The sequence below is a fragment of the Paraburkholderia sp. BR10872 genome, assembly GCF_040965835.1.
Lineage (GTDB): Bacteria > Pseudomonadota > Gammaproteobacteria > Burkholderiales > Burkholderiaceae > Paraburkholderia > Paraburkholderia nodosa_A.
Genome location: NZ_JBFRCN010000022.1, coordinates 1 through 57344, shown reverse-complemented (window position 1 = coordinate 57344; position 57344 = coordinate 1). Strand labels below are relative to the sequence as shown.

The 57344-nt window shown below is 65.1% G+C and carries 46 protein-coding genes, 3 tRNA genes and 1 other RNA gene (1 of these 50 running past the window's edge); 23 read left to right on the top strand and 27 right to left on the bottom strand.

Going from position 1 to position 57344, the window contains the following annotated elements:
* The 5 genes from AB4Y43_RS18675 to AB4Y43_RS18655 all read left to right on the top strand — a co-directional run.
* A protein-coding gene (locus tag AB4Y43_RS18675; RefSeq protein ID WP_069262677.1) for a YicC family protein crosses the window boundary here: on the top strand, positions 1-73 show its 3' portion. The gene continues 866 nt to the left of window position 1, outside the view; 73 of the gene's 939 nt are visible here — the last part of the coding sequence; its start codon lies off the left edge, out of view; its stop codon occupies positions 71-73.
* A 14-nt stretch (positions 74-87) separates the two neighbouring features.
* Complete coding sequence (gene gmk / locus AB4Y43_RS18670; RefSeq protein WP_069262947.1) at positions 88-801, top strand: guanylate kinase; 714 nt, start codon at positions 88-90, stop codon at positions 799-801.
* A 40-nt stretch (positions 802-841) separates the two neighbouring features.
* Positions 842-1045 (top strand): DNA-directed RNA polymerase subunit omega, encoded by a 204-nt coding sequence (rpoZ, locus tag AB4Y43_RS18665; protein WP_006400783.1) that lies wholly within the window; start codon positions 842-844, stop codon positions 1043-1045.
* A gap of 90 nt (positions 1046-1135) precedes the next feature.
* Complete coding sequence (locus AB4Y43_RS18660; RefSeq protein WP_342948547.1) at positions 1136-3502, top strand: bifunctional (p)ppGpp synthetase/guanosine-3',5'-bis(diphosphate) 3'-pyrophosphohydrolase; 2367 nt, start codon at positions 1136-1138, stop codon at positions 3500-3502.
* Positions 3503-3550: 48 nt separating this feature from the next.
* On the top strand, positions 3551-4030 hold the full coding sequence (locus AB4Y43_RS18655; protein ID WP_368728487.1) for a phage protein NinX family protein: 480 nt from the start codon (positions 3551-3553) through the stop codon (positions 4028-4030).
* An 87-nt stretch (positions 4031-4117) separates the two neighbouring features.
* Here AB4Y43_RS18655 and AB4Y43_RS18650 read toward each other — a convergent pair.
* A tRNA-Arg gene (locus tag AB4Y43_RS18650) sits at positions 4118-4194 on the bottom strand.
* Positions 4195-4275: 81 nt separating this feature from the next.
* Positions 4276-4352: transfer RNA gene (locus tag AB4Y43_RS18645), tRNA-Arg, on the bottom strand.
* Positions 4353-4479: 127 nt separating this feature from the next.
* Between AB4Y43_RS18645 and greB the strand changes: the two genes are divergently transcribed.
* Entirely contained in the window at positions 4480-5043 is a 564-nt protein-coding gene (greB, locus tag AB4Y43_RS18640) for a transcription elongation factor GreB (protein WP_368728486.1), read from the top strand.
* Between the two features lie 89 nt (positions 5044-5132).
* Here greB and AB4Y43_RS18635 read toward each other — a convergent pair whose 3' ends face one another.
* Both AB4Y43_RS18635 and AB4Y43_RS18630 read right to left on the bottom strand, forming a co-directional pair.
* Complete coding sequence (locus tag AB4Y43_RS18635; protein WP_069262673.1) at positions 5133-6284, bottom strand: porin; 1152 nt, start codon at positions 6282-6284, stop codon at positions 5133-5135.
* A 548-nt stretch (positions 6285-6832) separates the two neighbouring features.
* Positions 6833-7033, bottom strand: a complete 201-nt coding sequence (locus AB4Y43_RS18630; protein WP_083245145.1) for a hypothetical protein — start codon at positions 7031-7033, stop codon at positions 6833-6835.
* Positions 7034-7443: 410 nt separating this feature from the next.
* Here AB4Y43_RS18630 and AB4Y43_RS18625 point away from each other — a divergent pair, with 410 nt between their 5' ends.
* Together AB4Y43_RS18625 and AB4Y43_RS18620 are read left to right on the top strand one after the other, a co-directional pair.
* Entirely contained in the window at positions 7444-7647 is a 204-nt protein-coding gene (locus AB4Y43_RS18625; protein WP_028205165.1) for a cold-shock protein, read from the top strand.
* A gap of 275 nt (positions 7648-7922) precedes the next feature.
* Complete coding sequence (locus tag AB4Y43_RS18620; protein ID WP_368728485.1) at positions 7923-9089, top strand: exonuclease domain-containing protein; 1167 nt, start codon at positions 7923-7925, stop codon at positions 9087-9089.
* Positions 9090-9095: 6 nt separating this feature from the next.
* Here AB4Y43_RS18620 and AB4Y43_RS18615 read toward each other — a convergent pair whose 3' ends face one another.
* The 3 genes from AB4Y43_RS18615 to AB4Y43_RS18605 all read right to left on the bottom strand — a co-directional run bounded on the left by AB4Y43_RS18615 (position 9096) and on the right by AB4Y43_RS18605 (position 11753).
* Positions 9096-9686, bottom strand: a complete 591-nt coding sequence (locus tag AB4Y43_RS18615; protein ID WP_368603985.1) for a chorismate mutase — start codon at positions 9684-9686, stop codon at positions 9096-9098.
* A gap of 251 nt (positions 9687-9937) precedes the next feature.
* Positions 9938-10087, bottom strand: a complete 150-nt coding sequence (locus AB4Y43_RS18610) for a hypothetical protein (protein WP_176732842.1) — start codon at positions 10085-10087, stop codon at positions 9938-9940.
* A 547-nt stretch (positions 10088-10634) separates the two neighbouring features.
* The gene (locus AB4Y43_RS18605) at positions 10635-11753 is read right to left on the bottom strand and encodes an aldo/keto reductase (protein ID WP_368603984.1); all 1119 of its coding nucleotides are present in this window, start codon (positions 11751-11753) and stop codon (positions 10635-10637) included.
* A gap of 117 nt (positions 11754-11870) precedes the next feature.
* Here AB4Y43_RS18605 and AB4Y43_RS18600 point away from each other — a divergent pair, with 117 nt between their 5' ends.
* Positions 11871-12824, top strand: a complete 954-nt coding sequence (locus tag AB4Y43_RS18600) for a LysR family transcriptional regulator (protein ID WP_368603983.1) — start codon at positions 11871-11873, stop codon at positions 12822-12824.
* A 126-nt stretch (positions 12825-12950) separates the two neighbouring features.
* Here AB4Y43_RS18600 and AB4Y43_RS18595 read toward each other — a convergent pair.
* The 3 genes from AB4Y43_RS18595 to pepN form a co-directional block, all read right to left on the bottom strand.
* A tRNA-Thr gene (locus tag AB4Y43_RS18595) sits at positions 12951-13026 on the bottom strand.
* 66 nt (positions 13027-13092) lie between these two features.
* Positions 13093-14109 (bottom strand): class 1 fructose-bisphosphatase, encoded by a 1017-nt coding sequence (locus AB4Y43_RS18590; RefSeq protein WP_368603982.1) that lies wholly within the window; start codon positions 14107-14109, stop codon positions 13093-13095.
* Between the two features lie 265 nt (positions 14110-14374).
* Complete coding sequence (pepN, locus tag AB4Y43_RS18585) at positions 14375-17065, bottom strand: aminopeptidase N (RefSeq protein WP_368728484.1); 2691 nt, start codon at positions 17063-17065, stop codon at positions 14375-14377.
* A 362-nt stretch (positions 17066-17427) separates the two neighbouring features.
* On the opposite strand from pepN, the gene AB4Y43_RS18580 reads away from it, so the two are divergent.
* Entirely contained in the window at positions 17428-18126 is a 699-nt protein-coding gene (locus tag AB4Y43_RS18580) for a DUF4136 domain-containing protein (protein ID WP_321929933.1), read from the top strand.
* A gap of 111 nt (positions 18127-18237) precedes the next feature.
* On the opposite strand, the gene guaD is transcribed toward AB4Y43_RS18580, so the two are convergent.
* The 7 genes from guaD to AB4Y43_RS18545 all read right to left on the bottom strand — a co-directional run bounded on the left by guaD (position 18238) and on the right by AB4Y43_RS18545 (position 28426).
* Positions 18238-19545 (bottom strand): guanine deaminase, encoded by a 1308-nt coding sequence (gene guaD / locus AB4Y43_RS18575; protein WP_368728483.1) that lies wholly within the window; start codon positions 19543-19545, stop codon positions 18238-18240.
* Between the two features lie 242 nt (positions 19546-19787).
* Positions 19788-20849 carry an adenosine deaminase gene (locus tag AB4Y43_RS18570; RefSeq protein ID WP_083245121.1) on the bottom strand — a complete coding sequence of 354 codons (1062 nt, stop codon included), beginning with the start codon at positions 20847-20849 and terminating at the stop codon, positions 19788-19790.
* 40 nt (positions 20850-20889) lie between these two features.
* Positions 20890-21948, bottom strand: a complete 1059-nt coding sequence (gene xdhC / locus AB4Y43_RS18565; protein WP_069262663.1) for a xanthine dehydrogenase accessory protein XdhC — start codon at positions 21946-21948, stop codon at positions 20890-20892.
* A gap of 118 nt (positions 21949-22066) precedes the next feature.
* The gene (gene xdhB / locus AB4Y43_RS18560; protein WP_368728482.1) at positions 22067-24451 is read right to left on the bottom strand and encodes a xanthine dehydrogenase molybdopterin binding subunit; all 2385 of its coding nucleotides are present in this window, start codon (positions 24449-24451) and stop codon (positions 22067-22069) included.
* On the bottom strand, positions 24448-26004 hold the full coding sequence (gene xdhA, locus AB4Y43_RS18555) for a xanthine dehydrogenase small subunit (protein WP_368603979.1): 1557 nt from the start codon (positions 26002-26004) through the stop codon (positions 24448-24450). The genes xdhB and xdhA overlap by 4 nt, the downstream gene beginning before the upstream one ends.
* 373 nt (positions 26005-26377) lie before the next feature.
* Complete coding sequence (locus AB4Y43_RS18550) at positions 26378-26908, bottom strand: disulfide bond formation protein B (RefSeq protein ID WP_069262660.1); 531 nt, start codon at positions 26906-26908, stop codon at positions 26378-26380.
* Between the two features lie 138 nt (positions 26909-27046).
* Positions 27047-28426: an amidase gene (locus AB4Y43_RS18545; RefSeq protein WP_368615998.1), complete on the bottom strand. Its 1380-nt coding sequence runs from the start codon at positions 28424-28426 to the stop codon at positions 27047-27049.
* Between the two features lie 213 nt (positions 28427-28639).
* Here AB4Y43_RS18545 and AB4Y43_RS18540 point away from each other — a divergent pair, with 213 nt between their 5' ends.
* Together AB4Y43_RS18540 and AB4Y43_RS18535 are read left to right on the top strand one after the other, a co-directional pair.
* A complete protein-coding gene (locus AB4Y43_RS18540) occupies positions 28640-30397 on the top strand; it encodes a cation:proton antiporter (protein ID WP_368728481.1) in 1758 nt (585 codons plus the stop codon).
* Positions 30398-30530: 133 nt separating this feature from the next.
* Positions 30531-31901: a gamma-glutamyl-gamma-aminobutyrate hydrolase family protein gene (locus AB4Y43_RS18535; protein WP_069262657.1), complete on the top strand. Its 1371-nt coding sequence runs from the start codon at positions 30531-30533 to the stop codon at positions 31899-31901.
* Positions 31902-31982: 81 nt separating this feature from the next.
* Here the strand turns inward: AB4Y43_RS18535 and AB4Y43_RS18530 are convergent, their stop codons facing one another.
* Entirely contained in the window at positions 31983-32522 is a 540-nt protein-coding gene (locus AB4Y43_RS18530) for a GNAT family N-acetyltransferase (RefSeq protein ID WP_069262656.1), read from the bottom strand.
* Positions 32523-32866: 344 nt separating this feature from the next.
* Here AB4Y43_RS18530 and AB4Y43_RS18525 point away from each other — a divergent pair, with 344 nt between their 5' ends.
* Positions 32867-34162 carry an MFS transporter gene (locus tag AB4Y43_RS18525; RefSeq protein ID WP_368728480.1) on the top strand — a complete coding sequence of 432 codons (1296 nt, stop codon included), beginning with the start codon at positions 32867-32869 and terminating at the stop codon, positions 34160-34162.
* An 83-nt stretch (positions 34163-34245) separates the two neighbouring features.
* On the opposite strand, the gene AB4Y43_RS18520 is transcribed toward AB4Y43_RS18525, so the two are convergent.
* The gene (locus AB4Y43_RS18520) at positions 34246-36183 is read right to left on the bottom strand and encodes a tetratricopeptide repeat protein (RefSeq protein ID WP_368728479.1); all 1938 of its coding nucleotides are present in this window, start codon (positions 36181-36183) and stop codon (positions 34246-34248) included.
* 153 nt (positions 36184-36336) lie between these two features.
* On the opposite strand from AB4Y43_RS18520, the gene AB4Y43_RS18515 reads away from it, so the two are divergent.
* From AB4Y43_RS18515 to AB4Y43_RS18505, 3 genes are all read left to right on the top strand, one after another.
* Positions 36337-36657, top strand: coding sequence for an ArsR/SmtB family transcription factor (locus tag AB4Y43_RS18515; protein ID WP_368728478.1), 321 nt, complete (start codon positions 36337-36339; stop codon positions 36655-36657).
* Positions 36654-37712, top strand: coding sequence for a cation diffusion facilitator family transporter (locus tag AB4Y43_RS18510; RefSeq protein ID WP_368728477.1), 1059 nt, complete (start codon positions 36654-36656; stop codon positions 37710-37712). Before AB4Y43_RS18515 ends, AB4Y43_RS18510 begins: the two co-directional genes overlap by 4 nt.
* 409 nt (positions 37713-38121) lie before the next feature.
* Complete coding sequence (locus tag AB4Y43_RS18505) at positions 38122-39810, top strand: FAD-dependent monooxygenase (protein WP_368728476.1); 1689 nt, start codon at positions 38122-38124, stop codon at positions 39808-39810.
* 46 nt (positions 39811-39856) lie between these two features.
* Here the strand turns inward: AB4Y43_RS18505 and AB4Y43_RS18500 are convergent, their stop codons facing one another.
* The 4 genes from AB4Y43_RS18500 to AB4Y43_RS18485 are packed head-to-tail and all read right to left on the bottom strand — an operon-like array spanning position 39857 to position 45131.
* Positions 39857-40096, bottom strand: a complete 240-nt coding sequence (locus tag AB4Y43_RS18500; RefSeq protein WP_042260984.1) for a formate dehydrogenase subunit delta — start codon at positions 40094-40096, stop codon at positions 39857-39859.
* Positions 40097-40100: 4 nt separating this feature from the next.
* Complete coding sequence (gene fdhF / locus AB4Y43_RS18495) at positions 40101-43037, bottom strand: formate dehydrogenase subunit alpha (protein ID WP_368728475.1); 2937 nt, start codon at positions 43035-43037, stop codon at positions 40101-40103.
* A 13-nt stretch (positions 43038-43050) separates the two neighbouring features.
* Complete coding sequence (locus AB4Y43_RS18490; protein ID WP_368605534.1) at positions 43051-44622, bottom strand: formate dehydrogenase beta subunit; 1572 nt, start codon at positions 44620-44622, stop codon at positions 43051-43053.
* Positions 44619-45131, bottom strand: a complete 513-nt coding sequence (locus AB4Y43_RS18485; protein ID WP_368728519.1) for an NAD(P)H-dependent oxidoreductase subunit E — start codon at positions 45129-45131, stop codon at positions 44619-44621. Before AB4Y43_RS18485 ends, AB4Y43_RS18490 begins: the two co-directional genes overlap by 4 nt.
* Positions 45132-45261: 130 nt before the next feature.
* On the opposite strand from AB4Y43_RS18485, the gene AB4Y43_RS18480 reads away from it, so the two are divergent.
* Both AB4Y43_RS18480 and AB4Y43_RS18475 read left to right on the top strand, forming a co-directional pair.
* Entirely contained in the window at positions 45262-46359 is a 1098-nt protein-coding gene (locus AB4Y43_RS18480; protein ID WP_368728474.1) for a substrate-binding domain-containing protein, read from the top strand.
* Positions 46360-46471: 112 nt separating this feature from the next.
* Entirely contained in the window at positions 46472-46738 is a 267-nt protein-coding gene (locus AB4Y43_RS18475) for a hypothetical protein (protein WP_069262647.1), read from the top strand.
* A 187-nt stretch (positions 46739-46925) separates the two neighbouring features.
* On the opposite strand, the gene ssrA is transcribed toward AB4Y43_RS18475, so the two are convergent.
* From ssrA to ompA, 4 genes are all read right to left on the bottom strand, one after another.
* Positions 46926-47295, bottom strand: a transfer-messenger RNA (tmRNA) gene (ssrA, locus tag AB4Y43_RS18470).
* Positions 47296-47398: 103 nt separating this feature from the next.
* A complete protein-coding gene (locus AB4Y43_RS18465) occupies positions 47399-48121 on the bottom strand; it encodes an HAD-IA family hydrolase (protein ID WP_069262646.1) in 723 nt (240 codons plus the stop codon).
* Positions 48122-48207: 86 nt separating this feature from the next.
* Entirely contained in the window at positions 48208-48906 is a 699-nt protein-coding gene (gene ubiG / locus AB4Y43_RS18460) for a bifunctional 2-polyprenyl-6-hydroxyphenol methylase/3-demethylubiquinol 3-O-methyltransferase UbiG (RefSeq protein ID WP_069262645.1), read from the bottom strand.
* 214 nt (positions 48907-49120) lie between these two features.
* Positions 49121-49765 (bottom strand): outer membrane protein OmpA, encoded by a 645-nt coding sequence (ompA, locus tag AB4Y43_RS18455; RefSeq protein WP_042260999.1) that lies wholly within the window; start codon positions 49763-49765, stop codon positions 49121-49123.
* Between the two features lie 563 nt (positions 49766-50328).
* Between ompA and gyrA the strand changes: the two genes are divergently transcribed.
* From gyrA to hisC, 5 genes are all read left to right on the top strand, one after another.
* Positions 50329-52938 (top strand): DNA gyrase subunit A, encoded by a 2610-nt coding sequence (gyrA, locus tag AB4Y43_RS18450; protein ID WP_083245119.1) that lies wholly within the window; start codon positions 50329-50331, stop codon positions 52936-52938.
* Positions 52939-53134: 196 nt separating this feature from the next.
* Positions 53135-53743, top strand: coding sequence for a DUF2059 domain-containing protein (locus AB4Y43_RS18445; RefSeq protein ID WP_069262944.1), 609 nt, complete (start codon positions 53135-53137; stop codon positions 53741-53743).
* Positions 53744-53978: 235 nt separating this feature from the next.
* Positions 53979-55061 carry a 3-phosphoserine/phosphohydroxythreonine transaminase gene (gene serC, locus AB4Y43_RS18440; protein ID WP_069262943.1) on the top strand — a complete coding sequence of 361 codons (1083 nt, stop codon included), beginning with the start codon at positions 53979-53981 and terminating at the stop codon, positions 55059-55061.
* Positions 55062-55123: 62 nt separating this feature from the next.
* Positions 55124-56209, top strand: coding sequence for a prephenate dehydratase (gene pheA / locus AB4Y43_RS18435; RefSeq protein ID WP_069262643.1), 1086 nt, complete (start codon positions 55124-55126; stop codon positions 56207-56209).
* A 128-nt stretch (positions 56210-56337) separates the two neighbouring features.
* Positions 56338-57344 (top strand): histidinol-phosphate transaminase (gene hisC / locus AB4Y43_RS18430; protein WP_368728473.1); only part of this gene is annotated, 1007 nt, incomplete at its 3' end.

Genomic DNA, 57344 nt, shown 5'->3' with positions numbered 1-57344 from the left:
GCTCGCGGACGCTTCGATGACGCTCAAGCTGCTCATCGAGCAGATGCGCGAGCAGGTCCAGAATCTCGAATGAAGGAAGCAACGAACATGACCGACCAAAGCAGCGCCCCCAAAACGGACGCGAAGCACGACAAGAAGCGCAATCCGTATGCGGGCATGTACCCCGGCAACCTCTTCATGGTGGTGGCGCCGTCGGGTGCGGGCAAGTCGACGCTCGTGAACGCGCTGCTCGCTGAAGACAGCGCGATCCGCCTGTCGGTTTCGTACACGACGCGCGCGCCGCGTTCGAAGGAGCGCGACGGCGAGCACTATCACTTCACGACCGTCGACGACTTCCTCACGCGCCACGCCGCGGGCGAGTTTCTCGAGAGCGCAGAAGTGCATGGCAACTACTACGCCACGTCGCGCGTGTGGATCGAAGACCAGATGAAAATCGGCCATGACGTCCTGCTCGAAATCGACTGGCAAGGCGCGCAGCAAGTGAAGAAGCAGTTCCGCAATGCGGTGGAAATCTTCATCCTGCCGCCCTCGCTCGAAGCGCTCGCCGACCGCCTGAAAAAGCGCGGCGAAGACGAGCCGAACGTCATCACGCGGCGCCTGCTCGCAGCGGGCAGCGAGATCGCGCACGCGAGCGAATCGGAGTATGTCGTGATCAACGAGAACTTCGATCGCGCGTTGCAGGAGCTGCGCAATATCGTGAGTGCTACGCGCCTGCGCTTCGCTTCGCAATACGCGCGGCATACCGAGCTCTTCGTGCAGCTCGGTATCCACCACCCGCAGCCCGGCGCGTCGGGCACATAAGGTAGAATAAGAACCTGCTGAGAATGAGAAGGAACCCGACATGGCCCGCATCACCGTCGAAGATTGTCTGAAACAGATTCCGAACCGCTTCGAACTGGCGCTCGCCGCGACGTATCGCGCCCGCCAGCTCGCACAAGGTCACACGCCCAAGATCGAAAGCCGCGACAAGCCAACCGTTGTCGCGCTGCGCGAGATCGCGGCTGGCCAGGTCGGCCTCGAAATGCTGAAGAAGGTGCCCGTCTAAGGGCGCGTTCCGAGGCATTGTCGATCGCCATGTAGTTCGTACCGCCGCAGCCGCTTAACCGTCAACGCCAAACCTGATACGGAGGGGAACATGAGCATCACGCCCTCGCCGGCCACCGACGTGGACCAGGAAGCCGAGACTGCGAGCCCTGCGCGCAATTACATCGACGCGGTCCTCGAACAGTCGTTTCGACATCTGTTCGGTCCGACCGCGACGCCGGAGCAGCCCCGCAAGCACGGGGTCGTCTCCATCGCCAATCTGACCGCCGCGCTCTCCGGTTACCTCACTCCCGAGGAAATCAAGGAGGTCAAGGCGGCGTTCCACTTCAGCGATGAGGCCCACCTCGGGCAATATCGCCAGAGCGGCGAACCCTATATCACCCATCCCGTCGCCGTCGCGGAAATCTGCGCCGGCTGGAAGCTCGACGCGCAGTCCATCATGGCCGCGCTCCTGCACGACGTGATGGAAGACCAGGGCGTGACCAAGGCGGAACTCGCCGAGCGCTTCGGCGCGAAGGTCGCGGAACTGGTCGATGGCCTGTCGAAACTCGACAAGATGGAGTTTCGCAACCGCGAGGAAGCGCAGGCGGAGAACTTCCGCAAGATGCTCCTCGCGATGGCGCGCGACGTGCGCGTGATTCTGGTGAAGCTCGCCGACCGGCTGCACAACATGCGCACCCTCGGTGCGGTGCCGCCAGAAAAGCGCCGCCGCGTGGCGCGCGAGACCATCGACATCTACGCGCCCATCGCGCACCGTCTCGGTCTGAACAACACCTATCGCGAGCTGCAGGACCTGAGCTTCGCGAACTTCAATCCGAATCGTTACGCCACGCTCGAAAAGGCGGTGAAAGCCGCGCGCGGCAATCGCCGCGAAGTGGTCAGCAAGATTCTGGAAGCGGTGCAGCGCGCAATTGCCGACGCTAAGCTCGACGCCGAAGTCACCGGCCGCGAGAAGACCATCTTCAGCATTTACAAGAAGATGCGCGACAAGCAGTTGTCGTTCTCGCAGGTGCTCGACGTGTACGGTTTTCGCGTCGTGGTCGAATCGGCGCTCGAGTGCTACACCTGCATCGGCGCGCTCCATGCGCTCTACAAACCGGTTCCGGGCAAGTTCAAGGACTACATCGCCATTCCCAAGGTGAACGGCTATCAGTCCCTGCACACCACGCTCGTGGGCCCGTTCGGCGCGCCGATCGAGTTCCAGGTGCGTACGCGCAAGATGCACGAGATCGCCGAAGCCGGCGTGGCGGCGCACTGGCTCTACAAGAACGGCGGCGCCGATCTCAACGACGTGCAAAAGCGCGCGCACCAGTGGCTCAAGTCGCTGCTCGACATCCAGAGCGAGGTGGGCGACTCGAGCGAATTCCTCGAACACGTCAAGATCGACCTGTTCCCGGACGCCGTCTATGTCTTCACGCCGAAGTCCAGGATCATGGCGCTGCCGCGCGGCGCCACAGCGCTCGACTTCGCTTATTCGATCCACAGCGACCTCGGCAACCAGTGCGTGGCCGTGAAGATCAATAACGAGTTGCTGCCGCTGCGTACGGAACTGAAGAGCGGCGACATCGTCGAGGTGATCACGGCGCCGTACTCCAAGCCGAATCCGGCGTGGCTCGGCTTCGTGCGGACCGGCAAGGCGCGTTCGGCGATCCGGCACTACCTGAAGACGATGCGTCTCACGGAGTCGGTGCAGCTGGGCGAGCGGCTCGTCGATCAGGCGCTCAAGGGCTATGGCTACCAGCTTTCGGAGGTCACGCCGGAAGTGTGGGAGAAGCTGGTCCTGTGGACCGGCAACAAGAACCGCCAGGAAATTTTCGCCGACATCGGTCTTGGCCGGCGCGTGGCGGCGGTTATGGCCAAGCGCATCGAAGTGCTGATGAGCGGCCAGGACGCCGACGACGCCGAGCATCACCATCCGCCGCGCGACCCGAATGCGCCGCCGGCGCCGCCTGTCGTCATTACGGGCACCGAGGGCATGTCGGTGCAGCTTTCGGCTTGCTGCCGCCCGATTCCCGGCGACGACATCATGGGCTACATAGGCATCGGCCTCGGCATGGCGATCCATACGACCGACTGCCGCGTGGCACAGCGTATCCACCGGCGCGACCCGGGCCGCTGGATCGACGTGGCGTGGGCGCCGCAGCCGGGGCGTCTGTTCGACGTCGCCGTGAAGGTGCTGGTGAAGAACACCAAGGGCGTGTTCGCGCGCGTGGCGGCCGACATTACGTCGGCAGACGCCAATATCGTGCACATCGCGATGGACGACGATCTGGCACAGGAATCGAACATGTTGCGTTTCGTGATCCAGGTGAGCGATCGCGTGCACCTCGCGAACGTCATGCGCCGCGTGCGCACGAATCCGGACGTGATGCGCATCGCGCGCGAGCGCTCGAGCGACGACGGGCACCATCGCCACGACGGCGGCATGCGCATCGAGCGCGAGCGTGCGGATTATTGATCGGGGCGCGTGCGCCATCTTCCTTCGAACCGAAACGAGGGACTCGCAATGAACGTAGCTAAACTGACCGGCCTCGCACTCGATTACTGGGTGGCACGCAGCCTGCCGGACTTCGTGCGTGAAATCTATTTCACCGACAGCGGCGAGACCGTCGCCGTGCGCGGCAACGACCGCGGGCGCCCGTGGGATGGCCGCTTCATGCCCACCGATTCGTGGGAGGCGGCCGGCGTGGTGCTCGACCGCGCGAGGCGCGTGGAACTGCGCGAAGGCGAGCCGGCTTCTTGTGTGGCCGAGTTCGAGGGTGACTCGCGTGCAGTGCAAGCCTACGGAGAAACCACGCGCGAGGCGCTGCTGCGGGCGTTTGTCGCGAGCCGCTTCGGTGAGACGGTAGGGGAGATGCTGCGTCAGCCCCAGGCATTGCTAGGGATGGGCATGGAGCCGGTGGCGGAGCCCAGTGCGATTGGCGACGTGGAGGACCTGCCGCGTCCCGACGCCCAGATCGGCGATATCGGCGCGCCACCGCGTTAGGCTCCGCTTCTCGCGCGAACCCTGCGCAGCCAATTCAGCAGCTGAAAAGACAAAGGGCCTTTCCATTCGGAAAGGCCCTTTATTTGGTGGCGCGGCTGGCAGGATTCGAACCCACGACCCCTTGGTTCGTAGCCAAGTACTCTATCCAACTGAGCTACAGCCGCACGCTAAAACGATACTACTTACTACAGTATACTGCTTGAAACCCTTCCCGGATCGAACAGACGAGAAACGTTTCGAATAAGTGGCGCGGCTGGCAGGATTCGAACCCACGACCCCTTGGTTCGTAGCCAAGTACTCTATCCAACTGAGCTACAGCCGCACGCAGAAAAGAGATTATAGCAGGGCTTTAAAAAAAGGGAAGGCCCTGTCGTGATTTGTGTTGCGGCGAGGTTCGTGTACGCTGGTAGTCATGACTGAATCAGTACACGTACCGCAGTGATCCCATCATGAACAAGGCATTTGTCAAAGAATCGACCGACAACGACGACGACGATCTCGAAGCCGGTCTCCCGGAAGTTCCCACCGGCACGAAGAACTACATCACGCCCGCCGGCTATGAGCGCATGCGCAGCGAACTGCTGCACCTGATCGACGAGGAGCGGCCCGAAGTGGTCAAGCTCGTCTCATGGGCGGCCTCGAACGGCGACCGTTCCGAAAACGGCGACTACATCTACGGCAAGCGCCGGCTGCGCGAAATCGACCGCCGCATCCGCTTCCTCACGAAGCGACTGGATCTGGCCGAAGTCGTGGACAGCAGCCGGCAGGAGAGTGTGGACCAGGTATTCTTCGGCGCGACCGTCGAGTACGGCACCGGGGACGGCGAGGCGCATTCGATCACGATTGTCGGCATCGACGAGGTCGATCTCGACCTCGGCCACGTGAGCTGGGTTTCACCCATCGCGCGGGCGCTTCTGAAGGCGAAGATCGGCGATCAGGTCACGCTGCACACGCCGGCGGGGCCGGAGCCGATCGACGTCCTGGACGTGCGCTATCCGCCGCCGCGAGGCTGAGCGTATCGGTTGCCGCAGAAATAAAAAAAGGCACCCGAGAGTGCCTTTTTCAGCTGCAGTGCTGGCCGAGACGGCCAGCAGCGTGCTGCTTAGAAGCGGTGACGCATACCGACCGTCACAGCAACCTGGTCCTGACGGGTCGAAGCCGAACCCAGACCGTTCAGGTACGCGCCGATACCGTCCTGGTTCGACGACACGTGCTGCCAGTCGCCTTGCAGGTAGACGTCGGTGCGCTTCGACAGTGCGTAGTCCGACTGCAGTGCGACCGTGTTGTAGTTCGGGTTCACGCCGCCGCCGAAGTTCGCACGGGTGTACGTGTACGCGCCAGCCAGGCTCAGGGCCGGGGTCAGAGCGTAACGGATGTTGCCTTCAAAGTTCTGGAAGCGTGCGCTGTTACCGCCCAGCGAGATGCCCTTGCTCGTACCCGACTGCGCCGGCGAAATGTTGATCGCGTTGCCCAGTTGGGTTTGCGTGTAGACGAAGCCAGCCGTTGCCGGGCCGAACGTGTAGTTCACGCCGCCGCCGAACGTGCTTTGGCGGCCTGCGCCGAACGTGTAGTCGCCCGCTTGCGCGCCCGAGAACGAAGACGAGTTGAACTGCTGGTTGTTGATGTTGTTGTTTGCGTGCAGGTAAGCAGCTGCAACGTTCAGGCCGGCGTAGTTATACGTCGCGCCGAAGCTGTACGCACGGTTGTTCGCGAATTCGGTGCTGTTCGAGAACGAGTACGTGCCGCCGAACTTGAAGCCAGCGTAGTTGACGCTCGAGTACTTGATCGTGTTGTTGAAACGGACCGAGTTGTTCAGATTGTCGTTGTCATACGGGTGGGCAGCGATCGTGCCACCGTATTGCGTGCCGGTGTTCGACAGCGGTGCAAGGTAGTCGACCACGGAGTCGTACTGGCGACCGAGGGTGACCGCGCCGAACTGGTCGCTTGCCAGACCGACGAACGCCTGGCGGCCGAACATGCGGCTCGACTGGCCAAGCGTACCGTTCTGGATGTTGAAGCCGTTTTCCAACGTGAAGATGGCCTTCAGACCGCCACCGAGGTCTTCAGCGCCACGCAGGCCCCAACGGCTGCCGTTGACGGTGCCGCTCGATGCCTTCCAGAGGCTGTGGCCGCCGGAGTTGTTTGCGTAGGTGATGCCTGCGTCGATCAGGCCGTACAGCGTAACGCTGCTTTGCGCGTGTGCAGCCGTTGCAAAAACGCCCGTCAGGGCGGCGACCATGAGAGTCTTTTTCATCTTTGTAACTCCGAGAACAGAGGTGGGTTTCGTTGAACCCTGTTTGGGAAACCGACCATGCGAAGCGCAGCGAGAGGCAAAGTTCGCGTGGTACGAATTAATCAGTCCGAGACAATCAGTCCGAGACGGTTTCCAGACAGGCAGAGTGTAGAGAGGGTGCTCGAAGAGGGGGTATTCCGAATTCCGCAATAAAGTATTGCGATATCTGAAATGATTATCTCGCTCGTCTTAAGCCCTGCTGGTAAAGGCTTTGAGCGGATTTCTCGGGAGAGGGATGAAACTGTCAACCGATCGAGCGTTGTGCGATCGCTACAACAATCGGTTGCGGAAAACGGCCTAAAACGATTTCAACTGATTATTGCGCGCAGCGTAACAGATGATTGCGCGCCGTATACTTAATCGTGAGACCTGGCTCCGGCTATACTGCAATCGCTGCTTTCCGAAGCAGACTTTTTCGTTGACGAAAAAGATCTCCAAACCTTTGTCGGCGCGGCCTTTTCAGCCGCGCTTTTTTTTGCCTGTCTTCAGCCACGCGCGCTACGCGTACCTTATCGGGTGCCCGCATGCGGCGGTTCCGGCTGCAGGCTCCAGTCTTCCATTACGTAGTGCCTGGCGTCCATAGGGGAACACAGCAGGTTGTGCCAGTGGTCCCCGTGCCATGCGCCGTAGGTTTCGGCTTCTTCAGCCGTTGGCGCAATCCCGTCCGTTTGTACGAGCCAGTGAATCCATCGCTGCAGAGCTGTCAGCATGATGACCTCCGATGCCGCTAACAATATGAATCATGAATTGAATGTATTACTCGAACAACCGGGAGAAACACTTACGTTTGACACGAATTGTTACACTTCGGGAAAACTTCCCGGTAGAAATGACGTGAGCGAGATAATCGGGTAAAAACGACGTACTTTTATATATTCATTCGGATGGCATACGGTTTTCTTGCCGCTTTTTGATGCGTACCGCTTTTATCGCTGAATCGGGAATGCTGTTATAAAAAATTCGCTTGACTGGCGATTGTCGTTCCCCGTATAACGGCAAGGCTGATTTTCGTTCTGCTGCATTTCAAACCTGGAATTCGCGAAGCGGGACGGCGGGAATTGGCTGGATACGGCGTGAGGGTTATTACCCGCGTCATTAAAATCTCGAGGGAAACTGAAACATGGAAACCGGTATCGTCAAATGGTTCAATGATGCGAAGGGCTTTGGCTTCATCACGTCTGACGCGGGCGGCGACGATCTGTTCGCGCACTTCTCGGAAATCCGCGCCGACGGCTTCAAGTCGTTGAAGGAGAACCAGCGTGTGTCGTTCGACGTCAAGGTCGGTCCGAAGGGCAAGCAGGCCGCGAACATTCAGCCGCTGTAAGTACAGCGTGCGAGCGCTCGCTACGCGTACGCTCATGCGACACCAGGCCCCGGGCAAACCCCGGGGTTTTTTATTTTGACATATTGATATTTAGTCAAATTGACTTGTCATGCTTTTAGTCGCGGAATTAATCGGGAAAACCCTGGAATCCGGGATTCTTCTGATTCGGGTTTTCACTAAAAGGCACAAGTCGTAGTTGCACTGCCGGAACCGTCGGCGCGTGGCGTCCAAACGGTGCATACTTGGGCCGTTTTCCATTTCCCCTGTCGTTTTCCATGTTTGAATCCTCCTCGAGCGCCGCACAGCCCGCCGGCGATCTTCCCATCGTCTTCGTGGACCTCGAGACGACCGGCGGTTCGCCAGGCGAGCACCGCATCACCGAAGTTGGCGTTGTGGAGGTGGCCCAAGGACAGGTGACACGATGGAGCACCCTCGTCGATCCCGGCCAGCCTATCCCGCCCTTTATCCAGCAACTCACCGGTATTACGGACCAGATGGTGCGCGGCGCGCCGCGCTTCGACGAGATTGCGGCGGAACTCCACGAGCGACTCGCCGGCAAGCTCTTTGTGGCGCACAACGCGGCCTTCGATCGCGGCTTTCTGCGCGCAGAGTTCGAGCGTGCCGGTTATTCCTTCAACCCCGATGTGCTGTGCACCGTGCGCCTGTCGCGGGCGCTTTTTCCGGGTGAGAAGCGCCACGGGCTCGACGCGCTGGTCGGACGCCACGCGCTCGTGCCGTCCGATCGACATCGCGCGCTCGCCGACGCCGATCTCCTCTGGCAATTCTGGCAGCGGCTACCCGCGCTAGTGCCCGGGGAAGCGCTGGCGTCGCAGATCGAGCGTACGACGCGCCGCCACGTACTCGCCGGCGACATTACCGACGAACTCATCGACACGGCGCCGGCAGGCCACGGCGTGTATGCGTTCTATGGCGAGAACGACGTCCCGCTCTATGTGGGGCGCAGCGTGCGGGTGCGCCAGCGTGTGCGTGCGCATCTTTCGGGTGAGCGGCGCTCGTCGCGCGAACAACGGATGGCGCAGCAGGTCCGTCGCGTGGAGTGGCGAGCGACAGGCGGCGAGCTTGGCGCGCTCCTTGTCGAGGCGCAATGGATCGCCACGCTCAAGCCCTCGTTCAATCGCATGCCGCGTGTGTCGAAGCGCGACCCTGCCGACCTTGGGGCGGCGCCCTGGCCATTCGGCGGCGCAGTGGTCGTGCTCGAGCAGGACTCGACGAATGGCGCCGACGTTTATCACCTGATCGATCGCTGGTGCTATATGGGCGCCTTTCCCACCACTACCGAGGCTGAGGCGCTGGTGGACCACAGCGCCGAGCGGGTATTCGAGCTCTCGACCTGGCGCATCCTGCAGACGCACTTCGAACGCGGCCTTCGCGTGCAGGTGCTGCACCCCTCCGAGGCCGACGGCCTCACGAGCGCGGCATAGCAGCGCTTAGGCGGTTCCGCCCACGCCGCCCGCTTCGCACACGTGTTCCAGCGCCTGATTCATCGCATTCGTGCGCGCGGAGTCGTATCGTGTGAGCTCCTTCCAGTTCGCCACCGTCCTTGCGACGCGCGCCGGGCAATCCGGTGCGCTGCGCAGCGGCTGCACGCGTGCGAGCGCGCCGATCAATTGTCCGGTGAGTCTGTCGAGTTGCGGCCGTGTCGCCGTAGCGAGATCGGGTGCCGGGTCGCTGGGCGCCTGGGAGGCACGCCACGTGTCGAATAGCGACTTCTGCATTTGCGTGCTGGCATCGATCTGATCGCGGAAGAATGCACGCGCAAACGCGGGATCGACGCCGGCTGCCGTGGCGCGCTTCTGCACGTCGGCGAGCAGGGCGTCTTCGCGGGGCGTATCGGTGATCGGCTTGTGATGCTGCCATTTCCAGTGCGCGACCGGTTCGGCGAGCGCCAGCCGCTGGGAAACGAGCGCGACGAGGTTGGTCAGGGCGGTGTCGTCACCGTCGGCGTGGACGGATGCGATCGGCAGGGCGAAGAGCAGCGCTGCAGCGCAGCGCGCGTTCGCACGGGTCAGCAATGTCATCGAGTGGAAGAGAGACGCCGGCAATAAAAACCGAAGCATAGCCGGTTATGGCGCGCTTGCGTCTAACGGCGCTGAGGTCGAATCTTCGAGATGGTCGCATCGAGGCGCGCCCGCGATCCAGCGCGCCGGGTGCAAGCTGCTATTGCGCAAAACTGCGCGCAGCACGACACGCGCGTCCCCGAGCTACGCGTGTCTTTAGTCACACGAACGTCTACCGCGTGCTCGCGAGCGCGTACGTGTGCATTTCCCCGTCACTTCTGTTCGTGTGCCTTGCGTTGCTCGTCGAGAAATGCGCGCACGTGAGCGGGCAATTCATCGCCGAGAAACTCAACGGCCACCGGTTCCGGATCCGGGCTGAAGACTTGGTCCGGGGTCGGAACCCTTGGCGGTTTGGCGTCCATGATCTTTCTCCTATGTAAGCCGATTATCCGGCTCGCTACTTCTGCTGCGCTAGTCCCGCTTACGGTAACAGTGCTTTTCTCGCACGCGTGTTGCTTCTTCGCACAGCGATACAAATGATTAACGGCGCGGGAATATAATTGTTGAGATGTCCTTCGTACTGTCGCATGCTGCGTGAATCGCGCACGTCCCACGTTTCTCCCAACACTCCCGCGCAGCATCTGCTGCACTTGCACAACGCCTCGAGCGCACTTCCCCCGGCTCTGAGCACGGCGCGGGTTCTGCCGCCTTGCCGCGTTCGTATTGCGCGCCGCAAGGGCGGGCCGGTCCTTCGGCCTTGGCTGGCACATACCGTTTATGTACAACGGTCGATTATGCTTAGCCGTTGACGTCGAAACGTTAATAAGAATTAAAACTATGTAAGCGACCGTTTCTATCCAATTGGGCGATTAATACTTTGTTGCGCGTCATTTGGCCGCGATTAATGACCGAACGTGCGTAAATGGCCGCGCATTGGGGCGCGCCCTCTTGATGCACTCCGATAATTCGTTACGTTTGGGCCTCCGGCGGCGCCGGCACGCGCTGCACGTGAGCATGGTTCGCGGGCGTCGCGCGCACGTCCACCTGACCGTGAATACGTGACTGGTGGACGTCCGCGAACATGTAGTACGGGAACGGGTGTGCGGGCTCGGAGGCCGCATCGAGACGCGCGACCAGTTCGGGCGCGAGCGTGAAGTCGAGCGCGCCAAGCGACTCTTCGAGTTGCTCCGACCTGGTCGCGCCCACGATGATGCTCGCCACGCCGCGCTTCTGATACAGCCAGTTCAACGCGACCTGCGCCATGGGCCGGTTGGCCTCGTGCGCGACCCGCTCGAGCTCGGCGACGATCGCGAAGTTGCGCGCCGAGAGCTTGTCGAAGCCGGGCGGCGGCTTGGCGCCCATCGTCTGCAAGCGGCCCGCACCGCTCACGCCTTCGCTTGCCTGCGACGGCCGATATTTTCCCGACAGCACGCCCATGCCGAGCGGACTCCAGGGCACGAGCCCCATGCCGAGTTGCGTCGCGAGATCGGCGAATTCGTGTTCCGCGTTGCGCTCGATCAGGGAGTATTCGAGCTGCATGGCGGCTACCGGCTCGAAGCCGCGCCAGTCGGCCAGCGTCTGCGCGCGGCCCGCGTACCAGGCGGGCACGTCGGAGAGGCCCACGTAGCGGATCTTGCCGGCGCGCACGGCGTCGTCCATGGCGCGCATCACTTCGTCGACGGGCGTCATACGGTCCCACGTATGCAGGTAATAGAGATCGATGTAGTCGGTGCCGAGGCGTTTGAGCGAGCCGTCGAGCGCACGCAGCAGGTTCTTGCGATGGTTGCCGCCGGCGTTCGGATTGCCCGCTTGCGCGTTGTATGAATACTTGGTGGCGATGACGAGTCGCTCACGCAGACCGCGTGCCGCCGCGAAGCGCCCGACCCAGGTTTCGCTCGTGCCTTCTGTATAGAGATCGGCGGTATCGATGAAATTGCCGCCTGCGTCGACATAGAGGTCGAAGAGTCGCTGTGCGGCGGCTTCGTCGGCGCCCCAGCCCCATTCGGTGCCGAACGTCATCGTGCCGAGGGCGATGGGGCTGACGCGTAGGCCCGAGCGGCCGAGCAGGGTATAGCTGTCGAGTTTCATGGCGGTTTCCTCAAAGAGTGATTGGCGAACGCGAACTCATCTTGCGCTATTCCTTTTTGTGGAAAAATCGGGTTCACCTGAAAGCACTGTGAAGTCAGGCTTCACAATGGAGACGAGATGAGCCCGGTTTCCACTCCGGCGTTAGCGCCGCCCGTCACCTCGGGACTGGCGGGACGCCTGCCTGCACTGCTGGCGGTGGCTGCTGTCGCGCGCCACGGCAGCTTCACGCGTGCGGCGTCCGCCGCGGGCTTCTCGACGTCGGCGCTATCGCAAACCGTGCGTGCGCTCGAAGCGCAACTCGGCGTGAGGCTCTTCAATCGCACGACGCGCCGGGTCGCGCTGACCGAGGCCGGCGCGCAGTTTCTCGCGCGCGTCCAGCCCGCGCTCTCACAGATCGAGGCGGCGTTCGAGGCGCTCGACGCCTCGCGCGACGCGCCGGCCGGCACGCTGCGCATCAACCTGCCGCGCGTGGCGAGCGAGCTGCTCGTCATGCCGCACCTCGCGGAATTCATGACGCGTTATCCGCAGATCAAGCTCGAACTCGCGCTCGACGATGGTTTTGCCGATCTGGTCGGCGACGGCTTCGATGCAGGCATTCGCCTGGGCGAATCGGTTGCGCCGGGCATGGTGGCGGTGCCGATCGGCGGGCCGGTTCGCATCGTCGTGGTGGGCTCGCCCGCATACTTCGAACGCCACGGCCGGCCGGTCACCCCCGACGACCTGGCCGCGCATGATTGCCTGCACTATCGCTTCGCGACGGGTGGGGTCTACCGATGGGAGTTCGCGCAGCCGGGCGACCCAGGGCGCGTGTTCGAAGTGGTCACCGAGGGCCGCTTCGTGACGAACGATCTGCGTACCATGGTGCGCGCCTCGGAGCAGGGCGTGGGTCTTCTGCACGTGATCGAGGATTACGTGCGCGCGCCGCTGGAGGAAGGCCGGCTCGTGCCGGTGCTCGAGCCGTGGGGCGCATCGTTTCCGGGGTTCTATTTGTATACGGTCGGACGTGCGCAGTTGCCGCCCAAGCTGCGTGCGTTCATCGACTTTCTGCGCGAGAAGCGTGAGGGCGCTTAAGCTCAGGTAGCGCGACTTGGGGGGCGATGGGAGGATGGGATGGCAGAGGCGGGCGAGGCCGCTGCGTGCACGCCGACGCCACAAAGCAAAAAGCCCAGTCGAAGACTGGGCTTTTTGCTTGAATCCTGGTGCCGGAAAGAGGAATCGAACCCCCGACCTTCGCATTACGAATGCGCTGCTCTACCGTCTGAGCTATTCCGGCGCGCATCAGAGAAGAAAGATTATAGGAAGTCTCCGCGAACTATGCAAGCCCTTCCCTCCTCTTTTTTCATTTTTTCGCTTCGTGGTGGTAGCGCGTGACGCGCTCGACCTCGCTCTTCGAGCCGAGGAACACGGCAACGCGCTCATGCAGGCTCTTCGGCTGGATGTCGAGAATGCGCTCTTCGCCGTTGGTCGCCATGCCGCCCGCCTGTTCGACGATGAACGACATCGGGTTCGCTTCGTACATCAGGCGCAGCTTGCCGGGCTTGGACGGATCGCGCTTGTCGGCCGGGTACATGAAGATGCCGCCGCGGTTCAGAATGCGGTGCACGTCCGCGACCATCGAGGCAATCCAGCGCATGTTGAAGTTCTCGCCGCGCGCGCCGTCCTTGCCGGCGTTCAGCTCGCCGATGTACTTCTGCACCGGCTCATACCAGTGGCGTGCGTTCGACGCATTGATCGCGTATTCGCGCGTCTCTTCCGGAATGCGCATGTTGCTCTGCGTGAGCACCCACGAGCCCAGTTCACGGTCGAGCGTGAAGCAGTTCACGCCGTGGCCGGTCGTGAGCACGAGCACCGTTTGCGGGCCGTACACGGCGTAGCCTGCGGCGACCTGCTTCGTGCCGGGCTGCAGGAACGATTCCTCGGTTGCCTGCTGGCCGTCCGGGCAGCGCAGCACCGAGAAGATCGTGCCGATCGACACGTTCACGTCGATGTTCGACGAGCCGTCGAGCGGATCGAACACGAGCAGGTATTCGCCCTTCGGATAGTTGGCCGGAATCGGGAAGAACGTTTCCATTTCCTCCGAGGCCATCGCGGCGAGGTTGCCGCCCCATTCGTTGGCGTCGAGCAGGATTTCGTTCGAGAGGATGTCGAGGTTCTTCTGCACTTCGCCCTGGACGTTCTCGCTGCCGGCCGTGCCGAGGGCGTCACCGAGCGCGCCCTTGCTGACGTTGAAGCTGATCGCCTTGCACGCGCGCGCGACGACTTCGATCAGAAGACGCAGGTCGGCGGGCAGATTGCTGTGCTGGCGCTGCTGCTCGATCAGGTACTTGGTGAGGGTGGTGCGACGTTGCAAAGCCATTGCAGTACTCCGGATACGCTTAGGGATGTCGCAATTCTACCCGCTCGACTGTGACCGCCCGCCGCACAGCCACGCAAAATAAAGCGCCGGGGCGCCGCTGGGCTTGCTGGAGCGGCTTTTCGCGCGGCGACGGGTCGCTTCACCCCGCCAAAAATAATCGTGAAAAAATGCGCAAAAAAACCGGCGCGAAGGCCGGTTCGTGTATCGCCGCGCGGCGCTGCCCGGCCGCCGCGCGTTGTTCGCCCAATCGCTATGTTTCGTCTGATCAAGCCAGCGCTTTTTCGACGATCTCGCGTACATCGCGCGATTTGGCTTCGGCGGCGACGCGCTCCAGCGCCGCTCGCATCGCGTCACGCAGTGCGGGCGTGAAGCGGCGCCACAGTTCGAGATTGCGGGCGAGGCGCGCCGCGACCTGCGGATTGAGCGCGTCGAGCGCGATCACCTGGTCGGCCCAGAACGCGTAGCCCGATCCGTCGGCGGCATGGAACTGCGCGGGGTTCGCCGCGCAGAAGCTGAAGATCAGCGAGCGTGCGCGGTTCGGGTTCTTGATGTTGAACGCCGGGTGGCCCATCAGCGCGCGCACCGTTTCGATGGTCGGGCGTTGCGCAGTGCCCCGTTGCGTGGCTTGCAGCGCGAACCACTTGTCGATCACGAGCGGTTCCTTCTCGAAGCGCACGTAGAAGTCTTCGAGCGCGCGGCGCGCGACGTCGCCGCCCGTGGCCGCCTGCACGTTCAACAGCGCGGAAAGCGCCGCCGAACGGTCGGTCATGTTGTTCGCGGCGTCGTACTGCGCCGTGGCGAGCCGTACCGCTTGCGCGGAGTCGTCGAGTTCCGGGAGATACGAGAGCGCGAGGTTCTTCAACCCGCGGTGCCCGGCCGCCTCGGGCGTCGGCTCGTACGCGCCAGGCGTGACATTGCGCTCATAGGCCGCGAGCCATTCGCCTTGCAGCACCGTTGCCAGTTGCTTGCGCACGAACTGGCGCGCGGCATGCACGGCGGCCGGATCGGATTCGGTCATCTGCTCGGCGAGATACGTTTCCGAAGGCAGCATGAGCGCAAGCTCGCGGAACGACGGCGAGAGCGATTCGTCGGTCAGCACGCGGCGGAAGGCATCGACGAGCGCGTCGTTGATGTCGAGCGGCTGGCCCGCGGCGGCGCGCCCGGCGAGCGCGAGCAGTTCGCGCGTGGCGAGGCGCTGGCCCGCTTCCCAACGGTTGAACGCATCGCTGTCGTGCGCGAGCAGGAACGCGAGTTCGTCGTTGCCGTAGTCGTAGTCGACGATGACCGGCGCCGAGAAGTTGCGCAGCAGCGAGGGCAGGGGCTTGGCCATCACATCGGCGAACGTGAAGGTCTGCTGTGTGTCGGTCAACTCCAGCACGCGCGTCGTGCCGTGCGCGGCGGCTTCGCCTTCGAGGCGCAGCGGCAGGTCCGCGCCGTCCGGGCCGATCAGGCCGATCGCAAACGGAATGTGCAGCGGGCCCCTCTGCGTTTCGCGCGCGGCGGGCGAACCGTTGGCGTAGCCCTGCGTGAGCGTCACGCTGTAGCAGCGCGTGCCTTCGTCATAGCTCGTGCTCACACTCACGCGCGGCGTGCCCGCCTGGCTGTACCAGCGCTCGAACTGCGCGAGGTCGCGGCCATTGGCGTCGGCCATGGCGTGGCGGAAGTCGTCGCAGGTCACGGCCTGGCCGTCGTGGCGCTGGAAGTACAGGTCCATGCCTTTGCGGAAGCCATCGCGGCCGAGCAGCGTTTGATACATCCGCACGACTTCCGCGCCTTTTTCGTAGACGGTCATCGTGTAGAAGTTGTTGATCTCGACGTAGCTCTCGGGGCGCACTGGATGCGCCATCGGGCCTGCGTCTTCGGCGAACTGCATCTGGCGCAGCACGCGCACGTCTTCGATGCGTTTGGTCGCGCGCGCCGCTTCGTTCTCGTCGCCGCCCGACATCGCCGCCGAGAACTCCTGGTCGCGGAACACCGTGAGGCCTTCCTTCAGGCTCAGCTGGAACCAGTCGCGGCAGGTCACGCGGTTGCCGGTCCAGTTGTGAAAGTACTCGTGGCCGACCACGGCCTCGATGTTGGCGAAATCGACATCGGTGGCCGTTTCCGGATTCGCGAGCACGTACTTCGTGTTGAAGATGTTGAGCCCCTTGTTCTCCATCGCGCCCATGTTGAAGTCGCTCACGGCGACGATCATGAAGCGGTCGAGATCGAGCTCGAGGCCAAAGCGCTGCTCGTCCCAGTGGATCGAGTGGACGAGCGAGTCCATGGCGTGGCGCGTCTTGTCGAGATCGTGCGGCTCGACCCAGACCTGCAGCAGCTTTTCCTTGCCCGAGCCGCTCTGGATGCGCTCTTCCAGCGCCACGAGCTTGCCCGCCACGAGCGCGAACAGATAGCTCGGTTTGCGGAACGGGTCTTCCCATTTCGCATAGTGACGGCCGTCGGGCAGCTCGCCTTCGGCGATCAGGTTGCCGTTCGAGAGCAGCACCGGGTAGGCGGTCTTGTCTGCGCGCAGCGTCACCGTGTAGGTCGCCATCACGTCGGGCCGGTCGAGGAACCAGGTGATGCGGCGAAAGCCTTCGGCTTCGCATTGCGTGAAGAAGTTGCCGCTCGACACGTACAGGCCCGAGAGCGTGGTGTTGGCGGCGGGCGCGCACGCGCCGGTGAGCGTGAGCTCGAAAGTTTCGGGCACGTTCTCGATCGTGAGCCCGTGTTCGTGTGCGCGCACATTCGCGTACGGCTTGCCGTCGATCGCCGCGCCGATGAATTCGAGTTGCTCGCCCATGAGTTCGAGATGCGCGGTGGGCTGCGCATCGGGATTGCGACGCACGCGCAACGTGCTCTTGACGATCGTGCGCTCGGGCACGAGGTCGAATTCGAGGTCGACGGTATCGATCAGAAACGCGGGCGGCGCGTAGTCTTCGCGGCGGATCACGGTGGGCGTGGCGGTATCGGACATGGTCTGGATAGGGGCGGGTCGGATCGGGGGGGATCGCTCGGTGTTGATCGAATGGGCCGGCCGCGGCGGCGTGTGCGCCCGCGGGCGCTGCCTGCCGTCGCGGGAGCGCGGCGGATCGCCCCATTGTACAAAGGCTCGGGCCGCTTTGTCCGTCGGGGCACGGCCGCCGAACTTTCGCGCCGGGCCGCGAGTCAGTATGATCAGGCCCTGCCGCGCGGCTGGCGGAGCGCAAAACAAGACACGACCGGCGCGCAATGCGCACGGAGCGGATACGGAATAAGCGCGGCGCAACGATCGTATCGGAGAGAGCGGCCCCCACGACTGCACTTTTCCAACTGAAGCAACACTGCTATGAGAAGACCATGATGCACGACAGATGGACCCGCCGCGCCCTCCTGATGCTGGCGGCGCTCGCTCTCACGCTCTCCGGCTGCACGACGTACGTGACGAGCCAGGTGACCGCCTTCTCCGCATGGGACGGCGGCAGCGACGCCACGCGCACCTTCGCGTTCAAACGCAGCCCCGAGCAGAACCAGAGCATCGAGCAGAGCACCTACGAGCAGTTCGTGGCCAACGGGCTCGCCATGCACGCGTTCCGCCTCGTGCCCGAGCCGCAGGCGCGCTATCTGGTGGGCCTCGCCTACGGCAGCCGCACCGACACGGTGACGGTCGCGCAGCCCGTGTTCTACAACCCCTGGCCGGGCCCGTACTGGGGGCCGTGGAACCCGTGGGGCGCGTGGGGACCGTATCAGCCCGCCTACGTCAACCAGAGCTATCCCGTGTATTCGCATGCGCTAGGCATTCGCATCACGGAAAAGGCGAGCGGCAAGGAGGTCTATAACGTGCAGGCGCGCACCTCGGGCGACGATCCCTCGCTCGTGCGCGTGATGCCTTTTCTCGTGCAGAGCGCGCTGGGGAATTTCCCGCTGGCCAATGGCACGGTCACGGAGGTCAAGATCCCGGTCGGCAAGAACGGCGGCGCTCCGAACGAGACAGCCGCGGCCCCGGCGGGTGCGGGGCAGGGCGGGGCGGCCGCGACGGGGAACGCGCCGGCGAAATAGGCACGTATCGTCGTGCCCGCCCAGTAAGCGACGCGCCGGGCCTCGTATCCGGCGCCCAGGCGCGGATTGCAGTCTGACGCTTTTTCCTGTAACCCGCGCCGGGCGGGGCCTTCAGCGCCGCGCGCCGTCGCGGCTGTGCACGCGCTTGCCTGCCGCGTAGGTCTCGAACACGGCGCGGTCGTCGCCGAGCAGGGCGAGCGCGAACAGCAACTCCTCGTGCGATTCGGCGCGCGCCGTGCGCCGCGCGAGCAGCGGCGTGGCCTGCGCATCGAGCACGACGAAGTCCGCTTCGCTGCCGGGCGCGAGCGTGCCGATCTTGTCGGCGAGATCGAGCGCCTGCGCCGCGCCCGCGGTCGCGAGCCAGAACATGCGCGTGGCCGTGAGGTGGTGGCCGCCCATGCGCGCGACCTTGTGCGCCTCGTTCATGGTTTGCAGCATGGAGAACGAGGTGCCGCCGCCCACGTCGGTGGCGAGCGTGACGGGCATCGACGATTCGCCCGCCTTGTCGAAGTCGAACAGACCGCTGCCGAGGAACAGGTTCGAGGTCGGGCAGTGCGCGGCGACGGTACCCGTATGCGCCATGCGGCGGCGGTCTTCATCGTCGAGCCAGATGCAGTGGCCATACACGGCCCGCTTGCGCAGGAGTCCGTAGTGATCGTACACGTCGAGGTAGCTGCGATGGCCCGGGAACAGTTCCTTGACCCACTTCACCTCGTCCGGGTTTTCGGCCACGTGGCTCTGGATGAAGATATCGCCATGCGCCTTCGCGAGCGCGCCGCACGCTTCGAGCTGCGCTTCGGTCGAAGTGGGCGCGAAGCGCGGCGTAAGCGCATACATCTGGCGCCCGCGGTTGTGCCAGCGCCCGATCAGCTCGGCGCTGTCGTCGTAGCCCGTTTGCGGCGTGTCGCGCAGGAACTCGGGGCAATGGCGGTCCATCAGCACCTTGCCCGCGACCATGCGCAGGTTCTTCGCTTCGCTCGCGGTAAAGAGCGCGTCGGCGGACTGCTTGTGGACGGTGCAGTACACGAGCGCCGTAGTCGTGCCGCAGGCGAGCAGCTCGTCGACGAAAAAGCGCGCCGTGTCCTGCGCCACCGCTTCGTTTTCGAAGCCGCGCTCGGTCGGGAACGTGTATGTGTTCAGCCACGGCAGCAGACCCGGCGCGGGCGAGGCGATCATGTCCGTCTGCGGGTAGTGGATGTGCGTGTCGATGAAGCCCGGCACGATCAGCTTGTCGCGCAGATTGTGGACCGTCGCGTTTTCATCGACGCGCGACTTGAGCGCGGACCACGCGCCCGAGGCGACCACGTGGCCGTCTTCGACGATCACGACGCCGTCCTCGTCAAAGACAGCGGCGTCGGACGATTGCGCAGGGTCGCCTGTGAACGTCAACAGTTTCGCGCGGTAAGCCGATTGAGTCATGGGAACTTCGTCTCCGAAAAATTCAGGTATTCGTCCAATGCATGCCCGCATGGCGCGTGCCGCTCCTGAAAACGTGTCGACCAGAGTTGGCGCTTCAGCGCTTACTCTGGTCCCATGCCAGAAGGGCACGCGCGAGGGCCCACGGTCCGGCGCTCGCGCGCTGGACCGGATTCGTGTGACAGCCCGGGCTGGGGCTTGCTGTGCGGACGAGTCCGCTTTTCAGTTTGCGCCTGAGTCGACGCTTAAGCCGTTGCGCGACGCCAGTTCGCGTCGAGCTTCGCGATCAGCGCGGCGCGCTCTTCGGGCGTGACGAACGACGCCTCGAAGCCGTTGCGCAGGATCGTGTACACCTCGTCGTCGTCGAGCTCGAGCGCTTCGATGATGGCGCGGTAGTTCTCGTTGACGTAGCCGCCGAAGTAGGCGGGATCGTCGGAATTGACGGTCACTGCGACGCCCTTGTCGAGCAGGGCCTTGAGCGTGTGCTGCGTCATGTCGTCGAACACGCACAGCTTGGTGTTCGAGAGCGGGCACACCGTGAGCGCCACACGCGTGTCGGCCAGACGCGTGACGAGCGCCGCGTCTTCGATGCTGCGCACGCCGTGATCGACGCGGTCGACCTTGAGCAGGTCGAGCGCTTCGTAAATATAGGAGGGCGGGCCTTCCTCGCCTGCGTGCGCGACGAGCTTTAGCCCCAACGCCCGCGCCTTCTCGAACACGCGCTCGAATTTCGAAGGCGGATGACCGCGCTCCGACGAGTCGAGGCCCACGCCGATCAGGCGCGCATAGCGCTCGAACAGCGGGCGCGCGGCTTCAAAGGTGGCGAGCGCATCGGCTTCGCTCAGGTGGCGCAGGAAGCACAGGATCAGCTTGCTCGTGAGGCCGCGCTTTTCGGCGTCGCCAAGCGCACGGTCGATGCCCGCGACCACGGTTTCGATCGGCACGCCGCGTTCGGTGTGCGTTTGCGGATCGAAGAAAATTTCGGTGTGCACGACGTTGTCGGCGAGCGCGCGCTCGCAGTACGCCATCGTCATGTCGTAGAAGTCCTGCTCCGAGAGCAGCACGCTCGCGCCCGCGTAGTAGATGTCGAGGAACGACTGCAGGTCGGTGAACGCGTAGGCGGCGCGCAGCGCGTCGATCGAGTCGTAGGCGAGCTTCACGTTGTTGCGCTGCGCGAGCGCGAAGATCAGCTCGGGTTCGAGCGAGCCTTCGATATGGATGTGCAGCTCGGCCTTCGGCGCATTGGCGGCCTTTTCGACGAGCGCCTTTGCGTTGGCGGCGGTGTTGGCGGTGGTCGTGATCGTCATGTTAGGTTCGATTCGCTTATGGGTTCTTCAGTGTTTGACATCACGCGGAATGGGTGGCGGGGGCATGCGCCGCGCTCGCCCGCTTCGCCGCTTCGATCGCCTGCAGCAGTTGCGCGGCGGCCGACACGGCGATGACTTCGGGCGACTTGTCGACGATACCGTCCACGCCGAGCGGGCAGTGCATGCGCGCGATCTGCATGGGATCGATGCCGCGCGCGGCGAGCCGGTGCTCGAACTGCTTGCGCTTCGTGTGCGAGCCGATCATGCCGAAGAACACGAAGTCGCCGCGGCGCAGGATGCGCTCGGCGAGATCGAGGTCGCGCGAATGATCGTGCGTCATCACGATGAAGCTCGTGCCGGGCGGGGCCGTGTCGACGGCTTCGTCGGGCGCGTCGTTGGCGTCGATCGCCACGTTGGGCGCGTTCAGCAGCGCGAACGCCTCGGGCGTCGGAAACGCCGCGTCGCGCTCATCGACCCACAGCACGCGGCAGGGCAGCGTGCCGAGCACACGCACGAGGGCCGCGCCCACATGGCCCGCGCCGAACAGCACGACGGGAAAGTCGTTCGGCGCGATGGTTTCGGTCAGGAGCAGCGCGCCGCCCGTTTCCCAAAGCAGGCAGTCGGGCGCTTCCACGCCCGGTTCCGGCTCGGACAGCATGGCCGGATCGGCCGCGGTGCCTTCGCCCTCCGGGCTCCCGTTCCGCGAGGAGCGAAATGATACGCTACGCACGGTCGACGCGCCTGCCGCGAGGCGGCGCGCGAGCGTGGCGAGCCAGCCGAGGTCGGCCACGTCGAGGCGCTCGAACGCGAGCACCACGGCGCCGCCGCAGCACTGGCCGAGGCTCGGCCCGAGCGCGAGACGCTCGAGGCGTCGCGCGTGCGGCGTGCGCATGCCGTCGCGCAGCACCTGGCGCGCGATTTCGATGGCCTTCCATTCGAGGTGGCCGCCGCCGATGGTGTGGCGGGCCGCTTCGCGCGTGACGATCATCTTCGTGCCGGCCTCGCGCGGCGCCGATCCCTCGACGCGCGCAACGGTGACCAGCACGGCGGCGTCGCCGTGCGCGAGCAGTTGCTGCAGATCGGAAAGCCAGGTTTGCATCTGGCGCTTCTCCCTACGGGGCGGCACGTTCTTGCCTGTGCCGCCGGTTAATCTTCGTGGCCTCGCGCGGGCGGCGCTTCGCGGTTGGAGTGTGCGAAGCGCTGGCCGGTTCGCGCGGTCAGTTCATTTTGCGGTGGTTTTCCCGCAGCGCGTCCAACGCATCGAGAATCGCTTCAGGCGTCGCGGGCGCACGCAGCGGCGCGGCCTCGCGCGCCTCGGGCACCGCCGCGCCCACGGCCTCGCGAATCGCGAGAAATACCGAGAATGGCAGCAGCAGGGGCGGTTCGCCTACGGCCTTCGAGCGGAACACCGTCGGTTCCACGTTGTCGTTGCCGCCGCTGCGATAGAGCCTCACGTCGAATGCCTCTGGCGTGTCGCTCACCGCTGGAATCTTGTAGGTGGACGGGGCATGCGTCATGAGCCGCCCGTCGCGGTTCCACCAAAGCTCCTCGGTGGTGAGCCAGCCCATGCCCTGGATGAAGCCGCCTTCCACCTGGCCTAGATCGATGGCCGGATTGATCGACTGGCCCGCGTCGTGCAGCACGTCGGCGCGTACGAGCTTCCATTCGCCCGTGAGCGTATCGACGACCACTTCGGACACCGCTGCGCCATAGGCGAAGTAATAGAACGGATGGCCGGTCAGCGTACGTGCATCCCAATGCACTTTGGGCGTGGCGTAGAAGCCATCGGACCACAGTTGCACACGCTTCATGTAGGCGAGTTCGACGAATTCGCCAAACGCAATCGCCTTACCGTTCGCTCGCACCTGGACATCTTCGAACGCGACGTCTTCGGGCGAGCCGCCGTATTGCGCCGCCGCGAAGGCCGCGAGGCGCGTGCGGATCGTGAGCGCGGCGTCTTCGGCGGCCTTGCCGTTGAGATCGCTGCCCGTGGAGGCGGCCGTCGCCGACGTATTGGCGACCTTCGAGGTATCGGCGGCGCTCACGCGCACGCGTGCGAGCGGCAAGCCGAGCGTGCCCGCCACGACCTGCGCGACCTTGGTGTTGAGCCCCTGGCCCATTTCCGTGCCGCCGTGGTTCACGAGCACCGAGCCGTCGCGGTACACATGCACGAGCGCGCCCGCCTGGTTCAGATGCGGCACGTTGAACGAGATGCCGAACTTGACGGGTGTAAGCGCGATGCCGCGCTTGAGCACGGGGCTCGTGCGGTTGTACGCGGCGATGGCCGCGCGGCGCTCGTGATAGCGGCTCGACGCGAGCAGTTCGTCGGTCAGCGGCGCGAGCACGTTGTCCTCCACGCGCTGGCCGTACGGCGTGACATCACGCTCGCCGATGCCGTAATAGTTCGCGCGCCGCACATCGAGCGGATCGCGGCCCAGTGCGCGCGCGATCTCGTCGAGCATCACCTCCATCACGAGCGCGCCTTGCGGGCCGCCGAAGCCGCGAAACGCAGTGTTCGACTGCGTGTTCGTCTTGCAGCAGAGCGCGACGATTTCGACATCCGAAAGAAAGTAGGCGTTGTCGAAGTGGCATACCGCGCGCGTGGCGACCGCGCCCGAAAGATCGGCCGAATAGCCCGCGCGCAGCGCGATCTCGACGCGCGCGCCGAGCAGCCGTCCTTCGTCGTCGTAGCCCGCCTCGTACGTGTAGAGCGCGTCGTGGCGCTTGCCCGTGATCATGAAGTCGTCGTCGCGATCCGCGCGCAGTTTCACGGGCCGCTGCAGCTTGTGCGCCGCGAGCGCGGCGACGCACGCGAACAGCGCCGACTGCGATTCCTTGCCGCCGAAGCCGCCGCCCATGCGCCGGCATTCGCAACTCACGCGATGCGCGGGCCAGCCGAGCAGATGCGCGACGACCTGCTGCATTTCGCTCGGGTGCTGTGTCGAGCTGTAGACGAGCATGCCTGTCTGCTCCTGCGGGAGCGCATAGGCCACCTGGCCTTCGAGATAGAACTGCTCCTGGCCGCCCACGGCAAACGTGCCCGCGAGGCGATGCGGCGCCGCGGCGAGCGCGGCATCGGGTGCGCCGCGCACGAGACGCAGCGGCGGCAGCACGTAATGCTGGCGCGTGCGCGCCTCTTCGATGCTGAGAACGGGTTCGAGCGGCGCGTAGCGCACGACGTCTTCGCTGGCGGCGAGCGCTGCAGCGCGGCGTGCGAGCTCGTGGCTCGTGGCGATCACCGCGAACACGGGCTGTCCGAGATATTGGACGGTGTCGCTCGCGAGCACGGGATCGTCGTGCACGACCGGGCCGCAGTCGTTCTCGCCGGGGATGTCGGCGGCAGTGAGCACCGCAAGCACGCCCGGCGACGAGCGCACACGGTCGAGATCCAGCGCGACGATGCGTGCGTGCGCATGGCGCGCGAGGCCGAGCGCCGCGTGCACGGTGCCGTGCAGTTCGGGGATGTCGTCGGTGTAGCGCGCCTCGCCGCTCACGTGCGCATCGGCGGATTCGTGCGGCAGCGGTGCGCCGAGCGCGCGCTCGTGGGCGTGCTCATCGCCTTGCTGCGGGCGCATGACGAGCGCTTCGGCCTGATCGTTCATGGCGTGACTCCCGCGGCTGCAGTGCCCTGGTCATCGTCGTCGCCTTCGGCGAAAGCGAACGCGTTGACGTCGCAAAGCGCGAGCGGGGCCTCGTCGCGCGTTTCGAGCCAGCAGCGCCACAGCAGATTGCGCGCGACCTTCAGGCGATAGGCACCGCTCGCGCGCATGTCAGTGAGGGGCTGATAGTCGGTGGCGAGCGCATCCATCGCGCGCTGCGCACTGGTTTCGTCCCAGCGTGCGCCGGTTAGCGCGGCTTCGGCAAGCGCGGCGCGCTGCGGGATCGCGGCCATGCCGCCGTAGGCGATACGTGCGCTCGCGAGTGTGCCGTCCTCGCGCACGTCGAGTGCGAACGCGGCGCACACCGCCGAGATATCCTGGTCGTAGCGCTTCGAGACCTTGTAGGTGCGAAAGCGCAGTGTCGGCGCGGGGCGCGGCACGCGGACCGCTTCGACGAATTCGCCCGCTTCGAGCGCGTTCTGCTGGTAGCCCGTGTAGAAGGCCGCGAGCGGCAGCGTGCGCACGTGCGCCGCGCGGCGCAGCACGAGCGTGGCATCGAGCGCGAGCAGCGCGGGCATGGAGTCGCCGATCGGCGAGCCGTTCGCGACGTTGCCGCCGAGCGTGCCCGCATTGCGAATCGGCAGCGAGGCGAAGCGCGCCCACAGTTCCGCGAGTTCGGGGTAATCGATGGCGAGCGCGGCGTAGGCAGCTTCGAGCGAGACGGCCGCGCCGATCGTGAGCGTCTGCGCGTCGCGCGAAACGCTCGCCAGTTCCGCGACGTTGCCGGTGTAGATGAGGTCGCCCAAGTCGCGGAACTGCTTCGTGACCCACAGGCCGATATCGGTGCTGCCCGCGAGCACCCGCGCGTCAGGATGCGCGGCACGCAGCGCCGCGAAGTCGGCGAGCGTGCGCGGCGCGTAGAACGTGCTTTCACCGTGCGCGGCGCCTCGCACGTCGGGGCCGCGATATTCGAAGGTGCCGGTGCGCTGCAGCGCGCGCAGCTGCGCTTCGACGCGAGCGCGATCGAGCGCCACGCGTGCATGGCAGGTCTCGTCGAACATGCGCAGCGACGCTTCGATGATCGGCCGGTAGCCGGTGCAGCGGCAGAGGTTGCCCGAGAGCGCCTCGTTGATCTCCTCGCGGGTCGGCAGGCCCGCACCGATGGGCTGGTTCTCGTAAAGCGCCCACATGGACATGACGAAGCCCGGCGTGCAGAAGCCGCACTGCGAGCCGTGGCAATCGACCATCGCCTGCTGGACCGGGTGCAGTGCGCCGTCCGGCTGGCGCAGGTCTTCGACGGTATAGAGCGCGCGGCCGTCGAGGGTCGGCAGGAACTGGATGCAGGCGTTGACGGACTTGAGCGCGAGATGACCTTCGCTGTCGAGTTCACCCACGACGACCGTGCACGCGCCGCAGTCGCCCTCCGCGCAGCCTTCCTTGGTGCCGCAGGCATGCAGATCCTCGCGCAGATGCTGAAGCACCGTGCGCGTGGGAGGCAGGTCGCGCACTTCGTGCACGGCGCCTCGGTGGAGGAAGCGGATGGTTTGCGTTGTCATGGTGAACCCGGGGACATTGCGGATCAGGCGCGCGTTACGAGAGGGGCGCGCCAACACCGGCCTCGCGCACGTAGATCGCCATCCAGTTCCGAAGATAGCACCGCTTGCCGCAGGAAAGTATTTCCCCCGCAAGATGGGGGTTATGTGACTTGGGTCATGACGCCGTCACAGCGCGCACGGCGGCGCAACGCCGCTGCGCGCGGCAATCGCGCCCGGATGGCCGGGGAAGGTGCGCAAGTCGTGCGCGATTCGATGCTACGGTGCAAGGCTCACGCTCGCCTCGCGCTGGCGGGCGGGCCGCCCGATGGCTGGGCGGCGCAAGCGTTTGAAGAGCCGGCGGAGCCTGAAATGGCGCGGTGCGCCCTTTAACCGGTCAGCGGCGGATGCCGGGCCACGACACCTGGCGGCGCCGGTTGCGCCACAGGCTCAGGATCACGGCCAGGAACACGATGATGAAGGCGAGCAACGACCACACCGGCATGGTCAGGCCGAGCGTCGGCGGGTAGGTGGTTTCGCAAAGACCCTGGACCTTGAACACGCCTGGCAGCCAGTGCGCGAAAGGCAGGCTATCGACGATGGGCTGCAGCGTGTCGAAACCGCAGCTGTAGTTGGGGAACGCCTGCACCCAGACGAGCTTCGCGGACGCGACTGCGCCGCCTGCCGCCGAAAGCACCACGAGCGCTTCGAGCACGCGCACGCCGCGCCAGCTCGTCATACGCGCGCCGAGAAAGGCGAAGACCGCAATCAGGATCAGGAAATAGCGCCCCAGGATACACAGCGGGCACGGGTCCTGATGCTCGACATACTGGAAGTACAGGGCGCCGCCCAGGAGCGCGAGGCAGATCAGGCCAAGGAGGACCAGCAGGCCGCGCTCGCGGCGCAACAGCGCGTTATCGTCGTTCATGAGGCTCGTTCGTTCGGGTTATCTGGCGCAGCGCACGGGCGGCTGCGACGGCGTGACGGGATTCTAGCGCGAAGGTTGCGTGCGGCGCGGACGTGTCCTTGCCCCCGCGCAGGGGGGCTCAAGCGATTCCCGCTCAAATCAGCGCAGCGGCGCGAGCACGGCCTCGACGCCGCGGCCAATGGCGAGCAGCGCGTCGTCGTTGTCAGGCGCGGCGGCGAGCATCAGCCCGACTGGCGCTGCGCCGTAGTGGTGGCATGGCAGCGAGAGCGCGCACGCATCGAGGAAGTTGAACGCGCTCGGGTTGCGCAGCACGAGTGCATTAGTGCGCGCGAAGACATCGTCGTCGGCGGCAAGCGGGGCGACGGGCGGCGGCGCGATGGGGACAGTCGGCGCGATCACGGCGTCGAAGCGCGACCAGAGCGTAGCCTGCGCCTCGGCCATGACCGACGCGCGCGCGGCGATCAGATCCAGATAGTCGACGGCCGTCGCGTGCTCGCCCTTCAGGATGCGCACCAGCACGCGCGGGTCGTACTGGTCCCGATGCTTCGCAATCAGCTCGCGGTGCCATGCATACGCTTCCATCGGCGAGAAGCCGATGCGGTTGATCTCGGCGAAGCGCTCGAAGGCGGCGAAGCGGACTTCGCTCACGATCGCGCCGGCGGCATCCAGATGCTTGAGCGCCGTATCGATCGTTTCCGCGACTTCGGGGTCCACGCCGTCGGTCACGTAGTGGGTGAGCACGCCGAGGCGTACGCCTTCGAGGTGGCGCGTGGCCGGCACGTGCGGCGCCAGCCCGGCGAGCACGCGGTCCGTGAGCGCGCAGCACGCCACCGTGTTGCCGATCGGGCCGAACGAGTCGAGCGTGGGGGAGAGCGGCACGCCGCCCGTTTTCGGAATGCGCCCGGCGGTGGGCTTGAAGCCCGTGAGACCGCAAAACGCGGCGGGAATGCGAATGGAGCCGCCGGTGTCGGTGCCGAGCGCGACGGCGGCCATGCCGTCCGCGACCGAGGCCGCCGCGCCCGAGGACGAACCGCCCGCCACGCGCGCGTCGCCTGCCACGCCGCGGCGCCAGGGCGAGAGCGGCGTGCCGTAGTGCGGATTCAGGCCGAGCCCCGAGAACGCGAATTCGCTCATGTTGGTGCGGCCGATCAGCACCGCCCCCGCATGGCGCAGCCGCGCGACGGCGGTGGCGTCCTCTTTGGCGGGCGCCGCGTTCGCGAGCGCCGTGGAGCCCGCGCGCGTGACTTCGCCCGCCACGTCGAACAGATCCTTCACCGAGACGGGGATGCCCGCGAGCGGCGAAAGCACCGTGCCGGACGCGCGCAGGCGGTCGTGCGCGTCGGCGGCGGCGCGCACGCGCTCGGCGTCGACCTCCGTGAAGACGGTCGCGCCCTGGCCGGCCGGGTCGGCGATGCGCTCGAGCGCGGCTTCGGCGAGCGCGCGGCTCGTCGTGCGGCCCGCGGCGAGATCGGCCGCGAGCTGGGCGAGGGGAGGGAACGGGGTAAAAGCGGTGGTCATGGCGGCGGAAGACTCGGTCAATGCGCGGCGGCGCGCTGCGCGAAGTTCAGCAAAGCAGGCGGGCGGCCCGCCGGCGAAGGGCGCCGAGGGCGGTCGGCGCCTGCAAGGGTCGCATCATTGTAGGTCGGCTTTTTTCCTTGCGTGCGATTTGGCTCACGCCGTGCATCGGGTAACATGCTCAGACTCGATAGCTATTTGTAAGGAAAGACCTTCATGCACCACGGAATCGGCTTCATTCAGGACCTGGCAGTCGTGATGGCGCTCGCAGGCGTCGTCACCGTGCTGTTTCATCGCCTGAAGCAGCCGGTCGTGCTCGGCTATATCGCGGCGGGCGTGATCATCGGGCCGTACACGCCGCCGTTCCAGCTCATTCACGACGAGCAGACCATCCAGACGCTCGGCGAGCTCGGCGTGGTGTTCCTGATGTTCTCGCTCGGGCTCGAATTCAGCCTGCGCAAGCTCTTCCAGGTGGGCGCGACCGCCATCGTCGCGGCGCTCTCGGAAATCGTGCTGATGCTGTGGATCGGCTACGAGATCGGTCGCGCGTTCGGCTGGGCCACGATGGATTCCCTGTTCCTCGGTGCGATTCTCGCCATCTCTTCGACCACGATCATCGTCAAGGCGCTCTCCGATCTCGGCGTGAAGCGCGAGCCGTTTGCGCAACTCGTATTCGGCATCCTGATCGTCGAGGACATTCTCGGCATTGCCATGCTCGTGCTGCTGGGCGGCATCGCGCAGACGGGCGAGCTTTCGCCGGGCATCGCGCTCATCACGCTCGGCAAGCTGCTGCTCTTCATGCTGGTCTCGCTGCTCGCGGGCATCCTGATCGTGCCGCGCGTGCTCGGCTACATCGCGCGCGTGGGCAACGACGAGATGCTGCTCGTCTCGGTGCTGGGCTTTTGCTTCGGCTTTTGCCTGCTGGTCGTGAAGCTCGACTATTCGATCGCGCTCGGCGCATTCCTGATCGGCGCGGTCATGGCCGAGTCGCGCCATCTGCATCGCATCGAGCATCTCGTCGCGCCGCTGCGCGATGCGTTCTCCGCCATCTTCTTCGTGACGATCGGGCTCATGCTCAACCCGCTCGTGCTGGTCGATTACGCCTGGCCGATCGCCGTGATCTCGATTGCCGTGGTGCTCGGCAAGCTCGTGTCGTGCGGCCTCGGCACCTTTCTCGCGGGCCGCGACGGGCGCACCGCCATGCGCGTGGGCATGACCGTCTCGCAGATCGGCGAGTTCTCGTTCATCATCGCCTCGCTCGGACTCACGCTGAAGGTGACGAGCGGGTTTCTCTATCCGATCGCCGTGACCGTCTCGGCCATCACGACGCTCACCACGCCTTACCTCATCCGCATTGCCGATCCGCTCTCGCAGCGCCTCGCGCGCGCCATGCCGCCCGCCGTCTCGAACGTGTTCGGCATGTACGGCCAATGGCTGCGCTGCCTCGTGCCGCGCTCGGACGGGCCGACGATCTTCTCGCTCACGAAGCGCATCGTCGTGCAGATTGCCGTGAATCTCGCGCTGGTCTCGGCGATCTTCATCGGCGTGTCGTATGGCGCGCGCTACGCGTCGCCGTTGCTTGCACACTGGATCGGCGACGAGCGCATTCAGCGCGTCGTGCTCTGGAGCGCCGCGCTCGTGCTCGCGATGCCGTTTCTCGTGGCGGTGTGGCGCAAGACGCAGTCGCTCGCGCTGTTGCTCGCCGAAGTGAGTGTGCAGCCGGAGAAGGCAGGGCGCTTCACACGTGCGATTCGTCATGTGATTGCGGAACTGGTGCCCGTGGTCTCGATGTTCGGCGTGTTCCTGCTCGTGGCGGCGCTCTCGGGGACGATCCTGCCGCCCACGGGGTTCCTCGTCGGCGTGCTGGTGTGCGCGGCGGCGCTGACCATGCTGCTGTGGCGCTGGTGCGTGAGGATCCACGCGTCGATGCAGATTGCGTTGCGCGAGACCTTCGACGAGCGTCCGGATGCCTGACCTGAGCACGGTCGAGACGCCGCTGGTGTGACGGGATGTGAGCAATTGTGTGCGGGGGTGGCGGCGGCGTGCCGTGCGACGGATAATCAAAGCCTGTTCATTCGTTCGCGCGCCGCGCGCCTGACCCCACGTCATGAGCGATAACAAATCAGACCAACCCGAGGTCCCTGACGGCGCAAGCCGTCCTGCCGATGCCGGTCCCGCCGGCGCCCCCGCGGCCCCGTCCTCTCCTCCCGCCGGTTCTCCCGGCACTTCTGCTGGTTCTCCCTCCGCATCGCCCTCCGGTTCACCCTCTGGGGAGGCCGCGCAACGTGCCTCGACCGACGCGCCCGAAAGCGCTTCGACCGTTACGCCCAGCGCTGGGGGGGCAGCAGCGGCTTCCACGCCCGGCGAGTTGCCGAAGCAGACGCCGGCGGGTACGACGCCGAGTATTCCGATCAGCGAAACCGCCGAGGCCGGCAAGGCCGCGCCCGCGCCGGCCCCGCATACCGAACCGGCGAGCACGGGCGAGGCGGCAGCGTCTGCTGCGCCGCAACGTCCTGGTGCCGCGCCGGCCGGCTTCGGCCAGGCACCCGACTTTACGGCACATCATCCCCCGCCGCCCGGTGCCATTCCGCCGGAACCGCCGCGCTATCTGCGCGCGAGCGATTCGGCCTGGGCGGTGTTCGGCCGCATCGTCGTGGCGCGAGCGCGGCAACTGTTCGACCGCGCCGGACAGCGCATCACGCAGCGCACGCTGCGCATCGGCGTCTCGGCGCGGATCTTCCACCCGGAGCCGGGCGCGCAAGGGCTGCGCGGCAAGACGTTGCAGTACCTGGAGGAATCGATCGCACACTGGGTGATGTCCCGGGACGTCATCGTGTTCATGATTCCGACGGTCGGGCACCAGGGGATGCTGCACCCGAGCAATATCCGCCTGCGCGATTACGCGAAGCACCTCGATGGCCTGCTGCTCCAGGGCGGCGCCGACGTCTCGCCGCAGACGTATGCGGAAATCTCGCCACGCCCCGAATGGCCGGGCGACCGTGTGCGCGACATGTACGAACTCGAACTGCTGCATGAGTTCGTCGAATCGGGCAAGCCGGTGCTGGGCGTGTGCCGCGGCTGCCAGCTCATCAACGTGGCGTTCGGCGGCACGCTTTACCAGGACATCGCGAGCGACGTGCCGACGGCCGGCGTGCACGTGAGCGAGCATTACGACCAGCATCGACACGCGGTCACGTTCCCGGAGGGCTCGACGTTCGCGACCATGTTCCCGGGGCGGCGCGAGGCGATCGTCAACTCGATTCACCATCAGGCCGTGAGGAATCTCGGACGCGACCTGACCGTCGAGGCCGTTTCGGCGGGCGACGGGCTCATCGAGGCGGTGCGTTACCGGCGCTCGCCGTTCGTCGTGGGCGTGCAGTGGCACCCGGAGTTCCATCGCGCAGGCGGTCCCGAACTGCTCGACTGCACGCCGCTGCTCGACACCTTCTTGCGAACCGCGCGCGAAACCCGCTTCTGATTGCCAACCACGCTGCAACCCCATCCCGGCCGCGCGCAACCTGCGTGCGGCTTTTTTATTTCGGTCGCCTTCCTCGGAGTCCTACCTGATTCCGAGCTCGTCGAGCCGGTATACGTAACGCAGTGCGGTAATGTCGATGCCGCCCATGCGGTCGGGCTCCGAGCCGGAATAGGTCCAACCCTGGCGCTCATAGAACGCAATCGCGGGCGTGTTGCCGTCGAGCACGTACAGATAGAGCTGCGTCTCGCCCTGGGCGCGCGCCCAGTCCTGCGCTGCGCGCATGAGCCGCTTGCCGACGCCGGTGCCCTGATGCGCCGGCAGCGCATGAAGATTGTCGAGCAACACGCCCCAGGGAGAGCCTGGCTGGCGTTCGACGCACACGAAGCCCACGGCCGCACCCGATGCAAGCTCGGCGATCAGAACGAGCCGCCGTTCGCCGCCTGGCGCCTCCATGCGCGCGCGCCAGTAAGCCGCGCGCTCGGCGTCGACTTCGCGCTCGAGAAACGCAGCGGGCAGCAGCGCACGATACGTGGCCTGCCAGCTTGCGGCGTGCATGGCGGCGAGCAAGGGAGCATCGGCGACGGTGGCCGGACGCAGCGTGAGGGCGGGGATTTCGGGCATGCGGATGGCGGACGTGTGGGCGTCTGGATCAGGGCGCGCGTCGGGGGCCGCGCGCCGAGCCCTGCTGCAAGATATTTTGCCCCATTCGAGGATATTCGCGGCGGGCTTGCCACGCATGAAAGCGTGACGAAGTGTAATCGTAATAAAAATGGAAGAAATGACTTCCGTTGATGCTTTTTGCTAGCCTCTTTTAAGGAAATGCCCGAATATCTGAGTCCCGGCGTGTACCGCACAATAAAATGCCCGCGCGCGCGCCCGCGCGACCCTCGCTTTACCGCGAGTGATTGTTTCTCACTGTCCCGCGAGCCGCTCAGGCTTCCCGGTCAGTCTCTTCAGAGAGTGTCATGTCTACCGCGTCCCACGCATCCCCAGGCGAATCGAAATTCCGGACCGTTTTCCGCGTCGTCAGCGGCAACTTCCTGGAAATGTACGATTTCATGGTCTACGGCTACTACGCTTCGGCGATCGCCCGGACCTACTTCCCGAGTGACAATGCGTTCGCTTCGCTGATGCTCACGCTGTCCGTGTTCGGCGCAGGCTTCCTCGTGCGTCCGCTCGGCGCCATCATCCTCGGCGCGTACATCGACCATCACGGCCGCCGCAAGGGCCTCATGCTCACGCTCGGCCTGATGGCGTTCGGCACGCTCGCGGTTGCCGTCGTGCCGGGTTACGCGACCATCGGCATACTCGCGCCGGCGCTCGTGCTGGTGGGGCGCCTGCTGCAGGGCTTCTCGGCGGGCGTGGAACTGGGCGGCGTCTCGGTCTATCTCTCCGAGATCGCGACCAAGGGCAACAAGGGCTTCTACGTCTCGTGGCAGTCGGGCAGCCAGCAGGTCGCCGTGGTGTTTGCCGCGCTGCTGGGCGTGCTGCTGCATCGCCTGCTGCCGATTGAGCATATGACGAATTGGGGCTGGCGTGTGCCGTTCCTCATTGGCTGCCTGATCGTGCCGTTCCTCTTCATCATTCGCCGCTCGCTCCAGGAAACGGAGGAGTTCGCGAAGAGGAAGCATCGTCCGTCGATGGGCGAAATCATGGCGTCGATGGTGCAGAACTGGGGCGTCGTGATTGCCGGTATGGGCATGGTCATCATGACCACCGTGTCGTTCTACCTCATTACCGCCTATACGCCGACCTTCGGCAAGGAAGTGCTCAGGTTGAACGAGATCGACACGCTGATCGTGACGGTTTGCATCGGCTTGTCGAATCTCTTCTGGCTGCCGGTTTCCGGCGCGGTTTCGGACCGTGTGGGCCGCCGCCCGATGTTGATCACCTTCACTGTGCTCACGATCCTCACCGCCTATCCCACGGTGCAGTGGCTCGTGGCGGAACCGTCGTTCGGCCGCCTGCTCACGGTCGAGCTGTGGCTGTCGTTCCTCTACGCCTGCTACAACGGCGCGATGGTCGTGGCGCTCACCGAAGTCATGCCCGCCGACGTGCGCACCGCCGGCTTCTCGCTTGCCTATAGCCTCGCGACGACGATCGGCGGTTTCACGCCGGCGATCTCGACCTACCTCATCCACGTGAGCGGCAACAAGGCTGCGCCGGGTGCGTGGATGGGCGTCGCGGGCGTGTGCGGCCTGATCGCGACGCTCGTGCTCTATCGCACGCCGGAAGCGCGCAATCAGTACAAGGCGGCTTGATTTGCGGATCGGTTGATCTGCGATTTCGCGGCAAAAGCAATAAAAAACGGGGCGCTCAGGCGCCCCGTTTTTCATTGTGTCGCTTACGCGTCGCGCAACTCGCGCGCGACCGTCTCCACGACTTCCGCCCACGCATGCGGGCGCGGCTGACGCACGAGTCGCGCGCGCGGGTACCAGGGGCTTTCGTCGGTGCCCGCAAACCAGCGCCAGTCCGCGGCGAACGGCAGCATGACCCAAAGTTTTGCGCCCAGCGCGCCCGCGAGGTGGGCGATCGACGTATCGATCGACACGACGGCGTCCAGACGTTCGATCACGGCCGCGGTATCCGCGAAGTCCTGCAGCTTGCCGCCGAGACGGTGGATCGAGCGCGCCCGCGGATGCGCGTCGAGCGCCGCGTGTTCCGCTGCGCTGAGTTCGGGCTGCAGGACGATCCAGTCGATGCCGTCGAGCGCGAAAAGCGGTTCGAGCGCGGCGAGCGCAATCGCGCGATTTTCGTGCTTCTGGATGCGTCCGGACCACGCGAGGCCGATCTTGCGCCGCGCCTGGCCGCCCAGCGAGCCGCGCCACTTGCGCCTGTAGGCAGTGCTCGCGTTGAGGTAGGGCGTGCGCGCCGGCAGTGTGTCGATGCTCGTGCCGAGCGCGAGCGGCAGCGAGAGGAGCGGGCAGTGCAGGTCGGCGGCCGGCCGCGGCGCGCCCTGCTCGACGAGCGTGACACGCCAGGCCTCGGCCGCGGGCGCGATGAGCGGCACGAGCGCGCGCTGCACTTCGAGCACGACGCGCGCACTGGCTTTCTGTGCCACGGCCACGACTTGCGGCACGAAGCGCACGAACTGAAGCGTGTCGCCGTACCCCTGCTCGGCCTCGATCAGCAGCGTGCGGCCGTTCAGGGGCTCGCCGTGCCAGCGTGGCAGCGCACTTTGCGGCGTGCGCGGCGCAATCGGTGCACTCACCTGCGGGGGCGGGGTGTAGCCCGCGCCGCGCGGTGCGTTGGCTTGCGCCTCGTCGCGTGCGGCCGGATCGAGCCGCCATTCGTACCCGGGCAGTCCACGCCGGAAGTCGCCGAGCGTGAGCCACGTGAGCGCGCGATTCAAATGCGCGGCGGCCAGATCGGGCCGCACGCGCAGCGCTTCGTCGAAGGCGCGCAGAGCGGCCGCATGGCGGCCGAGCGCGTGATGCGCCACGCCGAGCGCAAGCCAGGCGAGGGCAAATTTCGGATCGAAGCCGATCGCGCGCTCGTAGGGTCCGATGGCAGCGTCGTGGCGGCCGAGCGCGGCGAGCGCATTGCCGAGCCCGAAGAGGGCAGGCCCGAAATGCGGCTGCAGCGAAAGCGCCGTTTCGAAGGCGGCCACGGCCTCGCTGTGATGGCCGGTCGCATCGAGCGTATTCGCAAGATTGAAATGCGCGGCGACGAAGCGCGGCTGCACGCGCAGCGCCTTCTGGAACTGTTCGATCGCGCTCGCGCTGTCGCCAAGCGCGTTGAGCGACATGCCGAGATTGTTGTGCGCCCCTGCATGGCCCGGGCGGATCTTGAGCGCGCGGCGAAACGAGTCGGCGGCTTCGGCATGGCGGCCGAGCGCGTGCAGCGCGTTGCCGAGATTGTTGTGCGAGGAGGCGTCGCCGGGCTGCAGGCGCACGGCCTGGCCGAACGCGTACATCGCGTCCTCGTGCCGGCCGATCGCCGCATAGGCGTTGCCGAGGTTGTAATGCGCGAGGGCAAAGGCGGGTGCGAGCGTGAGCGCGTTGCGAAAGCGCTCGATCGCGCCTTCCAGTTCGCCGAGTGCCTTGAGCGCGTTGCCCAGGTTCAGCTGGAGCGCGGCGTCGTCAGGGCGCAAGGCGACCGCGCGACGCACGAGGTCCGCGGCTTCGGCGTGCTGGCCTCGCTGATGCCGCAGCACGCCGAGCAGATGCAGCGCATCGACGTGCACGGGATCGGCGGCGAGCGTCGCGCGGTAGTCGCGCTCGGCGTCGTCCAGCCGGCCGTCGCGATGTGCGGCGTACGCGCGGACAAAAAGCTGTTCCATGACTGAAGAAGCAAAACGATCGAGACACAAAGGCGGCATTTTCCCACACTCGCGGACCCGTTCCCGAAGTTGGCCGAATGTTGAATGAAAGTTGACCTGCCGCTGTTGCCGAACTAACATATGAACATCTGTTCATATGTATCGTGTGTAGTCATGACCCCAGTTTCCGATGACGAGAGCATCGTACCGCTCGCCGACCTCTTTCGTTTGCTCGGCGACGCAACGCGTCTGCGCATCGTGCTCGCCTGTGTCGAGGACCGGATCGCCGTGGGGGCAATCGCCGACACGCTCGGTCTTTCGCCGTCGCTCGTGAGTCACCATCTGCGGCTTTTGCGCGCCGCGCGCGTCGTGCGCGCCGAACGCGAGGGCAAACAGATTTTCTACACGGCTGCGGACGCGCATATCAGCGCGATGATCGCCGGCATGCTGGAACACGTGGCCGAGCCCTCGGCGCAATGGCAGGAGGGCGCATGAGCGCAGCGGATCACGAACACGCGCATGACGGCGAGGGCGCCGGGAAGCACGAGGGCGAGCACGACCCTGCGCACGACGCCCACGCGCCGCACGGACAGGCTCACGCGCACGGCCACCATCACCATCATCACGCGAGCGTCGCGGGCCACGGCCGCGCGTTCGCCATCGCCGTCGCGCTAAACGTCTTCATCGTCGTCGTCCAGGCGGTGTATGGCGTGCTCGCGCATTCCACCGCGCTGCTCGCCGACGCCGGCCACAATCTCTCCGACGTGCTCGGCCTGCTGCTCGCCTGGGGCGCCGGGTGGCTCGCCATGCGCCGTCCGTCGGCGCGCTTCACGTTCGGGTTCGGCAGCTCGTCGATCCTCGCCTCGCTCGCCAACGCCGCGCTGCTCCTGCTCGCGTGCGGCGCGATCCTCGCGCAGGCGCTTGGCCGGCTGTTCCATCCGGCGCCGGTCGCGGGCTTCGACGTGTTCGTCGTGGCGACCATCGGCATGGTGGTCAACGGTTTTTCGGCATGGCTTTTCATGCGCGGGCAAAAGGACGACCTGAACATTCGCGGCGCCTTCCTGCACATGGCCGCCGACGCCGGTGTTTCCGCCGCCGTGGCCGTGAGCGGTCTGCTGATTCTTGCGACCGGCTGGAGCTGGATCGATCCGCTCATGTCGATCGCCGTGGTGCTCGTGATCGTGTACGGCACCTGGGGGCTGTTGCGCGAGTCGGTGCGGCTTGCCCTCGCGGCCGTGCCCGAGAACGTCGACATCGTGCGCGTGCGCGGCTTCCTTGTGCAGCAGGAGGGGGTCGTCGACGTGCATGACCTGCACGTCTGGGCGCTTTCGACCACGGGCTGTGCGTTGAGCGCGCACCTCGTGATGCCGGCTGGGCACCCCGGCGACGCCGCGCTCGATCATATGGTCGAGTCGCTCCAGGTGCGCTTCGGCATGCGGCACGTGACGTTGCAGGTGGATCTCGGCACGAGCGAGCATCGCTGCGCACTGGAGATGCCGGACGTCGCGCACAGGCACACGCCAGCGCGCGGGCATCCGCACGCGCACTGAAGCGCGGCCATTCCCGCAGCGACTTCCCGCTCGATTCAAAGCGCATTTGATGCGCTGCCGCGCGACCGGTCCCGGCGCGGGCGATACACTAAGGGCCTGCTCACATGAATAACAGGCTTGCGCTGGCCACCAGAAGGGCCGAGCGCAAGGATTGCGACGAAGCGAATACTCAACGTATTCGTGAGGAGCATGACGCAGCGATCGGCCCTTCTGGTGGCCAGCCCCTGTAATGCAATTAGTTGGTTTGGGGAACGTGCCTTGCCGGCCGCATTGCAGCGTCGCGCGTCGCTTGATTGGCTCGGCCAAACGGCGCGCCGCCCTCCTTGCACTGCAGCCGGCAAGGCGCGTTCGCAAGCCTGTTGTTCATGTGAGCAGGCCCTTGTATCGTGTCGAGCGCATGGAGGTCTGCATGGCCGTGGCTTCTTCTCTCGCGCCCGTGCTCATCGTGGGCGCGGGACCCACCGGGCTCGCCGCCGCGATGAGTCTTGCGCGCGCGCATATCCCCGTGCGGCTGATCGATCGCGCGCCGCAGCCCGGACGCCACTCGCGGGCGATCGGCATTCAGGCGCGCACGCTCGAGCTGTTCGAGCAGCATCGCATCGTCGAGCCGTTTCTCGAACTCGGCCACCGCGCCCATATTGCGAATCTCTATTCGAACGGTCAGCGCCGCGCGCGGCTCGACTTCGATCCGCTCTTCACGCGCTATCCCTATCTGCTATTCATTGAACAGACGGTTACCGAACGCATCCTCGGCGGGCATCTCGCGACGCTCGGCGTGGAGATCGAGCGCGGCTGCGAACTGCTGGAGTACACCCAGGGCTCGGCCGGCGCGAGCGCGGAAGTGCGCCGCCCGGACGGGCGCGTCGAGTCGGTGCGCTGCGCTTACGTGATCGCCGCCGACGGCGCGCATAGCACCGTGCGCCATCGCCTCGACATGAAGTTCGACGGCGAGACGATGGCGCAGTCGTTCCTGCTCGCCGACCTGAGCGCGAGCACGCCCTGGTCCGACGACGAGTTCCACATCTTCGCCTCGGGCGACGGTCTCGCCGCGCTCTTTCCGTTCGGCCACGGCCGTTACCGCCTGATTGCCGATCACAAGGCCATGCTGCCCGCCGCGCCCGAAGGCACGATCCCCGTGCCCACGCTGGAAGAGTGCCGCGACATCATCCTGCAGCGCGTGCACCATCCGGTGTCGGTCTCGGACATGAGCTGGGCTTCGTACTTCAGCGTGAACAGCCGCATGGTGCGGCAGCTGCGCGTCGAGCGCACCTTCTTTGCCGGCGACGCCGCACACGTGCACAGCCCCGCCGGCGCGCAGGGCTTGAACACCGGCATCCAGGAAGCCTTCAATCTGGGCTGGAAGATCGCGCGCGTGCACGCGCGCGGCGCGCCCGAGCGCCTGCTCGACACCTATCATGCGGAGCGTTATCCGATCGAGCGGCTCGTGCTGCAGCAGACGAGCTTCATGACGCAACTGGTGGAAGCCGATCACGGCCCGCTCAAGCTGCTGCGCGAGCGCGTGATGCCGGCGCTCGTCGCGCTCGGGCCGCTGCGCGACGCGGCGCGCCAGGCGGTGAGCGAGCTGTCGATCCAGTACCGCCGCAGCCCGCTCACGCTCGAGCGCGTGCTGGACGGCGGCCCTCGCGCGGGCGAGCGCGCCCCGGATGCATTCGTGCGCGTGGTGAACGGTCCGCTTGGCAAGGCGCCGGGCAAGGGGCGCATCTTCGATCTGCACGACCCAGCGTGCTTTTCGTTGTTCCTGCTGGTGGAGGGCGACGCCGACGCGGCAGCGGCGAAAAACGGTGCAGAGGTGAGCGCAATGCTCAAGCGTCTTGCCGAAGCCGTCGAGCGGCTGTTTCCGCAGGCGCTGCGAGTGTGGTGGATCGCCGATCTCGCCAATGGCGAGACGCCGCTGGCGGGCGAGGGCGGCGAGCGCGCGGCAACGCTCACCGAATCGTACGGGCGCACGCGGCCCGCGTTTTATCTGATGCGCTATATCGGCGCGCGGGGGCGTCCCGCGTCGGACCTCAATGCCCTGCTGCGCCACTGCGAGACGTGGTACGCGGCTGCGGGCTTTGCCCAGGCGCCGGCGGTCTGAACCGCGCGGCGCCGTGCGTCTCATGTGACGGGCCGGCTGGCCCCGCTCAAGCCGCCGCGGGCGTCAGCGCCTCGCGATGCTTCGTGAGCGAGGCGAGCACGATCTCCGTGAAGCCCGCTTGTTCGCCTTCGCCATCGAGCGCCGCGAGCAGCGTGCGGCGCATACGCGGCTCCCAGAACTTGCGGATGTGCTCCGCGATGCCCGTGAGCGCTTCCTCGCGATCGGGCAGCGAGTCGAAGAACATGCCTATCTGGTTCGCCATTTCGATCAAGTGATCCGCTTTCATCGCTTTATTTCCCTGAGGTTGTAAGCGGTTCGCGCTTGCTGAGCAGCTCGAGCTGGGTGGTGTTGAAGCGCGAGTATTCGCGCTGCCACTCCGAAGGCTGCTGCACGTGGCTGACCTGCACGGCCGTCACCTTGTACTCGGGGCAGTTCGTGGCCCAGTCCGAGGCATCCGTGGTGATGACGTTCGCGCCCGACTCGGGGAAGTGGAACGTCGTATAGACCACGCCCGGCTGCATGCGCGTGCTGACTTGCGCGCGCAGCACCGTATGGCCCGCGCGCGATTCGATCCCCACCCAGTCGCCGTCGCGGATGCCGCGGTCTTCGGCGTCCACCGGATGGATCTCGAGGCGGTCCTCCTCGTGCCAGCGCGAGTTCTCGGTGCGGCGGGTTTGCGCGCCCACGTTGTACTGCGAGAGGATGCGGCCCGTCGTGAGCAGGAGCGGGAAGCGGCGCGTGACCTTCTCCGGCGAGGCGATGAACTTCGTGATGACGAATTTGCCCTTGCCGCGCACGAACTCGTCGATGTGCATGATCGGGGTGCCTTCGGGCGCATCTTCGTTGCACGGCCACTGGATGCTGCCCATCTCGTCGATCTTCTCGTACGAGACGCCGTGGAACGTTGGCGTGAGGCGCGCGATCTCGTCCATGATCTGCGACGGATGCGTGTAGTCCATCTCGTAGCCGAGCGCACGCGAGAGCAGGATCGTCACTTCCCAGTCCGAGTAGCCGGCGATCGGCGGCATGACCTTGCGCACGCGCGAGATGCGGCGCTCGGCGTTGGTGAACGTGCCGTCCTTTTCGAGGAACGACGAGCCCGGCAGCAGCACGTGCGCGTACTTCGCCGTCTCGTTCAGGAAGATGTCCTGCACGACGATGCATTCCATCGACGAAAGCGCCGCCGCCACGTGCTGCGTGTTCGGGTCGGACTGAACGATGTCCTCGCCCTGGCAGTAGAGGCCCATGAAGGTGCCGTCGAGCGCCGCTTCGAACATGTTCGGAATGCGCAGGCCCGGCTCGCTTTGCAGCGCGACGTTCCAGGCCGCCTCGAACTCGCCGCGCACGATCGAATCGCCCACGTGGCGGTAGCCCGGCAGCTCGTGCGGGAACGAACCCATATCGCACGAACCCTGCACGTTGTTCTGGCCGCGCAGCGGATTCACGCCCACGCCTTCGCGGCCGATGTTGCCCGTGGCCATCGCGAGGTTGGCGATGCCCATCACCATCGTCGAGCCTTGTGCGTGTTCCGTGACGCCGAGGCCGTAGTAGATCGCCGAATTGCCTTGCTGCGCATAGAGGCGCGCGGCGGCGCGCACCTGCTCGGCGGGCACGCCGGTCACTTCGGCCATCGTTTCGGGCGAGTTTTCGGGCAGCGAGACGAAATCGCGCCATTGCTCGAACGCGCGCGTCTCGCAGCGCTCCGCCACGAACGACTCGTTGACGAGCCCTTCGGTCACGATCACGTGCGCGATCGAGTTGATCATCGCGACGTTGGTGCCCGGGCGCAGTTGCAGGTGATGCTCGGCCTTCACGTGCGCGGTATCGACGATGTCGATGCGGCGCGGATCGACGACGATGAGCTTCGCGCCCTGACGCACGCGGCGCTTCAGACGCGAGCCAAACACCGGATGGCCGTCGGTGGGGTTCGCGCCGATTACGATAATCACGTCGGAGTGATCGACCGAAGCGAAGGTCTGCGTACCCGCCGATTCGCCGAGCGTGGTCTTGAGACCGTAGCCCGTTGGCGAGTGACACACGCGTGCGCAGGTATCGACGTTGTTGTTGCCGAACGCGGCGCGCACGAGCTTCTGGACGAGGTAGGTTTCCTCGTTCGTGCAGCGCGACGACGTGATGCCGCCGATCGAATCGCGCCCGTGCTTCGCCTGGATGCGGCGGAACTCGCTCGCGGCGTAGTTGATCGCTTCGTCCCAGCTCACTTCGCGCCACGGATCGGTGATCTTCGCGCGGATCATCGGCTTCTTGATGCGATCCTTGTGCGTCGCGTAGCCCCATGCGAAGCGGCCCTTCACGCAGGCATGGCCTTCGTTCGCCTGGCCGTTCTTGTGCGGGACCATGCGCACGACTTCATTGCCCTTCATCTCGGCCTTGAACGAGCAGCCCACACCGCAATAGGCGCAGGTCGTCACGACCGAGTGCTCGGCCTGGCCCAGCATCACGACGGTCTTTTCCTGCAGCGTCGCGGTCGGGCACGCGGCGACGCAGGCGCCGCACGACACGCATTCCGAGTCCATGAACGATTCGCTCGCGCCGGCGGCGACGCGCGATTCGAAGCCGCGCCCGGCGATGGTCAGCGCGAACGTGCCTTGCGTCTCTTCACAGGCGCGCACGCAACGATTGCAGACGATGCACTTCGACGGGTCATACGTGAAGTACGGATTCGATTCGTCCTTCTTGTCCTTCAGGTGATTCGCGCCGTCAAAGCCGTAGCGCACTTCGCGCAGGCCCGTCACGCCGGCCATGTCCTGCAGCTCGCAGTCGCCATTGGCGGGGCAGGTGAGGCAGTCGAGCGGGTGATCGGAGATGTAGAGCTCCATCACGTTGCGGCGTAGCTTCCGCAGCTGGTTGCTTTGCGTGCGCACCTTCATGCCCGCTTCGACCGGCGTCGTGCACGAAGCGGGATAGCCGCGACGGCCTTCGATTTCCACGAGACACAGACGGCACGAACCGAACGGTTCGAGCGAGTCGGTGGCGCAGAGCTTCGGCACGTTGATGCCGGCCTCGATCGAGGCGCGCATCACCGACGTGCCGGCCGGCACGGTGACGGACTGGCCGTCGATCTCGAGCGTGACGTCCACGTCGGCGTGAACGAGCGGCGTGCCGAAATCGGTATCGTCGAAGGGCGAGCGTTGCTTCTTTGCCTGGGACTTGCAGGCGCAATTGCCGGAACCGCAACCACCGGCTTGGGACATGAGCGTGTCGGACATGGTGGTTCCTCGTTCAGGCGGCCGCCGGTTGCTGGCCTGCTTGTTGGGCGACGGGTTCGAGACCGAAATCTTCAGGGAAATGGTTGAGTGCGGAGATCACGGGGTAGGGCGTCATGCCGCCCATCGCGCACAGCGAGCCGGACACCATCGTGTCGCACAGGTCGCGCAGCAGCGTGACCTGCTTTTCGGACGTGTCGCCCTTGCGGATCTTCGCGATCACCTCGACGCCGCGCGTCGAGCCGATGCGGCACGGCGTGCACTTGCCGCACGATTCGAGCGTGCAGAACTCCATCGCGTACTGCGCGAGTTCGGCGAGATTCGACGTGTCGTCGTGCACGACCAGGCCGCCGTGACCCACGACCGCGCCAACGGCCGCATACGCTTCGTAGTCCATGGGAATGTCCCACTGGCTTTCGGGCAGATAGGTGCCGAGCGGGCCGCCCACCTGCACCGCACGTGCCGGACGGCCGCTGGCGGTGCCGCCGCCGTAGTCGACCATCAGTTCGCGCAGCGTCACGCCGAACGCAAGCTCCACGAGCCCGCCGCGCGCGATATTGCCCGCGAGCTGAAACGGCAGCGTGCCGCGCGAGCGGCCCATGCCGAAGTCCTTGTAGAACGCCGCGCCCTTCGCGAAGATGATCGGCACCGTGGCGAGCGTGATGACGTTGTTGATGACCGTGGGCTTGCCGTACAGGCCGGCGAGCGCGGGCAGCGGCGGCTTGGCGCGCACGATGCCGCGCTTGCCCTCGAGCGACTCGAGCAGCGCCGTTTCCTCGCCGCATACGTAGGCGCCCGCACCCTTGGCCACGAACAGTTCGAAGCGCTTGCCGCTGCCGAGCACGTCGTCGCCGAGCCAGCCGGCAGCACGTGCGCGGCGAATGGCTTCTTCGAGCGCTTCGATCGAATGCGGGTACTCGCTGCGCACGTAGATATGGCCCACGGTCGCGCCCACCGCGATGCCCGCGATCGTCATGCCCTCGATGAGCACGTACGGATCGCTTTCCATGACGAGGCGGTCGGAGAACGTGCCCGAATCGCCTTCGTCGGCATTGCAGACGATGTACTTCTGGTCGGCATGCGCGTTCGCAACCGTGCGCCACTTGATGCCGGCCGGGAACGCCGCGCCGCCGCGGCCGCGCAGGCCCGACTCGAGCAGCGCTTCGCAGATATCGGCGCCGGTCATCTTCAACGCATTGCGCAATCCTTCGAGGCCGCCGTGGGCGACGTAGTCGTCGGTGGAAAGCGGGTCGGTGATGCCGATGCGCACGAACGTGAGGCGCTGCTGCTTGCGCAGATACGGAATTTGCTCGACGAGGCCGACGCTGCGTGCGTGCTGGCCGCCTTGCAGGAAGCCGGCGTCGAAGAGTGCGCCGACTTCATCGGGTTCGACGTTCGCATAGCCTACGCGGCCATCGGGCGTTTCGATTTCGACGAGCGGTTCGAGATAAAGCAGGCCGCGCGAGCCGTTGCGCACGAGTTCGATGCTCGCGCCGCGCGCGGCGGCTTCGCGTTCGATGGCCTCGGCGATGGCATCCGCGCCGAGCGCAAGCGCCGAGGAGTCACGGGGAACGTAGACGCGAGTCATGCGGCCTCCTCGGTGCGCACGGTCGCGAGCGCTGCTGCGTAGAGCTTGTCGAACTTCTGCGGGGTCACTTTTGCGTGCAGCGTGCCGTTAATCATCATGGTGGGCGAGAGCGCGCATTGCCCGAGGCAATAGACGGATTCGAGCGCGACCGGGCCTTCATGCGTGTGCGCGTGTTCGGCGTCGTGGCCGTGCTGTCGGAACCGGCAGCCGGTATGCGACTCGACGTGCTGCGCGAGCGCCTCGCTGCCCATGCTGCGGCAGGCCTCGGCGCGGCACAGCTGAACCGTGACCGGCGCGGGCGGCGCAGTGCGGAAGTGGTGATAGTAGGTGATCACGCCGTGGACCTCGGCGCGCGAGAGATTCAGCGCCTTCGAGAGCGGCACGACCGTGGACGGCGGCACGAAGCCGACTTCGTCCTGGATCGCATGCAGGATCGCAAGCAGCGTGCGGCCTGGTTGTGCGTGACGCAGGACGAGATCGTCCGGCGCGCTAACAGCTGTCTCTTCCATCATGGGGCTTCTCCTGGGCATATATGCACTTGTTATTCATAAAGTGTGCATCTATGCTGCGGTTGTCTTGTTGTCTGACCGAACAATAGGCCCGTGGAAAGGCAGACGCAATAGGAAGGAAAATTTCATAATGATCAAGGTCGAGTGCCATGCGCAGCTAGTCGTGCGCGACGCGGACGGCCGCGAGGCAAGCCTGACGGACGTTGTGCCGTTGCTTGCGCTCGTCGCCGAGGAAGGAAGCATTGCGCAGGCCGCGCAGCGTAAGGGTTTGTCCTATCGCCATGCGTGGGGCGTTTTGCGTGAAGTCGAGGAGCGCCTGGGGGGCGCGTTGATCGCGAAAGCGCGTGGCCGCGGGTCCGTTCTCTCCGAATTGGGCGAGGCTGTGCTGCGCTCCCAGCGCCTGTGCGGGGAGCGGCTGCAGGGCAACCTCGAGGCGCTGGCCAGTGAAGTGGCGAGCGACCTGAACCGCTGGCTCGCGCCCGACGCTCAGGATCTGCGCATCCATGCTTCGCACGGCTACGCGGTGGCGGCGCTCGTGACGGCGCTCGTCGCCGACCACGTGCCCGTGGAGATCAAGTACCGCGACAGCGTCGATGCGATCACGGCGCTCGCGCGCGGCGAATGCGATCTTGCCGGCTTTCATCTACCGCGCGGCGATTTTCGGGCCGCCTGCGCCAACGCCTACCGGAGCTGGCTCGACCCGCAGCGGCACGTGCTCATCCATCTCACGCAGCGCAAGCAGGGACTCTTCGTCGGGCGCGGCAACCCAAAGCAGATCACAGGTCTCGCCGACCTCGCGCGCGGCGATATCCGTTTCGTGAACCGGCCACCGGGCTCGGGCACGCGCATGCTGATCGATCTGCTGCTCACGCGCATCGGCGTCGATCCTGAGCGCGTGAACGGTTATGCGTCGTCGGAACTCACGCATTCGGCGATCGCCGCATTTGTGGCGAGCGGAATGGCCGACGTGGGCTTCGGCGTTGCGCCGGCGGCGCACCATTTCGGGCTCGATTTCATTGAAATTGCCGACGAAGACTACTATTTCGCGTGTGATCGCGGCCACCTCGCGCACGAGCCGCTGGCGACCGTGCTCGGTTTGCTGCGCGGTGCGGGGTTCCGCGCATCCGTTGCGCAACTGGAGGGATACGATCCGGCGTCGTGCGGCGACGTGTTGGAACTCGAAGCCGCATGGGGCGGGCCGCTCGAGGGCGAGGCGCGGCCGTTGTAACAGAAGGCAATGGAATGGTCGGACTATGCTGCAGACTGAGGCGCTTTTTGTGATACTTTCAGTTTGTATTCGCTCTCACGTTTCAGATGCGCGCCCGTCGCGCCGATCGACCATGAAATTTGTCCTCAAAGTTGGTGCCGCGGCCGCAACGGCGGCAGTGTTGTTTGCTACGTTCAACGTTGCCTTTGCGCAGAATTCGCCGGGCGTGCCTGGCGGTATTCTGAGCGATCAGTTCAAGTTTAACGAGCATCCGCAGATGCAGTTCGCCGCTTCGGCGCCGTCGGCCAAGTATCAGCATGGCAAGCCGACTGCCGCACGCAAGCGTGGTGATCTGGGTGATCAGAACGGCTGTAATCTGCAGTGCCCGCAGGACAATTGATGATCACGGGGCGCACGCGAAAGTTGCGCCGCTTGTGGAGCAAAGAAAAACTCGCGAGGCCTGAACGGGCCGTCGCGAGTTTTTTTCTGTGCGACTGGCTAGAGTGAGGACTGCAGCAAGCAAAAAGCCCCGACAGCCTTGCGGCGCCGGGGCTCGAGTCCGGTCGTCGTGGACGAAAGGAAAAATCTGGTGGAGCCGGCGGGAATCGAACCCGCGTCCAGAAGCAGTCCATAACCAGTTCTACATGCGTAGTTCTGTCGTTTGATTTAACCGGAGCGACGCGGACGAACACGCTGCGCTACGGCGATTCACTGGATTTTCGACCTTGGCGTCGTGACGCCACCAAGGCTTAACTGACGTAAATGACCTCTGGCGGTATTGCTACCGGTCTTGCGACGCTAGCCCGTCAGTGAGCCAGGCAGAGGACGGCGGCCCTTAGGCTGCCAGTGCGAACGTATCGTCGTTTGCAGTTACGTTTTTCCCATTGATTAACGAGGTGACGGGTCCTCGGCATGCCCTGATTACTTCATAACCCCTGTCGAAACCAGGTCGGCCCCAGAGGATGGAACAATTATCCCATAGTTCGTCATATGAGGCGAACCGTGCCCGGTTCAAGGGCGCGCGGGGCTCTTCGCGATCAAAAGCCGCTGTAGCACCGCCTCAGGCCGCCTTGCCGATGTGCTGAAGCAGGGCGAACAGTGCCGCCGTGGTGTCCGCGACATATTGCGCGTCCCACTGCGAGGGCGGTACGTCGTTGCCGCAGTAGCCGTAGGCGGCGGCGATCGTCGCCATGCCCGCCGCGGCGCCCGCCTGCACGTCGCGCAGATCGTCGCCGACATAGACCACGCGCTGCGGCGCGATGCCGAGCGCCTCGGCCGCGTGCAGCAATGGCGCCGGATGCGGCTTGGAATAGGGCGTCGTATCGCCGCTCACCACGCAGCTAGCGCGCGTGTCCAGATGCATCAGTTTCACGAGCGGCTCGGTGAGACGGGCGACCTTGTTGGTCACGATGCCCCAGCGCACGCCGCGTGCGTCGAGGTCGTCGAGCACCGCATCGATACCGGCGAAGAGCGCCGTCTCGATGCGCAGATTCGCCTCGTAGTTGGCGAGAAACTCCTCGCGCATCGCGGCGAACTCGCGATCGTCGGGGCCGATCCCGAACGCGCCGCCAATCAGGCCGCGTGCGCCCGCCGAAGCGAGCGGACGCAGCTTCTCGAGCGGCGTGGGCACGAGACCGCGCGCGTGGCGCATCTGGTTGACGGCGGCGGCGAGGTCCGGGGCCGTATCGGCGAGCGTGCCGTCGAAGTCGAACAGCACGGCGTCGCAGGCGGCAAGCGCTGCGGCGCTCTCCGCGGCAGGTTGGGCGTTCGTGGGTGAATTCATGTCTGGAAGCGATGGCGCGGCGCGCCGGTGTGCAGGGAATGCCGCCGGAGCAGGGTGATCCGGCGGCGCCGCTCGCGCAAGAGCCGTCAGGCGCCGCGCCGGCAAGCGATCATGTAATTGACGCTGGAGTCGTTCGATAGCGCGAAGTGCCGCGTGAGCGGGTTATACGTGATGCCCTTGATCTCGGCGACGTGCATGCCGGCGTCACGCACGAACGCGGCAAGCTCCGAGGGGCGGATGAAGCGCGCGTAGTCGTGCGTGCCCTTGGGCAGCATCTGCGCGATGTATTCCGCGCCGATCACGGCGAGAAGATACGACTTCACGTTGCGATTGAGCGTCGAAAAGAACACCCAGCCGCCAGGCTTCACTAGCGTCGCGCAGGCCTTCACGACTTCGGCGGGCTGCGGCACGTGTTCGAGCATTTCCATGCAGGTCACGACGTCGAATGACGCCGGTTCGCGCGCGGCGATCGCTTCGGCTGCGATCAGCTCGTAGTCCACCGTCACGCCGCTCTCAAGGCTATGCAGGTCGGCCACGCCGAGCGCCTCGCGCGACAGGTCGATGCCTTTTACGGTTGCGCCGAGTCCCGCCATCGATTCGGAAAGGATGCCGCCGCCGCAGCCGATGTCGAGCACGCGCCTGGAAGGCAGATGCGCATGGCTGTCTATCCAGGCGAGGCGAATGGGGTTGAGTTCGTGCAGCGGCTTGAATTCGGCGTTCGGGTCCCACCAGCGATGAGCGAGATCGCTGAATTTCTGCAGCTCGTGGGGATCGGCATTCGTCATGTCGTGGCAGCCTGAAGCGCGGTACGGGTCGGAAAGAATAAGCCCAGAGTATACAGGCGGGTGCACAGGGCAGCAAAATGCCGCGCCGTGCCGTCAGGCTTTCCGGAACGATGACGCCGCGCGCAGACAGGCGAAATGAAAGAAGGATAAAGCGCGGGATAAAAAAAGCCCCGCCGAAGCGGGGCTTTTGAGACTTGCGGTCGAGCGCTCGCGATTACTGCTTTTGCGTGCCGACGACTTCGACTTCCACGCGACGGTCCGGTGCGAGGCAGGCGATGAGAGCCTTGCGGTTCTTCTGGTTGCAGCCCGTCGTAACCGGGTTGCGCTTGCCCTTGCCTTCCGTGTAGATACGCTCTGCCGGAACGCCCTTGCTGACGAGGTACGACTTGACGGCTTGCGCACGGCGCAGCGACAGACGGTCGTTGTAGGCGACCGAGCCGATACGGTCGGTGTAGCCCGTCGCGACGACGACTTCGAGGTTCAGAGCCTGGATCTTGCTTGCCAGGTCGTCCAGCTTTTCCTTACCAGCCGGCTTCAGGATGGCCTTGTCGAAGTCGAACAGGGCGTCAGCCTGGTACGTGATCTTCTGGCTGGTGATGGCCGGCGGCGGCGGAGCGACCGGCGGCTGCGGTGCCTGGGCGACCAGGGCGCCATCGCACTTGGCGTTGGCGGTGGCCGGCGTCCAGAATGCATCGCGCCAGCAAAGCTCGTTCGTGCCGTTCATCCACACGTATTCGCCGGTACCATTCACCCAGTTGTCATTGACGGCTTGTCGCGACGCCGGCACCGATTGTGCCTGAGCGGATGCAGCCACAACTGCGGTAGCTGCAATGAACGCGAGCTTTGAAAGTTTATTCATATTTCTCCTCTCGAAATTGAGATTACCGCAGGTTTACTGCGAGCCATATGACGAAGACAAGTCATACATTGCTCGAAGTATAACATTGGCAAGTTGTGGGGAACGCTTTGCGTTGTGTAGACTTCGAGCAGTGTCTAACTTTGTGCGTTGGCATTTTGCCATATCGTTCCCCTCCGACGATAAAAAAAATCCGCCCCTTTCACTGCTGCTGGTCGAACGTGGTACGCCCGCAACAAAAAAGTTCCCTTAATTTTACCTGGTATTGCGCCTGGGTAGCGGGAGCGTCACACATTGTCATCCAAATCAGTGGCGATGCATCTGATTCCGGTTCGCACTGCGGCGTTTGCGCCACGCTCAAGGCGCTTTTGAGCCCTTCGGCTTCACTCCTCTAATAGGTATACGCAGGCGGCGGGCGAGGGTGTCGTGCATGGTAGAATCGCGTGGTGCGCTGCGTCCGCGGCGTCCATGCGACAGCTGGGCGTCCCGTGGTGACTGCGGCGACCTCCGCTCTACAAGTTGGGGCGAGGCGCTAGCACACCGCGTGCCCAAATAAGACATCGATAATGGATCAATTCGCCAAAGAGACTCTGCCAATCTCCCTCGAGGAGGAAATGCGCCGCTCGTATCTCGATTACGCGATGAGCGTGATCGTCGGGCGAGCACTTCCGGATGTTCGTGACGGCCTGAAGCCTGTTCACCGGCGCGTGCTCTATGCAATGCACGAGCTGAATAACGACTGGAACCGCGCTTACAAGAAGTCGGCGCGTATCGTCGGCGACGTAATCGGTAAGTACCACCCCCACGGCGACACGGCTGTCTACGACACGATCGTGCGGATGGCGCAGAACTTCTCCCTGCGCTACATGCTCGTCGACGGCCAGGGTAACTTCGGCTCCATCGATGGCGACAACGCCGCCGCCATGCGATACACCGAAATCCGCATGGCGAAGATCGGCCACGAGCTGCTGGCCGACATCGACAAGGAAACGGTCGACTTCGGGCCGAACTACGACGGCAGCGAGAGCGAGCCGCAGATCCTGCCGGCGCGCATCCCGAACCTGCTCATCAACGGTTCGTCGGGTATCGCGGTCGGCATGGCCACGAACATTCCGCCGCACAATCTCAACGAAGTCGTCGACGCGTGCCAGCATCTGCTGAAAACCCCGCAGGCAACGATTGACGAGCTGATCGAGATCATTCCCGCACCCGATTTCCCGACCGCCGGCATTATTTATGGCGTCGCCGGCGTGCGCGACGGCTATCGCACCGGCCGCGGCCGCGTCGTGATGCGCGCGGCTACGCACTTCGAGGAAATTGATCGCGGTCAACGCATGGCGATCATCGTCGACGAATTGCCGTATCAGGTGAACAAGCGTTCGCTGCTCGAACGCATTGCCGAGCTCGTCAACGAGAAGAAGCTCGAAGGCATCTCCGATATTCGCGACGAATCGGACAAGAGCGGCATGCGTGTCGTGATCGAGCTCAAGCGCGGCGAAGTGCCCGAGGTCATCCTCAACAATCTGTACAAGGCGACGCAGCTGCAGGACACGTTCGGCATGAACATGGTCGCGCTGGTGGACAACCAGCCGAAGCTGCTGAACCTGAAGGAAATGCTCGAGCATTTCCTCTCGCATCGCCGCGAAGTGCTCACGCGTCGTACGGTGTACGAGCTGCGCAAGGCGCGCGAACGCGGCCACGTGCTGGAAGGTCTCGCCGTTGCGCTCGCGAACATCGATGATTTCATCGAGCTCATCAAGGCCGCGCCCACGCCGCCCATCGCGAAGCAGGAGTTGATGAATCGCTCGTGGGATTCGTCGCTCGTGCGCGAGATGCTCACGCGCGCGGAGCAGGACAATGCGGCGGCAGGCGGGCGCGAAGCCTACCGTCCGGAAGGGCTGAACCCGCAATATGGTATGCAGGCTGACGGCCTCTACCGTCTGTCCGACACGCAGGCGCAGGAAATCCTGCAAATGCGCCTCCAGCGCCTGACCGGCCTGGAGCAGGACAAGATCATCGGCGAGTACCGTGAAGTGATGGCGCAGATCGCCGACCTGCTCGACATCCTTGCGCGCCCCGAGCGCGTAACTGTCATGATCTCCGACGAACTCACCTCGATCAAGAGCGAATTCGGCGACGCCCGCCGCTCGAAGATCGAGATGAACGCCACGGAGCTCAACACCGAAGACCTGATCACGCCGCAGGACATGGTCGTGACCATGTCGCACGCGGGTTATGTGAAATCGCAGCCGTTGTCGGAATATCGTGCCCAAAAGCGTGGAGGTCGCGGCAAGCAGGCGACTTCGATGAAGGACGACGACTGGATCGACACGCTCTTCATCGCCAACACGCACGATCACATCCTGTGCTTCTCGAATCGCGGTCGCGTGTACTGGGTGAAGGTGTATGAAGTGCCGCAGGGTTCGCGCAACTCGCGCGGCCGTCCGATCGTCAACATGTTCCCGCTGCAGGACGGCGAGAAGATCACGGTCGTGCTGCCGGTCAAGGAATTCTCGGCCGACAAGTTCGTTTTCATGGCCACCGCGCTCGGCACGGTAAAGAAGACGCCGCTCGAAGCCTTTAGCCGCCCGTTGCGCAAGGGTATTATTGCGGTCGGTCTCGACGACGGCGACTATCTGATCGGCGCCGCGATCACCGACGGCGAGCACGACGTCATGCTGTTCTCCGACGCCGGCAAGGCGGTGCGCTTCGACGAGAACGACGTGCGCCCGATGGGCCGCGAAGCGCGCGGCGTGCGCGGCATGCAGCTAGAAGACAATCAGCAGGTCATCGCGCTCCTCGTGGCGGGCGACGAGCAGCAGTCGGTGCTCACCGCGACCGAGAACGGTTATGGCAAGCGCACCCCGATCACGGAGTACACGCGCCACGGCCGCGGCACGAAGGGCATGATCGCGATCCAGACGTCGGAGCGCAACGGCAAGGTGGTTGCGGCCACACTCGTCGACTCCGAAGCGCAGATCATGCTGATCACCACCACGGGCGTTTTGATTCGCACCCGCGTGTCGGAAATTCGCGAAATGGGCCGTGCAACGCAAGGTGTTACACTCATCAGCCTTGACGAAGGTACGAAGCTTTCCGGACTGCAGCAGGTCGCCGAAGCGGACGCAGAAGTGGACGCCGAAGGTGAGGGCGAACCGGGCGAAGGCGAAGAGTGATGCGTCATCCTGGCCCGCACAAGCGTGTTCAATCGATGCGCTTACGCGGACTTTAAGGTGGGTTTCAGCGAACCTTGTTAGTGTCAGCGAAATGAATGGTGTGCCGGGCGGACCGGTGAGCGGGCGCAGAACGCAATGCGGCGCCCCGCAGTCCGCGCGGCAGCGCAAATCGATTAATTTCTCAAAGGGAGTAATGATGCAAAAACGATTCAAGCAGGTGATGTTGCTGGCCGCTCTCGTGCCGACGTTTGCCATGGCTCAGGCGCTCCAGAACCAGGCGCCCGCCCCCCAGGCACCGGCAGCGGCTGCAGCACCCGTCGATCCGGCCAAGCAAGCCGCGATCAAGGACCTGCTCGACGCGATCGACGCACAGAAGCTCGTCGGCGCAATCGGCAACAGCGCCCAGATGCAAGCCAAGCAGCTCGTCCCGGCCATCCTGTCGGACGCGCTCTCGGAAAACAAGACGATGACGGACAAGCAGAAGCAAGCTGCCGTGCCGTCGCTGCAAAAGAACGCCGTGCCGAAGCTGGTTGACTCGGCAGGCCAGGTCTTCGCGACCGACTCGTTCAAGACGGACGCCATGCAAGCTCAGTACGACGCCTACGCGAAGTACTACAGCACGCAGGAAATCAAGGACCTGACGACGTTCTACCGCAGCCCGACCGGCCGCAAGTTCATTCAGGTTCAAGACCAGGTTGGCCGCGACGTCGTGAACAGCCTGATGCAGAAGTACATGCCGCAGTCGATCAAGGCAACGCGCGACCAGGCCGACAAGGAAGTCGCTTCGGTCAAGGTCGGCAAGTAAGCCTGGCAAATGAGCCCGGCACTTAAGCCCTTCAGGTCCGCAGCCATGATGCACGGTCGCGGGGCCGGATCGGCCGCATAGACCGGGAAGCCCACTGCCGCGCGGTGCGTGGCGGGTTCCCGGCGACAATGCGATAATGGTCGTTTGCGCGATGAGCGCAAGCGGCCATTTTCTTTTTTCTGGCGTGTTTTCCGGCGGTTTTTGCCACAGCGCCTGCCTCGGGGATCTCTTTACGATGCGCGTCTACAACTTCTCAGCCGGGCCGGCAGCGTTGCCAGAGGAAGTCCTGCGTCAGGCCGCTGACGAAATGCTCGACTGGCACGGCAGCGGCATGGGCGTGATGGAAATGAGCCATCGCGGCCCGGAATTCATGCAGATCCACGCCGAGGCGCTGCTCGATCTGCGTGAGTTGATGCAGGTCCCCGCAAGTCACCAGATTCTGTTCCTGCAGGGCGGCGGCATCGGCGAAAACGCGATCGTGCCGCTCAACCTGTTCGGTTCGAAGCCGCGCGCCGATTTCGTCGTGACCGGCTCCTGGTCGCAGAAGTCGCAGAAGGAAGCGCTCAAGTACGGCGAAGCGCATATCGCCGCCACGGGCCGCACCGAGGCCGGCTTCACGCATTCACCGCCGAAGAGCGAGTGGAAGCTCTCCAGCGACCCCGCCTACGTGCACCTGTGCACGAACGAGACGATCGACGGCGTCGAGACCTTCGAGATTCCCGACCTGGGCGACATTCCGCTCGTGGCCGACGCCTCGTCGCACATCCTCTCGCGCCCGATGGACATCGCCAAATACGGCGTGCTTTACGGCGGCGCGCAGAAGAACATCGGCATGGCGGGCGTGACGGTCGTGATCGTGCGCGAGGACCTGCTCGACCGCTCGATGCCGATCTGTCCTTCGGCGTTCGAATGGAAGACCGTGGCCGCGAACAACTCGATGTTCAACACGCCGCCGACCTACGCGATCTATATCGCCGGGCTCGTGTTCAAGTGGTTGAAGCGTCAGGGCGGTCTCGAAGTCATCGAGGCGCGCAATGTGGAAAAAGCGAAGCTGCTCTACGACACGATCGACGCGAGCAGCTTCTATATCAACAAGGTGGAGCGCCGCGCGCGCTCGCGGATGAACGTGCCGTTCTTCCTCGCCGACGAAACACGTAACGCAGATTTCCTCGCCGGCGCCAAAGAGCGCGGGCTGTTGCAGCTGAAGGGCCACAAGTCCGTCGGCGGCATGCGGGCATCGATTTACAACGCGGTGCCGCTCGAAGCAGTGAATGCGCTGGTCGAGTACATGAAGGAATTCGAGGCGAAGCACGCGTAAGCGCTCCTCGCTCACGGGCGAAGCGGCGCCGCGCGCATCCTTTCAGATTGCCGGTTTCACGCATGGACGACGAACTCAACTCCCAACTCAAGCCGCTGCGCGAACGCATCGATGCGATCGACGCGCAGCTCATCGCGCTCCTGAACCAGCGCGCCTCGGTCGCGCTCGAAGTCGGCGAGGTCAAGAAGCACTTCAACGCGCCGGTGTTTCGCCCGGAGCGCGAGCAACAGGTGATCGAGCGCCTGCAGAACATGAGCGACGGCCCGCTCGGCAACGATCACATCAGCGCGATCTGGCGCGAGATCATGGCCGCGAGCCGTTCGCTCGAAAAGACGATTTCGGCTGCGTTCCTCGGCCCGGTCGGCACCTATAGCGAACAGGCGATGTACCAGTACTTCGGTCAGTCGATCGAAGGCCTGCCGTGCCCGTCGATCGATGAGGTGTTCCGCTCGGTCGAGGCGGGCGCCGCCGAGTTCGGCGTCGTGCCGGTCGAGAACTCGACCGAGGGCGCCGTTTCGCGCACGCTCGACCTGTTCCTCGAAACGCAGCTCGTCATCGGCGGCGAAATCGCGTTGCCGATTCAGCACAATCTGATGACGCAAAGCGGCAACCTGCAAGGCGTTACGCGCGTGTGCGCGCATCCGCAGGCGCTTGCACAGTGTCAGCACTGGCTGACGGCGAACGCGCCGCAGCTCGAGCGTCAGAGCGTGTCGAGCAACGCGGAAGCCGCGCGCCTCGCCGCCGCCGACCCGACGGTCGCCGCGATTGCGGGCGATCGCGCCGCCACGCACTACGGTCTCCTGATCGCAAACGCGCTGATCCAGGACGACCCGCACAACCGCACGCGCTTCGTCATGATCGGCAAGCAGCCGGCGGGCGCGACGGGGCGCGACCAGACCTCGATGATCGTGTCGGTGAAGAACGAGCCGGGCGCGGTGTACAAGCTGCTCGAGCCGCTCGCGCGCCACAGCGTGTCGATGACGCGATTCGAGTCGCGGCCGGCGCGCCTTGGCAGCACGTGGGAGTACTACTTCTACATCGACTTCGAAGGTCATCGTGACGAACCCGCCGTGGCCGCCGCGCTCGACGAACTCAGCAAGAAAGCCGCGTATCTGAAGATCCTTGGTTCGTATCCGCGCGCACGCTAAGGCGTGGAAGGTGCGGGCGGCCCGCCGCCAATCGCCGCCCGCCGCATGAGAATGCCGGGCGGCGCGCCTTTCCGATCCGTCCGGTAGAGACCGTTGTACGCCCGGCGCCCTGAGCCCTGGAGAGACGCATGACCACGCAATTCGGCCCCTCGTATGTGCGCGCCATCGCGCCTTACATCGCCGGCAAACCGATTTCCGAAGTCGCGCGCGAGTTTGGACTCGACGAAGCGCGCATCGTGAAGCTCGCGTCGAACGAGAATCCGCTCGGTATGCCCGAATCGGCGCAGCGCGCGATCGTGCAGGCCGCGAGCGAACTGGGCCGCTATCCCGATTCAAACGCGTTCGAGCTGAAGGCTGCGCTGGCCGCGCGCTACGACGTGCCGCCCGAGTGGATCACGCTCGGCAACGGCAGCAACGACATTCTCGAAATGGCCGCGCATGCGTTCGTCGAGCGCGGTCAGGCGATCGTTTATTCGCAGTACTCGTTCGCGGTCTACGCACTCGCGACCCAGGGCCTCGGCGCGCGCCATATCGTGACGCCGGCCGTGCACTACGGCCACCATCTCGACGCGATGCTGGCGGCGATCGATGAGGACACGCGTCTCGTGTTCGTGGCGAACCCGAACAACCCGACCGGCACGTTCGTCGACGGCGCGACGCTCGAGGCGTTTATCGCGAAGGTGCCCGCGCATGTCGCGGTCGTGCTCGACGAGGCGTACACGGAGTACCTCGCGGCTGAGAAGCGCTATGACTCGATCGCGTGGGTGCGCCGCTATCCGAACCTGCTCGTTTCGCGCACGTTCTCGAAAGCCTACGGACTCGCCGGCCTGCGTATCGGCTTCGCGATCGCCCAGCCGGAACTGACCGATCTGCTCAACCGTCTGCGCCAGCCGTTCAACGTCAACACGCTCGCGCAGGCCGCTGCGATTGCCGCGCTCGGCGACACGCCGTTCCTCGAGCGCAGCGCGGCGCTCAACGCCGAGGGCTATCGCACGCTTACCACGGCGTTCGAGCGCCTCGGCCTCGAATACGTGCCTTCGGACGGCAATTTCGTGCTGGTGCGCGTGGCGAAGGACGCAACGGACGACGGCGCAGGCGAGCGCGTGAATCTCGCGCTGCTCAAGCAAGCCGTGAT

Coding starts and splice junctions, on each gene's coding strand:
- AB4Y43_RS18475 (WP_069262647.1), top strand. CDS start 46,472: ATGAAATTTGTCCTCAAAGTTGGTGCCGCGGCCGCAACGGCGGCAGTG.
- gmk (WP_069262947.1), top strand. CDS start 88: ATGACCGACCAAAGCAGCGCCCCCAAAACGGACGCGAAGCACGACAAG.
- AB4Y43_RS18530 (WP_069262656.1), bottom strand. CDS start 32,522: ATGCCCGAAATCCCCGCCCTCACGCTGCGTCCGGCCACCGTCGCCGAT.
- AB4Y43_RS18570 (WP_083245121.1), bottom strand. CDS start 20,849: ATGACGATCACGACCACCGCCAACACCGCCGCCAACGCAAAGGCGCTC.
- AB4Y43_RS18590 (WP_368603982.1), bottom strand. CDS start 14,109: ATGGCTTTGCAACGTCGCACCACCCTCACCAAGTACCTGATCGAGCAG.
- AB4Y43_RS18635 (WP_069262673.1), bottom strand. CDS start 6,284: ATGAAAAAGACTCTCATGGTCGCCGCCCTGACGGGCGTTTTTGCAACG.
- AB4Y43_RS18445 (WP_069262944.1), top strand. CDS start 53,135: ATGCAAAAACGATTCAAGCAGGTGATGTTGCTGGCCGCTCTCGTGCCG.
- ompA (WP_042260999.1), bottom strand. CDS start 49,765: ATGAATAAACTTTCAAAGCTCGCGTTCATTGCAGCTACCGCAGTTGTG.
- AB4Y43_RS18545 (WP_368615998.1), bottom strand. CDS start 28,426: ATGACCACCGCTTTTACCCCGTTCCCTCCCCTCGCCCAGCTCGCGGCC.
- pepN (WP_368728484.1), bottom strand. CDS start 17,065: ATGTCCGATACCGCCACGCCCACCGTGATCCGCCGCGAAGACTACGCG.
- AB4Y43_RS18605 (WP_368603984.1), bottom strand. CDS start 11,753: ATGAAACTCGACAGCTATACCCTGCTCGGCCGCTCGGGCCTACGCGTC.
- AB4Y43_RS18630 (WP_083245145.1), bottom strand. CDS start 7,033: ATGCTGACAGCTCTGCAGCGATGGATTCACTGGCTCGTACAAACGGAC.
- fdhF (WP_368728475.1), bottom strand. CDS start 43,037: ATGTCCGACACGCTCATGTCCCAAGCCGGTGGTTGCGGTTCCGGCAAT.
- AB4Y43_RS18500 (WP_042260984.1), bottom strand. CDS start 40,096: ATGAAAGCGGATCACTTGATCGAAATGGCGAACCAGATAGGCATGTTC.
- AB4Y43_RS18615 (WP_368603985.1), bottom strand. CDS start 9,686: ATGACATTGCTGACCCGTGCGAACGCGCGCTGCGCTGCAGCGCTGCTC.
- AB4Y43_RS18540 (WP_368728481.1), top strand. CDS start 28,640: ATGCACCACGGAATCGGCTTCATTCAGGACCTGGCAGTCGTGATGGCG.
- AB4Y43_RS18485 (WP_368728519.1), bottom strand. CDS start 45,131: ATGGAAGAGACAGCTGTTAGCGCGCCGGACGATCTCGTCCTGCGTCAC.
- serC (WP_069262943.1), top strand. CDS start 53,979: ATGCGCGTCTACAACTTCTCAGCCGGGCCGGCAGCGTTGCCAGAGGAA.
- AB4Y43_RS18655 (WP_368728487.1), top strand. CDS start 3,551: ATGAACGTAGCTAAACTGACCGGCCTCGCACTCGATTACTGGGTGGCA.
- xdhB (WP_368728482.1), bottom strand. CDS start 24,451: ATGAACGATCAGGCCGAAGCGCTCGTCATGCGCCCGCAGCAAGGCGAT.
- AB4Y43_RS18490 (WP_368605534.1), bottom strand. CDS start 44,622: ATGACTCGCGTCTACGTTCCCCGTGACTCCTCGGCGCTTGCGCTCGGC.
- AB4Y43_RS18525 (WP_368728480.1), top strand. CDS start 32,867: ATGTCTACCGCGTCCCACGCATCCCCAGGCGAATCGAAATTCCGGACC.
- xdhC (WP_069262663.1), bottom strand. CDS start 21,948: ATGCAAACCTGGCTTTCCGATCTGCAGCAACTGCTCGCGCACGGCGAC.
- AB4Y43_RS18580 (WP_321929933.1), top strand. CDS start 17,428: ATGATGCACGACAGATGGACCCGCCGCGCCCTCCTGATGCTGGCGGCG.
- AB4Y43_RS18465 (WP_069262646.1), bottom strand. CDS start 48,121: ATGAATTCACCCACGAACGCCCAACCTGCCGCGGAGAGCGCCGCAGCG.
- AB4Y43_RS18620 (WP_368728485.1), top strand. CDS start 7,923: ATGTTTGAATCCTCCTCGAGCGCCGCACAGCCCGCCGGCGATCTTCCC.
- AB4Y43_RS18610 (WP_176732842.1), bottom strand. CDS start 10,087: ATGGACGCCAAACCGCCAAGGGTTCCGACCCCGGACCAAGTCTTCAGC.
- greB (WP_368728486.1), top strand. CDS start 4,480: ATGAACAAGGCATTTGTCAAAGAATCGACCGACAACGACGACGACGAT.
- pheA (WP_069262643.1), top strand. CDS start 55,124: ATGGACGACGAACTCAACTCCCAACTCAAGCCGCTGCGCGAACGCATC.
- AB4Y43_RS18480 (WP_368728474.1), top strand. CDS start 45,262: ATGATCAAGGTCGAGTGCCATGCGCAGCTAGTCGTGCGCGACGCGGAC.
- AB4Y43_RS18625 (WP_028205165.1), top strand. CDS start 7,444: ATGGAAACCGGTATCGTCAAATGGTTCAATGATGCGAAGGGCTTTGGC.
- guaD (WP_368728483.1), bottom strand. CDS start 19,545: ATGACTCAATCGGCTTACCGCGCGAAACTGTTGACGTTCACAGGCGAC.
- gyrA (WP_083245119.1), top strand. CDS start 50,329: ATGGATCAATTCGCCAAAGAGACTCTGCCAATCTCCCTCGAGGAGGAA.
- AB4Y43_RS18515 (WP_368728478.1), top strand. CDS start 36,337: ATGACCCCAGTTTCCGATGACGAGAGCATCGTACCGCTCGCCGACCTC.
- AB4Y43_RS18535 (WP_069262657.1), top strand. CDS start 30,531: ATGAGCGATAACAAATCAGACCAACCCGAGGTCCCTGACGGCGCAAGC.
- xdhA (WP_368603979.1), bottom strand. CDS start 26,004: ATGACAACGCAAACCATCCGCTTCCTCCACCGAGGCGCCGTGCACGAA.
- AB4Y43_RS18510 (WP_368728477.1), top strand. CDS start 36,654: ATGAGCGCAGCGGATCACGAACACGCGCATGACGGCGAGGGCGCCGGG.
- ubiG (WP_069262645.1), bottom strand. CDS start 48,906: ATGACGAATGCCGATCCCCACGAGCTGCAGAAATTCAGCGATCTCGCT.
- AB4Y43_RS18600 (WP_368603983.1), top strand. CDS start 11,871: ATGAGCCCGGTTTCCACTCCGGCGTTAGCGCCGCCCGTCACCTCGGGA.
- AB4Y43_RS18520 (WP_368728479.1), bottom strand. CDS start 36,183: ATGGAACAGCTTTTTGTCCGCGCGTACGCCGCACATCGCGACGGCCGG.
- AB4Y43_RS18550 (WP_069262660.1), bottom strand. CDS start 26,908: ATGAACGACGATAACGCGCTGTTGCGCCGCGAGCGCGGCCTGCTGGTC.
- AB4Y43_RS18660 (WP_342948547.1), top strand. CDS start 1,136: ATGAGCATCACGCCCTCGCCGGCCACCGACGTGGACCAGGAAGCCGAG.
- AB4Y43_RS18505 (WP_368728476.1), top strand. CDS start 38,122: ATGGCCGTGGCTTCTTCTCTCGCGCCCGTGCTCATCGTGGGCGCGGGA.
- rpoZ (WP_006400783.1), top strand. CDS start 842: ATGGCCCGCATCACCGTCGAAGATTGTCTGAAACAGATTCCGAACCGC.